48 protein-coding genes and 3 pseudogenes are annotated in these 57,671 nt (G+C 56.3%); 24 read left to right on the forward strand and 27 right to left on the reverse strand.

The features are described from left to right. Both AC07U6_RS11445 and AC07U6_RS11450 read right to left on the reverse strand, forming a co-directional pair. On the reverse strand, positions 1–734 hold a 734-nt coding region (locus AC07U6_RS11445), incomplete at its 3' end, for a BapA/Bap/LapF family prefix-like domain-containing protein (RefSeq protein WP_494764798.1). Between the two features lie 1,599 nt (positions 735–2,333). Beyond that, positions 2,334–2,903 (reverse strand): DedA family protein, encoded by a 570-nt coding sequence (locus AC07U6_RS11450; RefSeq protein WP_494762081.1) that lies wholly within the window; start codon positions 2,901–2,903, stop codon positions 2,334–2,336. A 221-nt stretch (positions 2,904–3,124) separates the two neighbouring features. Between AC07U6_RS11450 and AC07U6_RS11455 the strand changes: the two genes are divergently transcribed. Both AC07U6_RS11455 and pbpG read left to right on the forward strand, forming a co-directional pair. Further along, positions 3,125–3,712 carry a Yip1 family protein gene (locus AC07U6_RS11455; protein WP_494762082.1) on the forward strand — a complete coding sequence of 196 codons (588 nt, stop codon included), beginning with the start codon at positions 3,125–3,127 and terminating at the stop codon, positions 3,710–3,712. A 179-nt stretch (positions 3,713–3,891) separates the two neighbouring features. Then, entirely contained in the window at positions 3,892–4,842 is a 951-nt protein-coding gene (gene pbpG / locus AC07U6_RS11460) for a D-alanyl-D-alanine endopeptidase (RefSeq protein ID WP_494762083.1), read from the forward strand. 24 nt (positions 4,843–4,866) lie between these two features. Here pbpG and AC07U6_RS11465 read toward each other — a convergent pair whose 3' ends face one another. Beyond that, on the reverse strand, positions 4,867–5,412 hold the full coding sequence (locus tag AC07U6_RS11465; RefSeq protein ID WP_494762084.1) for a GNAT family N-acetyltransferase: 546 nt from the start codon (positions 5,410–5,412) through the stop codon (positions 4,867–4,869). A 193-nt stretch (positions 5,413–5,605) separates the two neighbouring features. On the opposite strand from AC07U6_RS11465, the gene AC07U6_RS11470 reads away from it, so the two are divergent. Further along, entirely contained in the window at positions 5,606–8,038 is a 2,433-nt protein-coding gene (locus tag AC07U6_RS11470; RefSeq protein ID WP_494762085.1) for a DUF3772 domain-containing protein, read from the forward strand. Positions 8,039–8,083: 45 nt separating this feature from the next. Here AC07U6_RS11470 and AC07U6_RS11475 read toward each other — a convergent pair whose 3' ends face one another. Further along, the gene (locus AC07U6_RS11475) at positions 8,084–9,535 is read right to left on the reverse strand and encodes a UDP-N-acetylmuramoyl-tripeptide--D-alanyl-D-alanine ligase (protein WP_494762086.1); all 1,452 of its coding nucleotides are present in this window, start codon (positions 9,533–9,535) and stop codon (positions 8,084–8,086) included. 166 nt (positions 9,536–9,701) lie between these two features. After that, positions 9,702–11,423 carry a D-lactate dehydrogenase gene (gene dld / locus AC07U6_RS11480; protein WP_494762087.1) on the reverse strand — a complete coding sequence of 574 codons (1,722 nt, stop codon included), beginning with the start codon at positions 11,421–11,423 and terminating at the stop codon, positions 9,702–9,704. A gap of 187 nt (positions 11,424–11,610) precedes the next feature. On the opposite strand from dld, the gene bglX reads away from it, so the two are divergent. The 4 genes from bglX (at position 11,611) to idi (ending at position 16,716) form a co-directional block, all read left to right on the forward strand. Continuing rightward, on the forward strand, positions 11,611–13,908 hold the full coding sequence (gene bglX / locus AC07U6_RS11485) for a beta-glucosidase BglX (protein WP_494762088.1): 2,298 nt from the start codon (positions 11,611–11,613) through the stop codon (positions 13,906–13,908). Positions 13,909–13,953: 45 nt separating this feature from the next. Then, positions 13,954–14,820, forward strand: a complete 867-nt coding sequence (locus tag AC07U6_RS11490; RefSeq protein WP_494762089.1) for an oxygenase MpaB family protein — start codon at positions 13,954–13,956, stop codon at positions 14,818–14,820. A gap of 100 nt (positions 14,821–14,920) precedes the next feature. Continuing rightward, positions 14,921–16,030 (forward strand): suppressor of fused domain protein, encoded by a 1,110-nt coding sequence (locus tag AC07U6_RS11495; RefSeq protein WP_494762090.1) that lies wholly within the window; start codon positions 14,921–14,923, stop codon positions 16,028–16,030. Positions 16,031–16,158: 128 nt separating this feature from the next. Then, entirely contained in the window at positions 16,159–16,716 is a 558-nt protein-coding gene (gene idi, locus AC07U6_RS11500; RefSeq protein WP_494762091.1) for an isopentenyl-diphosphate Delta-isomerase, read from the forward strand. Positions 16,717–16,726: 10 nt separating this feature from the next. Here the strand turns inward: idi and AC07U6_RS11505 are convergent, their stop codons facing one another. From AC07U6_RS11505 to AC07U6_RS11515, 3 genes are all read right to left on the reverse strand, one after another. Continuing rightward, entirely contained in the window at positions 16,727–18,208 is a 1,482-nt protein-coding gene (locus AC07U6_RS11505) for an MFS transporter (protein WP_494762092.1), read from the reverse strand. A 146-nt stretch (positions 18,209–18,354) separates the two neighbouring features. Further along, positions 18,355–18,462, reverse strand: a complete 108-nt coding sequence (locus AC07U6_RS11510) for a protein YohO (protein WP_494762093.1) — start codon at positions 18,460–18,462, stop codon at positions 18,355–18,357. Positions 18,463–18,517: 55 nt separating this feature from the next. Continuing rightward, entirely contained in the window at positions 18,518–19,288 is a 771-nt protein-coding gene (locus AC07U6_RS11515) for a MerR family transcriptional regulator (protein ID WP_494762094.1), read from the reverse strand. Between the two features lie 146 nt (positions 19,289–19,434). Between AC07U6_RS11515 and AC07U6_RS11520 the strand changes: the two genes are divergently transcribed. From AC07U6_RS11520 to AC07U6_RS11540, 5 genes and pseudogenes are all read left to right on the forward strand, one after another. Continuing rightward, complete coding sequence (locus AC07U6_RS11520; protein WP_494762095.1) at positions 19,435–19,998, forward strand: helix-turn-helix domain-containing protein; 564 nt, start codon at positions 19,435–19,437, stop codon at positions 19,996–19,998. Continuing rightward, on the forward strand, positions 19,995–20,513 hold the full coding sequence (locus AC07U6_RS11525) for a GNAT family N-acetyltransferase (protein ID WP_494762096.1): 519 nt from the start codon (positions 19,995–19,997) through the stop codon (positions 20,511–20,513). Before AC07U6_RS11520 ends, AC07U6_RS11525 begins: the two co-directional genes overlap by 4 nt. 129 nt (positions 20,514–20,642) lie before the next feature. Next, complete coding sequence (dinG, locus tag AC07U6_RS11530) at positions 20,643–22,805, forward strand: ATP-dependent DNA helicase DinG (RefSeq protein WP_494762097.1); 2,163 nt, start codon at positions 20,643–20,645, stop codon at positions 22,803–22,805. A gap of 21 nt (positions 22,806–22,826) precedes the next feature. After that, the gene (ybiB, locus tag AC07U6_RS11535) at positions 22,827–23,798 is read left to right on the forward strand and encodes a DNA-binding protein YbiB (RefSeq protein ID WP_494762098.1); all 972 of its coding nucleotides are present in this window, start codon (positions 22,827–22,829) and stop codon (positions 23,796–23,798) included. A 14-nt stretch (positions 23,799–23,812) separates the two neighbouring features. Further along, positions 23,813–24,103 (forward strand): annotated as a pseudogene (locus tag AC07U6_RS11540) (lipocalin family protein); the annotation flags it as partial. A gap of 124 nt (positions 24,104–24,227) precedes the next feature. Here the strand turns inward: AC07U6_RS11540 and AC07U6_RS11545 are convergent. From AC07U6_RS11545 to hutH, 3 genes are all read right to left on the reverse strand, one after another. Continuing rightward, on the reverse strand, positions 24,228–25,385 hold the full coding sequence (locus tag AC07U6_RS11545) for a M20 aminoacylase family protein (RefSeq protein ID WP_494762099.1): 1,158 nt from the start codon (positions 25,383–25,385) through the stop codon (positions 24,228–24,230). A gap of 112 nt (positions 25,386–25,497) precedes the next feature. After that, positions 25,498–27,183, reverse strand: coding sequence for a urocanate hydratase (hutU, locus tag AC07U6_RS11550; protein WP_494762100.1), 1,686 nt, complete (start codon positions 27,181–27,183; stop codon positions 25,498–25,500). 28 nt (positions 27,184–27,211) lie between these two features. Further along, on the reverse strand, positions 27,212–28,756 hold the full coding sequence (hutH, locus tag AC07U6_RS11555) for a histidine ammonia-lyase (RefSeq protein ID WP_494762101.1): 1,545 nt from the start codon (positions 28,754–28,756) through the stop codon (positions 27,212–27,214). A 277-nt stretch (positions 28,757–29,033) separates the two neighbouring features. Here hutH and hutC point away from each other — a divergent pair, with 277 nt between their 5' ends. Then, positions 29,034–29,789 carry a histidine utilization transcriptional repressor HutC gene (gene hutC, locus AC07U6_RS11560; RefSeq protein WP_494762102.1) on the forward strand — a complete coding sequence of 252 codons (756 nt, stop codon included), beginning with the start codon at positions 29,034–29,036 and terminating at the stop codon, positions 29,787–29,789. Here hutC and AC07U6_RS11565 read toward each other — a convergent pair. Together AC07U6_RS11565 and AC07U6_RS11570 are read right to left on the reverse strand one after the other, a co-directional pair. Then, on the reverse strand, positions 29,773–30,333 hold the full coding sequence (locus tag AC07U6_RS11565) for a HutD/Ves family protein (protein WP_494762103.1): 561 nt from the start codon (positions 30,331–30,333) through the stop codon (positions 29,773–29,775). The genes hutC and AC07U6_RS11565 overlap by 17 nt on opposite strands. Next, positions 30,330–31,685 (reverse strand): formimidoylglutamate deiminase, encoded by a 1,356-nt coding sequence (locus AC07U6_RS11570; RefSeq protein ID WP_494762104.1) that lies wholly within the window; start codon positions 31,683–31,685, stop codon positions 30,330–30,332. The genes AC07U6_RS11565 and AC07U6_RS11570 overlap by 4 nt, the downstream gene beginning before the upstream one ends. Positions 31,686–31,767: 82 nt before the next feature. Here AC07U6_RS11570 and hutI point away from each other — a divergent pair, with 82 nt between their 5' ends. Together hutI and hutG are read left to right on the forward strand one after the other, a co-directional pair. Then, complete coding sequence (gene hutI / locus AC07U6_RS11575; RefSeq protein ID WP_494762105.1) at positions 31,768–32,985, forward strand: imidazolonepropionase; 1,218 nt, start codon at positions 31,768–31,770, stop codon at positions 32,983–32,985. Continuing rightward, positions 32,982–33,770 (forward strand): N-formylglutamate deformylase, encoded by a 789-nt coding sequence (gene hutG / locus AC07U6_RS11580; RefSeq protein WP_494762106.1) that lies wholly within the window; start codon positions 32,982–32,984, stop codon positions 33,768–33,770. Before hutI ends, hutG begins: the two co-directional genes overlap by 4 nt. Positions 33,771–33,941: 171 nt before the next feature. Here the strand turns inward: hutG and AC07U6_RS11585 are convergent, their stop codons facing one another. The 5 genes and pseudogenes from AC07U6_RS11585 to AC07U6_RS11605 all read right to left on the reverse strand — a co-directional run bounded on the left by AC07U6_RS11585 (position 33,942) and on the right by AC07U6_RS11605 (position 36,762). Further along, the gene (locus tag AC07U6_RS11585) at positions 33,942–34,463 is read right to left on the reverse strand and encodes a 5' nucleotidase, NT5C type (RefSeq protein ID WP_494762107.1); all 522 of its coding nucleotides are present in this window, start codon (positions 34,461–34,463) and stop codon (positions 33,942–33,944) included. Positions 34,464–34,790: 327 nt separating this feature from the next. Further along, positions 34,791–35,111, reverse strand: a pseudogene (locus AC07U6_RS11590) (efflux RND transporter permease subunit); the annotation flags it as partial. Continuing rightward, positions 35,108–35,446, reverse strand: a pseudogene (locus tag AC07U6_RS11595) (efflux transporter periplasmic adaptor subunit); the annotation flags it as partial. The pseudogenes AC07U6_RS11595 and AC07U6_RS11590, both read right to left, overlap by 4 nt. 174 nt (positions 35,447–35,620) lie before the next feature. Then, positions 35,621–35,941 (reverse strand): PadR family transcriptional regulator, encoded by a 321-nt coding sequence (locus tag AC07U6_RS11600; RefSeq protein ID WP_494764799.1) that lies wholly within the window; start codon positions 35,939–35,941, stop codon positions 35,621–35,623. A gap of 188 nt (positions 35,942–36,129) precedes the next feature. Beyond that, on the reverse strand, positions 36,130–36,762 hold the full coding sequence (locus tag AC07U6_RS11605) for a flavin reductase family protein (RefSeq protein ID WP_494762109.1): 633 nt from the start codon (positions 36,760–36,762) through the stop codon (positions 36,130–36,132). Between the two features lie 93 nt (positions 36,763–36,855). On the opposite strand from AC07U6_RS11605, the gene rlmF reads away from it, so the two are divergent. Further along, the gene (gene rlmF / locus AC07U6_RS11610) at positions 36,856–37,785 is read left to right on the forward strand and encodes a 23S rRNA (adenine(1618)-N(6))-methyltransferase RlmF (RefSeq protein WP_494762110.1); all 930 of its coding nucleotides are present in this window, start codon (positions 36,856–36,858) and stop codon (positions 37,783–37,785) included. Between the two features lie 82 nt (positions 37,786–37,867). Here rlmF and ybiO read toward each other — a convergent pair whose 3' ends face one another. The 6 genes from ybiO to rhtA all read right to left on the reverse strand — a co-directional run bounded on the left by ybiO (position 37,868) and on the right by rhtA (position 44,628). Further along, positions 37,868–40,138: a mechanosensitive channel protein gene (gene ybiO, locus AC07U6_RS11615; RefSeq protein ID WP_494762111.1), complete on the reverse strand. Its 2,271-nt coding sequence runs from the start codon at positions 40,136–40,138 to the stop codon at positions 37,868–37,870. 131 nt (positions 40,139–40,269) lie between these two features. Further along, positions 40,270–40,992, reverse strand: coding sequence for a glutamine ABC transporter ATP-binding protein GlnQ (gene glnQ, locus AC07U6_RS11620; protein WP_494762112.1), 723 nt, complete (start codon positions 40,990–40,992; stop codon positions 40,270–40,272). Next, a complete protein-coding gene (gene glnP / locus AC07U6_RS11625; protein ID WP_494762113.1) occupies positions 40,989–41,648 on the reverse strand; it encodes a glutamine ABC transporter permease GlnP in 660 nt (219 codons plus the stop codon). The genes glnQ and glnP overlap by 4 nt, the downstream gene beginning before the upstream one ends. Before the next feature lie 92 nt (positions 41,649–41,740). After that, positions 41,741–42,487 carry a glutamine ABC transporter substrate-binding protein GlnH gene (glnH, locus tag AC07U6_RS11630; protein WP_494764457.1) on the reverse strand — a complete coding sequence of 249 codons (747 nt, stop codon included), beginning with the start codon at positions 42,485–42,487 and terminating at the stop codon, positions 41,741–41,743. 395 nt (positions 42,488–42,882) lie between these two features. Further along, a complete protein-coding gene (gene dps / locus AC07U6_RS11635; RefSeq protein ID WP_200545817.1) occupies positions 42,883–43,386 on the reverse strand; it encodes a DNA starvation/stationary phase protection protein Dps in 504 nt (167 codons plus the stop codon). Positions 43,387–43,731: 345 nt separating this feature from the next. Then, complete coding sequence (rhtA, locus tag AC07U6_RS11640) at positions 43,732–44,628, reverse strand: threonine/homoserine exporter RhtA (protein WP_494762114.1); 897 nt, start codon at positions 44,626–44,628, stop codon at positions 43,732–43,734. A 364-nt stretch (positions 44,629–44,992) separates the two neighbouring features. Here rhtA and ompX point away from each other — a divergent pair, with 364 nt between their 5' ends. Beyond that, positions 44,993–45,502, forward strand: coding sequence for an outer membrane protein OmpX (gene ompX / locus AC07U6_RS11645; protein ID WP_105593511.1), 510 nt, complete (start codon positions 44,993–44,995; stop codon positions 45,500–45,502). A gap of 74 nt (positions 45,503–45,576) precedes the next feature. Here ompX and AC07U6_RS11650 read toward each other — a convergent pair whose 3' ends face one another. Then, on the reverse strand, positions 45,577–47,157 hold the full coding sequence (locus AC07U6_RS11650; RefSeq protein ID WP_494762115.1) for a phosphoethanolamine transferase: 1,581 nt from the start codon (positions 47,155–47,157) through the stop codon (positions 45,577–45,579). A 231-nt stretch (positions 47,158–47,388) separates the two neighbouring features. Then, positions 47,389–47,496, reverse strand: a complete 108-nt coding sequence (locus AC07U6_RS11655; RefSeq protein ID WP_476703938.1) for a hypothetical protein — start codon at positions 47,494–47,496, stop codon at positions 47,389–47,391. Positions 47,497–47,676: 180 nt separating this feature from the next. Here AC07U6_RS11655 and mntR point away from each other — a divergent pair, with 180 nt between their 5' ends. The 7 genes from mntR (at position 47,677) to AC07U6_RS11690 (ending at position 56,073) form a co-directional block, all read left to right on the forward strand. After that, positions 47,677–48,129 carry a manganese-binding transcriptional regulator MntR gene (gene mntR / locus AC07U6_RS11660; RefSeq protein WP_105593509.1) on the forward strand — a complete coding sequence of 151 codons (453 nt, stop codon included), beginning with the start codon at positions 47,677–47,679 and terminating at the stop codon, positions 48,127–48,129. 24 nt (positions 48,130–48,153) lie between these two features. After that, a complete protein-coding gene (locus AC07U6_RS11665; protein WP_494762116.1) occupies positions 48,154–49,269 on the forward strand; it encodes an SLC13 family permease in 1,116 nt (371 codons plus the stop codon). A gap of 110 nt (positions 49,270–49,379) precedes the next feature. Continuing rightward, complete coding sequence (locus tag AC07U6_RS11670) at positions 49,380–50,519, forward strand: HlyD family secretion protein (protein ID WP_494762117.1); 1,140 nt, start codon at positions 49,380–49,382, stop codon at positions 50,517–50,519. Beyond that, a complete protein-coding gene (locus tag AC07U6_RS11675) occupies positions 50,516–52,084 on the forward strand; it encodes a DHA2 family efflux MFS transporter permease subunit (RefSeq protein WP_494762118.1) in 1,569 nt (522 codons plus the stop codon). Before AC07U6_RS11670 ends, AC07U6_RS11675 begins: the two co-directional genes overlap by 4 nt. A 1-nt stretch (position 52,085) precedes the next feature. Continuing rightward, positions 52,086–53,636: an efflux transporter outer membrane subunit gene (locus AC07U6_RS11680; protein WP_494762119.1), complete on the forward strand. Its 1,551-nt coding sequence runs from the start codon at positions 52,086–52,088 to the stop codon at positions 53,634–53,636. Between the two features lie 583 nt (positions 53,637–54,219). Beyond that, a complete protein-coding gene (locus AC07U6_RS11685) occupies positions 54,220–54,345 on the forward strand; it encodes a hypothetical protein (protein ID WP_494762120.1) in 126 nt (41 codons plus the stop codon). Between the two features lie 135 nt (positions 54,346–54,480). Further along, positions 54,481–56,073, forward strand: a complete 1,593-nt coding sequence (locus tag AC07U6_RS11690) for an ABC-F family ATPase (protein ID WP_494762121.1) — start codon at positions 54,481–54,483, stop codon at positions 56,071–56,073. 36 nt (positions 56,074–56,109) lie between these two features. Here AC07U6_RS11690 and AC07U6_RS11695 read toward each other — a convergent pair whose 3' ends face one another. After that, a complete protein-coding gene (locus AC07U6_RS11695) occupies positions 56,110–57,660 on the reverse strand; it encodes a sensor domain-containing diguanylate cyclase (RefSeq protein ID WP_494762122.1) in 1,551 nt (516 codons plus the stop codon). Between the last annotated feature and the right edge of the window lie 11 nt (positions 57,661–57,671).

Raw genomic sequence — 57,671 nt, forward strand, 5'->3', positions numbered from 1 at the left:
GCATCAGCATCAGCATCAGCATCAGCATCAGCATCAGCATCAGCATCAGCATCAGCATCAGCATCAGCATCAGCATCCGCATCCGCATCCGCATCCGCGTCGGCGTCGGCATCGGCGTCGGCATCCGCGTCGGCGTCGGCATCCGCATCGGCATCCGCGTCAGCATCGGCGTCCGCATCCGCATCCGCGTCGGCATCGGCGTCGGCATCGGCATCCGCGTCGGCATCGGCATCGGCATCGGCATCGGCATCGGCATCGGCATCGGCGTCGGCATCACTATCTGAGTCTGAATCGCTGTCGTCGCTATTGTTCTTATCGTCGTCGCTTTCACCCAGGAGCATCGCTCCTAAGCCAAGCAGACCGGCACCAGCAAATGCCAGCCCGGCCGCATAACTTGCTTCCGTATCGCCCAGCAGTAAGCCGTCGATATCGGCAATAGATTCAAAATGGAAACCGGTGGCGGGATCCTGCACCCACCACAGAGCGCCCTGACTATCTTCCAGGACTAAATCACTTGTGTGGCCCTGTGCATCAGCCACAAAGAAATTCTGGAGTACGACCTTTTCGCCAGAATGGAGCGTAACGATCAAATCATTCCCGGAGCGTGTTGTTGCAGCGATGTCGCTGCGCTCCAGTTGTAGCTTTACTACGCTAGGCTTGGTCAGATTAACCTGATCAGCTGATACGCTGGAGGTTGCTCCGCCATCCTTTACGGTTACAGCTATATTATTCATAAACTTGCACTCCCATGAGGATTAAGCATTTGGCAGGCCTCAAGGCTTTGCCAAATTGTTTACTAATTTGATACGTACTTAATAGAAGTTATAGCAAGCACCTTTGGAGCTTATTCCCTTCTTATTTCAACTTTTTACTGCTTCTGGCGCGGAAGTTTTATGCGTACCTTATCGATGACATTTTCAGCGGGACGGGTCTGATACCTGGCTATCGGATTGTTTTTATTGTTCTCGTGGTTTACGCATTTAATTAGCCATAAATTCACTGATAAACAATGAGTCATCTGATAAACGGGCAAGACAATACCCCCCTGAATAAGGGGCATAAAAATAGTTTTATTATCCAGTTGATCACCCTGGATTATTATTATCAGAGGTGACTTTTTGATATTGATATAATTAATATCATTATCATCCTGGTACCTCATGATGGCAGAGCGGATCGCTCCTCCCCACAAAACTGGAATTTCTTACTTATTCAGGACGTGTAATCCTTATTTTTTATCTGGCGGTAATTTTATTAACCCATATTTGAATAAGGGGGGGAGCAAATAGTTTGCTAATGCTCACATTATTTTCAGCTATCCTGAAATATAACCTGCCGGACTTCACATATTTGCCAGCCGTTGCGGCGACCCCTGCCAATCGACAATATCCGTTACGTAGGATAATCCTGAGATCAAGCGCGCTGTATTGGATCTGTGGAACAGCGTTAGCGCGATGGCTCTGGTAAGCATACTTTTCGGATTGAAAGGGTAAGCAGGCGGTCAGCGCCATTCATACTGCAGTCCTTTAACACCATCAACAGGTTAAAGCTCTTCATCATTAGCAGCGCATCACTCAATTTGAAATCATCTCCGCGACCCGAGAACACCGATCTCTGACTAAATTGGAGCTTAGTGTGTTAATTCAGTTAATTGAAATTGGTTTGAATGCACGGGAAGAAGATATTTGATAGGTGTTTCCTATTGGATGGTTTCATATGGTAACAACAGGCTATCTAAAGTTAAGATAAGTCTAACTTAATGGCATTACCAGTGATGGGGGATTGTCATATTTTTATAACATTATGAATTGAAATGACTTTTTTTCATTAAAAAAATTTATGCGTTACAGGGTCAGGACATTTGTACTAAGAATATTCTCAGTCTGAAGGTTATTGATAAGACTTTCTGTTGTTTAAAATTGTAATTATTGATTTCTTTTTATGCATCTCAAGCGTGAAAAGTGTGATTTATTCGTAAAATCATTAAAAAACTTATCGTTTTTTTTATTTGAAAATGTGATTTTTATCACAATAAATTGCCATTTTATGTAAAAACACTGAAAAATAAGCGTCAATTCAATTGATTGCATATGCGATCCATAGTTTACATAGACTATGTCTGTAAAATTTAAGAAATATTTTTTCATTATTTCTATGCTTTTTTATGTGATTGATTTTTCAAGATAGCAATTGGTCATCAGATAACGTTAACAATAATAAGCGAACGGTTTATCAATGACATAATGTGATGAAGGGCAGCGCAATGCTCGTGCCGCCTGTCACTCGGGGGAAGGGAAGGTTGGAAGTGCCCTCCAACAATCGTAGACGAAGTGTCATTTGCTGCGCTTATAGTGGCGAAAGGCTAAACGGGCTCCCCAGACTAAAGCTGCTGCCAATAGTAGCCAGAATAAATGTTTAATATGATGGTCCAGCGCGTGCAGCCATGGCGCAATCACCTGGCCTCCCAGATAGCCGAGCGAGACAAACAGCGTGGCCCACAGCAGCGCCCCAATCACGTTGAGCATCAAAAAAGTCGTGGGCCGCAGGCGGCTGGCTCCGATGATGATCGGCCCGACAATGCGCAGGCCATACATAAAACGTACGCCGATAACAAATAGCACGGGTCGTTTGCGGATCAGCTGATTTGCAGAGGCGATTTTGTCCTCGTGCTTTTTAAACCGTTTCAAAATGCTGGTACCGTAGTAGCGGCCCAGAAGAAACAGTGCGGTATCACCCAGAATGCCTCCACAGGCGGCCACCAGCAGCACCCAGCCGTAGTGCAAAAGTCCTTCATGAGCGGCAACGCCGCCCAGCAGAGTGAAAGTTTCACCTTCCGCCAGGCAGCCAATAAGCAGTGCCCAATAGCCGTACTCCGTAATCAGCGCATTCACATCAGTAGGCAAAATAGTTCCCCTTAAAAGTGTTTCCTTCTCATTAGTCTAGCGTTTTGTGATCGATCCCGCAGCCCGCAGAAAATCCCCGGATTTATTTCTGAAGAGAAAATAGGGCGTTAGCTCTTGTGTGTGGCTGAGCAAAAAGCAAACTATTCAGGGGCGCGTATACTGATAATGTTGCCGCTTAAGACTGAAACCACAGGCGGCCAGACGTTGTGAGGAGTGAAGATATGAACCACGTATGGGGACTTCTTGCGCATCCTGACCGTGAGATGCGGGATATCAAGCGGGAGAACGAAACGCTCTCCCATCATTACACTCATCATGTTTTGCTGATGGCGCTGATCCCGGTGGTCTGTGCCTTTATTGGTACCACTCAAATTGGCTGGGATATCGGAGTGGGGCAGACCATTCCGCTGTCGTTGTTCAGTGCCTTCGCGCTGGCGATTGTGTTTTATGCCGTGATCCTTGGCGGGGTAGCGGTAATGGGGCGGGTAATCTGGTGGATGGCGCGTGATTATCCGCAGCGGCCAAAGTTGAACAGCTGTATGGTTTTCGCCGGCTATATCGCTACGCCGCTGTTCCTGAGCGGGCTGGTTGCGCTTTACCCGCTGGTCTGGCTGTGCGTGTTGGTCGGTGCACTGGCGCTGGCCTACACCGGCTATCTGCTTTACGTGGGGATACCTCTTTTCCTGAATATCGACCGCGAAGAGAGCCTGCGTATTTCCGGTTCTACACTGGCGATCGGTATCCTGGTACTGGAAGTGCTGCTGGCGATCACCGTCCTGATGTGGGGCTATGGTTATCGCCTGTTTTAAGTCCGTCCGCCGCCGGGAAACCGGTGGCGATCTGGAAACGCCTGGAAACGAATAATCGATAGGAAAATACTCGGTTTACAGCGTATTATGCGCGAGCCAGCCCTCGCGTAATCTCCGTTTCAGCGGGTGGCGGCGTGTGGATACCACACCTGAATCACTAGCCGTTAAGTTCTGAACTGATGCCTGCAAAAATCCGTTTATCTCTTTTGAGTCTGGCCCTGCTGTTCTCCGGCCCGCTATTCCTTACTCAGGCCAATGCCCGGACTCCTCAATCTGAAATCACGCGCGCGGCACAGCCGGAAATTGCCTCCGGCAGTGCGATGATTGTCGATATGGATACCAATAAAGTTATTTACGCTAACCATCCTGACCTGGTGCGCCCGATTGCCTCAATCACCAAGCTGATGACGGTGATGGTGGTACTGGATGCGCATCTGCCGATGGATGAGATCCTCAGCGTGGATATCAGTCAGACTCCGGAAATGCGCGGAATTTATTCGCGCGTGCGGCTCAACAGTGAAATCAGCAGGAAGAATATGATGCTGCTGGCGCTGATGTCCTCGGAAAATCGCGCGGCGGCAAGCCTGGCACATCATTATCCGGGGGGGTACGATGCCTTTATTCGTGCGATGAACGCCAAGGCGCGCTCGCTGGGGATGACGAATACCCGCTACGTTGAGCCAACCGGTTTATCTATTCATAACGTATCAACCGCCCGCGATCTGACCAAACTGCTGATCGCCAGTAAGCGCTACCCGCTGCTGGGCGAGCTGAGTACCACCCGCGAAGATATGGCCACCTTTAGCCATCCGAATTACACCCTGCCGTTCCGCAACACCAATCATCTGGTGTATCGCCCGGACTGGAATATTCAGCTGACCAAAACCGGCTTCACCAATCAGGCCGGGCACTGCCTGGTCATGCGCACGGTGATCAATAAGCGCCCGGTGTCGCTGGTTGTGCTGGATGCCTTCGGGAAGTACACGCATTTCGCCGATGCCAACCGCCTGCGCAGCTGGATTGAAACCGGTAAGATCTCCCCGGTTCCTGCTGCAGCGCTGAGTTACAAAAAGCAGAAGGCCGCTCAGGTAGCCAGCAACGGCGTTGCCGACGACAGCGCGGTGGAATAATCCGCTTACAGTGTGTCGGAGGGGTTAACTTTCCGGCACCTCTGTCGCTTCCGGCTGTAGCGCCAGCTGCATCAGCAGCGTATCCCGCCATTCGCCATGCTTAAATCCCACGTTGCGAAAATTTCCCATCGTTTCGAAGCCCATTTTTTTATGCAGATTCAGCGAGCCGGCGTTGCGTTCGCCGTTGCCGACGATCGCCAGCATTTGCCGCCACGGCCCCTGCTGGCAGCGGGCGATCAGCGCCGTCATCAGCGCGCTGCCAATGCCCCGGCCGCCCGCGTCGGATGCCAGATAAATAGAGTCTTCAATGGTATAGCGATAGGCGGGGCGGGGACGATACTGCGTGGCGTAGCAGTAACCGACCACTTCATGGTTAATTAGCGCAACCAGCCAGGGCAGGCCAAAGGAGCGGACTTTGCGGAAACGCTCGGTCATTTCATCGACATCCGGTGGCGTTTCTTCGAATGAGCCGCTGCCGTGCAGGACATGCCAGCCGTAGATGCGGGTAATGATATCGAAATCGGCTTCTTCTGCGTCGCGGATGCGCACGGCAGATACAGAGCTAACCATGACTATTCCTTGTGGTTTTCTTTCTAATTTGCCATGCGGCTCACGGTAAAACACCATAGATTATTCTTATGGCTGAGACTTTTTTTTCTATCGCAAATCTTATAGTACGTACCCCGGCAAAGGCATAAACTATGCCGCGATATTCATCCGGTACCGTTCGGTGCCCTCTAATTTTTTATCAGGAACTTCGTTCATGTCAGGCATGTTAACTTTTCTTCGGGTGTGTCTGCTGGTACTGGTGGCGCTGTCGCCGCAGTGGGTGCAGGCGGCCGATAGCGATAGCGCTCAGCAAAACGGTGATGTGCCGATCAAGGTCAATGGGGCCGTTGAGCTGCCTAAGATGCAGAAAGTGCTTGATAAGATTAAGCAGCAGGTATCCAGTGAAACTAACGATACCCGCCTGAATGCGCTTAATGACCTCGCACTGGAGCTGTCCGGTGATGCCGATGCCCTGATTCAGGGGATTATCCCTCAGCGTGCCCAGCTGCAGGCGCAGCTGGCGGTGCTTGGCCCGGCACCCGCGGCGGACAGCGGGGTAAAGGAAACCAGCGAAGTCACCACCAAACGCAGCAAGCTGGAAAGTCAGAAGACCAAAACCGACGATCAGATCAAGCAGGCTGAAGCGATCAAAGCCAGTTCGATCAACCTTTCTGCCCAGATTGTCAATCTGCGCCGCGATGCGCTGAAAACCCAGCTGGCGCTGAATGCAGGCAGTATTTTGGGTCCACGTTTCTGGGCACCGCTGACGAACAACCAGAGCGACGATAGCGAAAAGATCGGTGAATTTATTGATGAACTGAAAACCGCCGCGTCGCTCTCTTTTGAGCCGGGCTGGATGTTTGGCTCCATCGGCTGGATACTCGCCGCCGGTCTGGTGGCAACGCTGGGCCGCCGTTACCTGGAACAGTTCCTCGCCTGGGTGGGTATCAACCATTTGCCGGAAGGGCGGTTGCGCCGCAGCTTCCTTGCTGCAGCTACTGCGTTAACCACGCTGGGGGCGGTGGTGCTGGCGTTTAATTTCCTCGATCTGGCCTTTACCCGCCATGACGAGGTGGTGGATGACGTTCGCGTCTTTGCCGATAAACTGGTCGGGCTGAGTATTTTCTGCGGTCTGATTGCCGGCCTGGGCCGCGCTTTCCTCTCTACTCGCCGCCCTTCATGGCGACTGCCGCAAATTTCCAATGAAGTGGCGATGTCTCTGAAGCCGTATCCGCCGCTGACCGCCGCGCTGGTGTTTATTTTCCAGACGGTTGAAAACTTCAACAGCAGCGCGAATACCAGCGTGGCGACGACGATTTTTGCCAACGGTATGACCGCGCTGCTGATCGGTGCAACCGCGCTGTCGATCAGCATTCGCACCAATCGCGTACGCCGCAGAATGATTCAGGAAGGCCATCAGCCGGAGGCGAGATCGACGCTGGTTGGCCTGATCCAGATGGCGTTGACGCTGATCGGCTTTGCCATCATGGTTGCCCTGGTGATTGGCTACATTACCCTGGCGCGGTTCCTTGCCTATGAACTGATCTGGATGGGCATCGTGTTTGGCCTGTTCTACATCTTCAGCCAGCTGGTGACCGATGCCAGCGAGAGCCTGTTCTCCACTAATAATGCCTCGGGCAAGCGCATCCAGGCATCATTGAACATCGACGCGCGCCATCTTAGTCAGGTTGCGGCCCTGCTGGGTGCGATTGGTAAAACGCTGCTGCTGCTGGCGGCGGCGATGGCATTGTTGAACGGTACATTCGGTAGCGCAACGCCGATAGAGCTGGTGCAGAAGGCGATTGAGTTCTGGGGCGGTAAGGGCCTGGAGTCGATGAATATCGTTCCGGCACATGTGGTGAACGCGCTGGCGTGCCTGGCGGTCGGTATCTGGGTACTGCGCTCGGTCAAGCACTGGCTGGAAAACGAGTTCCTGCCTAAAACCACCATGGATAAGGGGATGCGCGTTTCACTGATCACCCTGTTCAGCAACATCGGCTTTGTGCTGGTGATCCTGATGACGCTGTCGATTATGGGCGTGCAGTGGAACAAACTGGCCTGGATTGTCAGCGCCCTGTCGGTCGGTATCGGTTTCGGTTTACAGGAGATTGTGAAGAACTTTATCTCCGGTCTGATCCTGCTGACTGAACGCCCGGTAAAAGTGGGTGACCTGGTCAGTATCAGCGGTATTGAGGGTGATATCCGTCGTATTAACGTGCGTGCCACTGAGATCCAGCTCAGCGATAAGTCCACGGTCATTGTGCCGAACTCGCAGCTGATTTCGCAGAACGTGCGTAACGCCACCATGGGCAATGCGCAGGGGGTAGCAACCATTACGCTGACCTTCCCGCTGGATATCGATCCGCAGCAGGTGCGTCAGCTGCTGCTGGATGTCTATAACGATAATGAACGTATTCTGGAAAACCCGGAGCCGTCGGTGTCGTTTAAAGATCTGACCTCGACCGGCATTGTACTGGCCGTTACCGGCAACGTCGCCAGCCCGCGCCAGGTGAGCGGAGCGAAAAGCGATCTGTTGTTCGATATTCTGACCCGACTGCGCAAGGAAGGCGTGGCGCTGTCTGCGCCGCAGACGATGATTATTGAGCGTAAAGACGGGAAGGTGGTTTTACAGGATGCCGCGGAGTAAACGCATGATGACCGCCGGTGGCAACCCCACCGGCAGCCTGATGGCTTAACCTGCTTTATTCTGCATCTGATCTATCCAACTGACCAGTTGATGAACCTTGGTGCTGTTTGAGCCCTTCAACAGGACCGTATCATTGGCCTGTAGTGTCTCCAGCAGCAGCGGTTTCAGATCGTCCGGCGCATCAACCCACGCCCCTTTTTTCCCATCATCCAGCTGTTCCCAGCAGTGTTTATAGCTCGATCCTGCCAGGAAGATCTGGTCGATCTGGCTGGCGTTCAGCAGCGGTGCCAGTTCAGTATGATAATTCTCCGAGCCGGAGCCCAGCTCGGCCATTTCACCCAGCACGGCAATCCGCCGCCCGGTACAGTTCTGGCCGCTCAGGCGCTCAATGGCTGCCTGCATCGAGCCTGGATTGGCGTTATAGGCATCATCGATCAGGGTCAGCGGCAGGCCGTTAACAGTGACCTGTTTTTCTTCACCGCGCCCGGCCAGGGCGGCAAATTGTCCGATCTTCTCAATGGCCGGCTCCAGCGGATAGCCCAGCGCTTCCACCGCGGCCAGCGTCGCCAGGCTGTTCAGTGCCATATGCTTTCCGCCCGCCGCCAGCGTGTAGTGCAGGGTGCGATCGCCAATCTGCGCGGTAACCTGCTGCTTCTGCGCGTCATATTCAACCAGACGGTACTGGCAGTTGGGATGCGTACCGTAGTTAACAATATTCTGCTGCTTCGCTTCAGCCGCCTGGCTGACCGTTTCCCACTCCAGCATATCGCGGTTTAAAATCGCCACGCCGCCGGGTGCCATGCCGACAAAAATGGCGCTTTTGGTCAGCGCTACGTCGTGGACGGTGGTGTTTTCACCGAGGTGCGCGGGCTGGATATTAGTAAAAATTGCCACTTCCGGGCGCACCATTCGCGAGCTGACCGCCATTCTGCCAATGGCCATTTCCAGTACGATATGAGCGCTGTCCCAGGGCATTGAGGCGATATTCCACGCCACGCCACGCGGCAGGTTGGCGTTGTTGTTGCTCTTGCAGGTTGGCCCCCAGGCGGAGAGCGCATCGGCGACCATTGCCACGCAGGTGGTTTTCCCGGCGCTGCCGGTGATGCCCAGCACCCGGCCTTTCATCTTATCGCGCGCGTAGCGGCCCATCGCCAGAATTGCATCGGTATTATCGGCAACCTTAAGCAGTGGGATACTGTCCGACAGAATTTTTTCCGGTGCGGTAGTGATCAGGCAGGAGGGCGGAGGAGAAAGTCGTAAAGCTACGCTGGCCAGCAGTCCGGTTTTATCATCTTCGGTGCGGATAACCGCCATATTTCCGGGCTGCAGAGCGGGAGCGAAAATTGAGACGCCGGTGGCGGTCCAGCCTTCAGCAGGGGGAATAACCCAGCTGCCCTTCGTGGCTTTTTCTACATCTTGTACGGTCCAGTAATTTTTATTGCTGGTAAGGCTATTATTATTTGAAGCAGTAATATTTTCTTCTGCTACTACGCCCATATTTCCTCCGCCAGTCAGTTGGCATGATTACAGTTATCACAGGATACAATTGACTATTAGCGCAAAAGTGGAAAAAAACAATGTTTCGGGGTACATCAGGAAGGGTAAATAACATGAATATGAGCGAGGGCACCGGGGCGAAATAATTCCGCCCCGGATTAGCGGGTTATTTCTGACAGTCGCAGCTGCCCCAGTGTTTTTCTCTCGTTGTTTTACCGATACCCGGGTTAAAGGTATTGGTCGGATCGAGCTGCTGATAAAACGCTTTCAGCTGCGGTTTGGCTTTATATAGATGGCCAACGTTATGCTCTGCCGGATATTCCGCGCCGCGCTCTGCCAGCAGTGCCAGCATTTTTTCCTTCAGCGCGTGGGTATCGACTCCTTTTTTCACGATGTAGTCCTGATGGAAAACGTGGCAAAGGAAGTGCCCGTAGTAGAGACGGTGGGTCAGCGCATCGTCAAATTCGGCAGGCAGCCGTTCAAACCACTCACGGTCGTTGCGGCGCAGGGCGATATCCAGCGCCAGAATATCTTCCACCTCATCGTGATGCACGGCGTGATAGCGCACGGCGGCACCCGCAGCGGCAAAGCGATGCAGAAACGCGTGCGCGCCCTCTTTGCCTTTGCATTCAAAGAACGCGCCTTCAGCCTGGTGGAAAAATTCCTGCAGGTAAGCGCGCGCTTCGGCTACTCCATCACCGGACATTTTCAGCATCAGATGATGCTCATAGCGTTCGCGGTACTGCTTCATGCGGGCCGGTAGATGGGAGGGCAGCAGGGCGGTCAGCTTCTGCAATACGCGGTCGGTAAAGTGCGGCTTAAACCACTTAATGCGTGACAGCCAGGCATCAACACGGCCTTTCATCGTAAAGAACATCGGCATTTTATCGGTGCCGAGTTTGTCGATCATCACAAAGGTGTCTTTACCGTACACTTCGGCAATATCGAAGATATCGCGGTGCATATATTCCCCGGCGACCGGCAGATTGCTGAAGTTGGCCAGCATATGGCGACGCAGCTGGTCCAGCGCGTCGGTATTGTTGGTGCCGATATAAAACACCTGTTGGGCGGTTTCGCTGGCAAAGGTATCCAGACGGACGGCAAACAGCGCCAGCTTGCCTGCGCAGCCGGAGGCTTCGAACAGGCGGCGCGCGTCGGCATTAAAACGCGAAGGGGTGTCGGCTTCCACATCCCGCACGCGATCGGCGTATTCATGATCCGAGGCGTGGCGCTGATCATGCAGTACGTCGCCCTGCTGCCAGGTATCATCATCCAGACGGGTGAGGATCTGCTCCGGCGTGGTGCCCAGGTTGATGCCAAGGTGGTTAACCAGGCGCAGCACGCCGTCGGCGTCGATCTGCGCGTACAGCGCCATTTCGGTATAGGCCGGGCCGCGCTTCACCAGCGAGCCGCCGGAGTTATTACAAATCCCCCCCAGTACCGACGCACCAATGCAGGAGGAGCCAATGACCGAGTGCGGCTCGCGCCCCAGCGGCTTTAATTCTTTTTCCAGCTGATACAGCGTGCTGCCGGGAAACGCCAGCACCTGTTTCCCCTCATCCAGCAGGCGGATTTTATCCATACGCAGTGTGCTGATAATAACGATATCGCGGGGATAATCGTTACCGTTGGGGGTGGAGCCTTCGGTCAGGCCGGTATTGGCCGCCTGCATCAGTATAATGGCATCCGCCGCCACGCAGGCCTGTAGTATCCGCCACTGTTCAAGCAGCGAATCCGGGAAGACCACCGCCAGCGCCTCGCCTTCGCCGGAGCGGAAGCCTTTACGGTAGCGCTCGGTTTGCGCGGGATCGGTAAGCAGATGGTGGCGGCCGACGATGCGACCCAGTTCAGAAATCAGTTTTTGTCCTGCCGGAAGAGAAGTGTGCATGTCATATCCTTGTCAGAATCACCCCCCTACTTTAGCACCGCTGCGGATGCAATAAAGCTGTTGTTATCACGCGACATTCGTCGATACCTCACTAGCTGCTATCCTCAAGGTATGACAAACTGAATCAACTTGTTACCTGTCCGTCATGAAACTCATACGCCTTAGTCACTTGAGAGATGATCATCTGATGAAATGGATTTGTTCCGTCAGCTTTGCTGCCGCTCTGGCGATTCAGCCAGCCCTTGCCGATGACCTGTTTGGTCCACATGAACTGACACCTGCCGCACGCGATGCGTTCGTCACCGATCTGCTGAAAAAGATGACTCTTGACGAGAAAATCGGCCAGCTGCGCCTGATAAGCGTAGGGCCGGATAACCCGAAAGAAGCGATCCGCGACATGATCCAGCACGGGCAGGTAGGGGCGATTTTCAACACCGTTACCCGGCACGATATTCGCCAGATGCAGGATCAGGTGATGCAGCTCAGCCGGCTGAAGATCCCGCTGTTTTTCGCCTATGACGTCATCCACGGTCAGCGCACGCAGTTCCCCATCCCGCTGGCGCTGGCCTCCAGTTGGGATACCGACGCGGTGGCGAAGGTGGGGCGAATTTCTGCCTATGAAGCTGCCGATGACGGCCTGAATATGACCTGGGCTCCGATGGTGGATGTCACCCGCGAACCTCGCTGGGGGCGTGGCTCTGAGGGCTTCGGCGAGGATACGTATCTGACCGCGGAAATGGGCCGCGTGCTGGTCACCGCGATGCAGGGAAAAAGCCCGGCGGACCGCTACTCGGTGATGACCAGCGTCAAGCACTTCGCCGCCTACGGCGCGGTTGAAGGCGGCCGCGACTACAACACCGTGGATATGAGCCCGCAGCGGCTGTTCCAGGACTATCTGCCGCCGTATAAAGCGGCGCTGGATGCCGGCAGCGGCGGGGTAATGGTGGCGCTAAACTCGCTGAACGGCGTACCGGCCAGTGCCGATAGCTGGCTGCTGAAAGACGTTTTGCGCGATGAGTGGAAATTTAAAGGCATCACCATCAGCGATCACGGTGCGATCAAAGAGCTGATTAAACACGGCGTGGCCAGCGATCCGCAGGATGCGGTGCGCGTGGCGATCAAATCCGGCGTGAACATGAGTATGAGCGATGAGTACTACAGCAAATACCTCCCGGGGCTGGTCAAAAGCGGTGCAGTCACCGAGCAGGAAATTGATAATGCCGCGCGCCACGTGCTGAATGTGAAATACGATATGGGGCTGTTTAACGATCCGTACAGCCACTTAGGCCCGGCCGACCAGGACCCGGCGGATACCAACGCCGAAAGCCGCCTGCACCGTACCGACGCCCGCGACGTAGCACGCAAAAGTATGGTGCTGCTGAAAAACCGCCAGGAGACGCTGCCGCTGAAGAACAGCGGTAATATCGCGCTGATTGGGCCACTGGCCGACAGTCAGATCGATATTATGGGCAGCTGGTCCGCCGCGGGCGTGGCGAAGCAGTCCGTTACGCTGTTGCAGGGGATGAAAAATGCCACCGCCGGTAAAGCCAACCTGCTTTATGCCAAAGGGGCGAACGTCACCGATAACAAAGGCATTCAGGATTTCCTCAATCTCTACGAACCGGCAATCACGGTGGACAACCGTTCACCACAGCAGATGCTGGATGAAGCCGTGGAAACCGCGAAGAAAGCCGACGTCGTAGTGCTGGCGATTGGTGAAGCGCGCGGTATGGCGCATGAGGCTTCCAGCCGCAGCGATCTGACGCTGCCGGAGAGTCAGCGTAAACTGATTGATGCGGTCAAAGCCACCGGCAAACCGCTGGTATTGGTGCTGATGAACGGCCGTGCCCTGGCGGTGGTGAAAGAGAGCCAGCAGGCTGATGCGCTGCTGGAGAGCTGGTACAGCGGCACGGAAGGCGGTAACGCCATTGCCGATGTGCTGTTCGGCGACTATAACCCGTCCGGCAAGCTGCCGATGTCCTTCCCGCGTTCGGTGGGACAGCTGCCGATTTATTACAACCACCTGAATACAGGGCGGCCTTATAACTTCGAAAAGCCCAACAAATACACTTCGCACTACTACGACGAGGCCAACGGTCCGCTGTATCCGTTTGGCTACGGGTTAAGCTACACCACCTTTACCCTGTCGCCGGTGAAGCTCTCTTCAGCCACAATGCCGCGCGATGGCAAAATTGACGCCAGCGTGACCGTAACCAACAGCGGTAAGCGCGACGGTGCGACGGTGGTGCAGCTCTATTTGCACGATGAAGTGGCCAGCATCAGCCGTCCGTTAAAAGAGCTGAAGGGCTTTAAGCGCATTATGCTGAAAGCGGGTGAGTCGCAGACCGTAACCTTCCCGATCGATGTGAACGCGCTGAAATTCTGGAATGCCAAAATGCAGCAGGTGGCCGAGCCGGGCAAATTCAACGTGATGATCGGGCTTGACTCCGCTCGCACCGAAAACGCTGAGTTTGATTACCGCTAGAGATTGGGGGCAGAGAAGCCTGCCCCGTTTGCAGGCAGGAACAGTATGCCAGGGTTAAGAGACAGAATTCAGCAGCAGGTTTTTCGCCTTAATGGCCTGTCGCTGAATGAATTTGATATTTCGCAGCCGCCGGGCGATCCCGGCATCTACGGGCCGGATAGCGTTATCTGGCGGGTCTACGGTGATTTTTCATCGATGCTGTGCGGCGGCATCTCGGCGCTGCTGTTGCAGATGTTGCATCCGCTGGCGCTGGCGGGCGTCTGGGATCACTCCACTTTTCGTCAGGATATGATGGGCAGGCTGCGGCGAACCAGCCAGTTTATCGCCGTTACCACCTTCGGCAACTATCGCGATGCGCACATACTGATTGAGCGGGTAAAGCGCATCCACCTGCATATTACCGGCACGGATGCATACGGCGTTCCCTATGCCGCCAGCGATCCGGCGCTGCTGACCTGGGTCCACGTTGCCGAGACTCGCTGTTTTCTTGCTGCTCATCTTCGCTATAAAAATCCGCAGCTCAGTCTGGAAGATCAGGATCGCTACTACGCCGAAGCGGCGCGGGTTGCGGAAGCGCTGGGGGCTGAGCGGGTGCCGAAAAGCGTTGCGGAAGTTGAAACCTATCTGCAACGGATGCGGCCACAGCTGCGCTGCGACGAACGTACGCACGAGGTGCTGTCGCTGTTGATGAACGCGCCGGCACCCAGCTGGCAGGCGCGCCCGGCGATGTACTCGATGCTGCAGGCGGGCATCGCGCTGCTGCCCGACTGGGCACTGAATGCCTTTGGTTTACACTACTCGCCGCTTCGACATCGCCTGATCAACGGGCGGATTTATCTTATCGCCGGGCTGCTGCGTTGGGCGATCCGTCAGGGGGCTTATCAGCGGGCAATGGCGCGCATGGGGCGCTGAACCCGCGGTTTTTGAGACAAATACCCTTGCTCTGACATCGCGCGACCCGCCATCCTGCTCTATTCTGCGGAAAAAAGCATCCAGACAACGTCGAGGCGTTATGACAGAGCCCTATCAGATTGCTGAAGTGACCAATCAACAGCAGACGCTGATTGCATTGGTTGAACAGGATGAACGCACAGCCTATTTCTACATCTGGCCGGCGGAAGCGTTTCGCACCCAGTTTGCCGTGCGCGGCTGCTGGCTGCGCAATCTGCTGCCCGCTCCGGCGCAGGAAGATACGGCTGCCATGGAGCAGGGCAGGGCACCGCTGCTGAGTGCGGAATTCTGCCGCACGCTGCAGGCTGAACCGATGCTCGATCCTGCCGGTTTGCAGATTATCTGGGAACCCAGCGACGACGGCGCGGCCCTGTGGTATCAGGGGCAGCTGCTGGCGGTGATCCCCGGTTGGAGCCTGTATCAGGAAAAGCAGGTGAGCTACTCCGCTGGCTGCATCAAAGCGAATCGGCTCACCGCACCGCTCGGATCGGCGTCCACTAATCAGCATTATGCCCGCGCACAGCAGCACCGGCAGTTCTGGCGCGACTGGCAGGAAGGGCAGTGCTGGGAGCCGTTCCAGCAAAAGATGCTGGCGTGCTACAGCGAACAGTTTGGCGAGTCGATCAAGTATTATGCTATCGATCGCGGCAGCTGGCCGCCGATGGCGATTTCCCAGCATTACCATGAGGGTAACTGGTACTTTCTGACTCTGGGCATGAGCATTCGCCCGATGCCGTGGGTCGATCATCTTTATAACGATCTTGCCCCGCAGTACCGCCGAACCGAGCTGGCAATGGCCATTGACGCTGAAGTTATGACCGAGGAAAATGCGGTGCAGATGGCCAGTGCGCTGGCCGGTTTTGCCCATCTTCCCTGGGACCGCATCAGCTGGCTGGGTGAAGGGCACACGCTGACCTCCTCCATGGCCCCTGTAGGATTTGAAGGCTTTATCCTCTCGGGCACACTGGGCCGCGAAGCCGGACAGTTTACGCTGCCGCGCTTTGACGACGAGAAGGTGAATCTGCTGTGGGCGGCGCCGGTCACGCAGCTGGAGCGCGAATTCGCTCAGGCGGAAGAAAACGGCGGCTATCAGCTGGTTGCACGGCTGCTGCAATACGGCGCAGGGCATATTTTCCGCGCCCGGCAGCAGGTGGTTGAAGCCAGCGAGTGATCGTTTCCGCGCCGGCGGCGAATAAACTGCGGTGGTTATGCTGTAATTTAGGCAGTGCGCACTATTCTGTACAGTATTTTGCCACCTGGATATGCCAGAATAGCGGGGAAATGACCTGAGGAGTTCGCATGGCAGCTATTGAAGTTATCCTTGTCGATCGTGACGATCGCGCCACCGGCAGGATGGAAAAACTGGAGGTGCATGAAAAAGGATTACTGCACCGCGCGGTAACCGTTTATGTCTTTAATTCTGCTCATCAGCTTCTGCTTCAGCAGCGGGCCAGCGGAAAATACCACTGCGGCGGCCTGTGGAGTAATACCACCTGTGGTCACCCCTATCCGCAGGAGCCAACCCGCCACGCCGCCGAACGCCGGCTGTTTGAAGAGATGGGCATGCGGCTGACGTTACAGCCGGTTTTTGAGCTGAGTTACAATTTGCCGCTGAGTAACGGTCTGACTGAACACGAATACGGCCACGTCTATTTCGCCATCAGCGACCAACAACCGCAGCTTAACCCCGAAGAGGCTGATGCCTGGCGCTATGCCTCTCTGGCTGAGATCACGGCAGAAATTCAGCAGGAACCCGGGCGATTTACCCCCTGGTTCCTGCATACTTTCTCCCGTATCCCGGATGAGTTTACGCGCTTTACGGATAAGGCAGGCTCGGCGCTGACCAGCGATGCCTGATGTTTTGCGATTACTTACCGTTCAGCGCGAAATCCTCCGCATCAACATCGTAGCCTGACGGTTCCCAGCGGATCGCCAGCAGCGCCAGCAGGCCGACAATCGGAGCCAGCGCAATCACCCAGAACACGTCAGTGCTCAGCGCCGCTGCCAGTACCGGGAACAGGAACAGCGAGGCAGTGGAGCTGGCGCGCACCATCATCTGATTAAAGCCCACGCCCACGCCGCGCAGAGAAGTCGGATAGCTCAGCGATGCGTAGGTCATGGTATGCGCTCCCGGACCAAAGCCCTGGCCGAGCAGGAACAGCGCCAGCATCGCTACTGAAATCGCTGCCTGATGCCCGTCTTCCGGGCGGCTGACCAGCGCCAGGCCCAGCAGTGCGGTAATCTGGCAGAGGTAGCCCAGCGTCATCATTTTCCATGCGCCGAAGCGCGGCACCAGCCGTACAGCAAGGATGCCGCCGGTAAAGGCAAACAGCAGGTTCAGCGCCAGCGACAGCAGAATAGTGGTGAGCATCGACTGCGCCAGAAAGCTGGAGATAATGACCGGCAGGCCGAATGCCACGGCGTTATAGGCAAACGGCGAAACGATAGAGGTAACGGTGGCCAGCGTGGTGCGCTTCAGGTAGATGCCTTTAAACAGCGCGGCGTAGTTACCCCAGCTGGCGCGGCGCACCGGGCGTGCTGGCGTCAGATCGGCATCTTTCGCCACGTGGGCGTTGATGCCGTAGGAGTTTCGCAGGATAGCGGCGGCACCGTGCAGATCGCCCTGATTCGCCGCCCAGATCGGTGATTCACTCATATACTTGCTGCGGATGGCGATAATAATCAGCGCCGGAATCGCACCAAACCCGAGGATAATTCGCCACATCCAGTCGCTGTGGCTTTCCGGCAGCACCGACCAGAAGAACAGCACCAGCAGGTAAGAAACCGAGATCGCCGCGTACCATGTCGGGCACCACATCGCGATGCTGGCCGCCTTGTTGCCGCGCCCTTTTAATTTCGAAAATTCAGCAAGGAACGCCATCGCCACCGGCAAATCGATACCGATGCCCATTCCCATGACAAATCTTGCACCGGCAAGCACGTACTCATTGGGGGCAAATGCGCAGGCCAGCGCGGCAAATACGAAGAAAAACATATCTGCCATAAACACGCGATAGCGGCCAATTTTGTCCGTCAGATAGCCGCCAATCAGTGCGCCAACGATTGCGCCGAGGGTAATCGCAGAGGCAATCATCCCCGCGCCGGAAGGCGAAAGGCCAAACTCGCGTGTGACATCCTTCATACCGAAGGCCAGTGCGCCAAGATCGTAAGCATCCAGGAATACACCGCCGAGGGCGATGCCGATAACAATACGTGCATTGCTGCGCGAACTGTCGCTGTTGTTAACCAGTTGAGAGACATCCGCCGCGCGGCGAATGGTGACTGCTGCGCCTGTGGGCGCATTCCCTGCCTGCGCAACGTGCGCTGAAGAGGTAATGAGATCGGTCATGATGTTTTTTTGGGTCTTTTTAGAATAAACCCAGAGCATAACCAGCCCGACTGGCGGAGTTAAATTCCAGCTGGTTATAAGATAAAACAAAAAGTTACAAACAGGAGAGGAGCGGCAGAAAATGCCGCCTGGTGAGCAAAAGGGGGTTATTTCGAATGCAGGATCAGGGTATAGCCGGCCAACATCACGCCGCCAATTCCACCCAAAGCCATCAGCAGAAAGATAAAGACCACACCAATTTTTTGCCAGTTCATAACGTAACCCGTTTTCTCAAAGGAAAGCGGATTATAACGCCTTCGCCTGAGATTATTAAACCAAAGAGTGGTTTTTCTTCTCTTCGGTCGCCGGTTCGCTGCCGTGCGCGGTCACCGTGAACCCCTGTTCCTGCCAGTGCGCCAGCTGTTCCTGTTGGCGTCGGGTCAGGGGCTTACCGGTGTAAACGAAAATTTTCTGACCGGGAAACAGCTCCGGCCGCGGTTGCTCCAGCGGCTCGGCCAGTATGTCGATGCGCCAGCCCTGCTGCGAAAGCCGCCAGGCTTCCAGCCACAGTCGGGTGCGGTCTTCGATGCCCCAGCCGATCAGTAGTGCATCCTTACCTGCTTTTTTACGTGAACCGGTCAGGCAAAAGGCCACGTAGTCAATCAGCGCGCCGTCCAGCAGGCTGCACATCGCGCGGGCGGTATTCTGGTCCAGATTAAGCCGCTGGCGGATGGGCAGAAAAACGTGGTCGATCAGTGCATCGGCCGGATTTTCACGACCAGCTGAGGCAATTTTCGCTCTCAGCTTCGACGGGCGCACGTGGCGCAGCACGGTCATCATCTCTTCCTGCAACGTGACCCAGCCGTCGTGGATCTCGATGTTCTCGCCTTCCAGCAGCGCCTTCACTTTCCCCACCGGCACGCCGGTGCTCATCCAGCGTTTGATCTCTTCAATGCGTTGAATGTCGTCTTCGTCAAACAGGCGGTGACCGCCTTCAGTTCTTTGCGGCTTTAACAGGCCATAGCGGCGTTGCCAGGCACGCAGGGTGACCGGATTAATCCCGCAGCGCTCAGCAACATCACCGATGCTGTACAACGTCATTTCTCACCTCATTCACTCTCAGGCCTTATCAGCCCGCATTTAATATTAGCATGCTGTACAGACAAATTGTGGATGTACAACTTGATCTGAGTGCTGTCTTGCGGTAAATCTCATATGTGAGATTATTTCCCTTAAATGAGATATCCATGAACCAGAAGCAAACAGAACATCGTCTGGCTCAGCGGCTGGCCGACCTGCGAGTTGAGCAGGGATGGTCGCTGGAGACGCTGGCGGAGATGACCGGCATCAGCCGCGCCTCGCTGTCGCGTATTGAACGCGGGGAAAACAGCCCGACCGCCGCGCTGCTCAACCGGCTGTGCAGCGCCTATGGGCTGACCATGTCGCGCCTGCTAAGCGAAGTGGAGCAGAGTGGTCCGCAGCATCTCCGACCCTCGCAGCAGAACGTCTGGCGCGATGCCAGCAGCGGTTATCTGCGGCGCAGCGTGTCCCCGCCCGCACAGGCTTTTCACGCCGAGTTGGTGGAGGCGCAGCTGGAGCAGGGTGCGCTGATTGAGTATGACCTGCCGCCGCTGGCCGGGCTGGAGCAGCATATCTGGATGCTGGACGGTGTGCTGATTTTCCGCATGAATGACCAGCAGTGGCGGCTGGAAAAGGGTGACTGCCTGCGCTTTCATCTGTTTGGCCGCACGTCGTTCAGCGCGCCGGAAGCCGGAGGCGCTCGCTATGCGCTGGTGGTGGCACGCCCATGAATCAGATTGAATATGAGTGGCTGGACGCGCAGCAGGCGCGTGATGAGCTTCCGGCACTGTGCCGGGTACTGGAAGGCTGTGTGGCGCAGGGGGCCAGCGTCGGCTTTGTTAACTGCGATCCGCAGACTTTCAGTCGTTTCTGGCAGGATGTGGTGTTCAGCCTGGCCTGCGGCGATAAAACGCTACTGGTGGCGAGGCTGGCCGATCGCATTGTAGCAACGGTGATGGTGGTGCTGGCTATGCCGCCGAACGGTGCGCACCGCGCCGAGGTAATCAAGCTGCTGGTTCATCCCGATGCGCGTCGGCGGGGAATCGCGCGCGAGTTGATGATAAGGGCGGAGGTGCGTGCTAAGCAGGCGGGCCGTTCGCTGCTGGTGCTGGATACCCGTAGTGGCGATGTGGCGGAGCCGCTTTATCGCGCGCTGGGCTGGCTGGTGGCGGGGGAAATTCCATCTTATGCGCGATCCACTCAGGGGGCGATGGATGCCACTACGCTGATGTATAAAATGCTCTGATACACAAAGCATCGTGTTGCCGGAGAATTGCGGAGCGGTTCGACTTTTCATGGGCGATCCGCATCCGCAGGCTGACGCCAGCGCGATACTGTGTAAAAATACAGCCCTGATTTTTTGCAAAGGGTTGTCATGGCGTTAACTGCGGCGTTAAAAGCGCAAATTGCCGGGTGGTATAAAGCCCTGCAACAGCAAGTCCCCGATTTTATTCCGCGCGCTCCGCAGCGGCAGATGATTGCTGAGGTGGCGAAAACGCTGTCGGGTGAAGAAGGGCGCCATCTGGCGATTGAAGCACCGACCGGCGTGGGGAAAACCCTCTCCTACCTGCTCCCCGGTATTGCCGTCAGCCGCGCCGAGGAAAAGCCGCTGGTGGTCAGCACCGCCAACGTGGCGCTGCAGGATCAGATTTACAGTAAAGATCTGCCGCTGCTGAAGAAAATCATTCCCGAACTGACCTTTACCGCTGCCTTTGGCCGCGGGCGCTATGTCTGCCCACGCAATCTGTCGGCGCTGGCGACCGACGAAGAGAAGCAGGGCGATCTGCTGCTGTTCCTTGATGATGAGATGACCGCCAGCAAGGCGGAGCGGGCGGTCTGCTACGAGCTGGAAAAAGCACTGAACCGCTACGAATGGGACGGACTGCGCGATCACTGCAAGGACAACATCGAAGACTCGCTGTGGCAGCGTATCAGCACCGATAAGGCCAACTGCCTCGGCAGCAACTGCCACTGGTTCCGCGAGTGCCCGTTCTACGTGGCGCGGCGTGAGATCGAAAACGCCGATGTGGTGGTGGCGAACCATGCGCTGGTGATGGCGGCGCTGGAAACCGAATCGGTACTGCCGCCGCCGAAGCACCTGCTGCTGGTGCTGGATGAAGGGCACCATCTGCCGGACGTGGCGCGCGACGCGCTGGAAATGAGCGGCGAAATCACCCCCGGCTGGACTACTCTACAGTTCGATTTGTTTGCCCGCCTCGTTGAGCAGTGCATGGCGCAGTTCAGGCCCAGGCGGCCACCGCCGCTGGCCAACCCGGATCGCCTTAAAGAGCACTGTGAAGAAGTGCGCGAGCAGCTGCAAATGCTGTCGCACATTCTCGGTCTGTATCTGCCGCCGGACGGGCAGGAGGGGGAGTACCGCTTTGAGATGGGACTGCTGCCGGAGGAGATCATGACGATCTGCGGCAGGCTGTTCAAACTCAGCGACGCGCTGCGCGGGATGGCGGAAGGGCTGGTTAACGATCTCAGTGAAAAAAGCGGCCAGTATGACGTGGTGCGCCTGCACCGTGTGCTGCTGCAAATGAACCGCGCGCTGGGCTGGTTTGAAGCCAGCAGCAAGCTGTGGCGGCTGGCGGCGCTGGAGCAGACGTCCGGCGCGCCGGTGTCGAAGTGGGTGACCCGCGAGCTGCGCGACGGCAGCGTGCATCTGATGCTGCACTGTGCCGGGATACGCGTCAGCGATCAGCTGGAAAAGCTGTTGTGGCGTAAAATTCCCCATGTGGTGCTGACATCTGCGACACTGCGCTCGCTGAACAGCTTCCAGCGGCTGCAGGAGATGTCCGGGCTGAGTGAAAAAGCCGACGATCGTTTTGTCGCGCTGGACTCGCCGTTTAATCATGTGCAGCAGGGCAAACTGATTATCCCGCAGATGCAGCACGAGCCGCTGCTGGCGAATGAGGTGGCGCATCTGGCCGAAATGGCCCACTTTTTCCGTCACCAGATAAAGCAGGCTAAACATAAAGGGCTGCTGGTGCTGTTCGCCAGCAACCGGGCTATGCAGCAGTTTATTGCCTGCCTGCCCGAGCTGCGTTTAATGATGCTGGTGCAGGGCGACAAACCGCGCCCGGCGCTGGTGGCGCTGCATCGCCAGCGCGTGGAGCGTGGGGAAACCAGCGTACTGGTTGGTTTGCAGTCCTTTGCGGAGGGGCTGGATCTGAAAGGGGAGCTACTTTCTCAGGTCCATATTCATAAAATCGCTTTCCCCCCGGTGGACAGTCCGGTTATTTTGACCGAGGGCGAGTGGCTGAAAAGCATGAAGCGTTATCCTTTTGAGGTGCAAAGTCTGCCCAGCGCCTCGTTTAATCTTATCCAGCAGGTGGGGCGACTGATCCGCAGCCACGACTGCTTCGGTGAGATTGTGATTTACGACCGGCGGCTGTTGAGCAAAAGCTACGGCGCACGTTTACTGGGGGCACTGCCGGTGTTTCCTATCGAACAGCTACCGATGCCGGAAGGCGAGCTGCCAAAAGCAGTCAGCCCGACGACGAAAAAAAGAGTGCCGCCGCGCCGCAGGCGTTAACCCTATTCAGTGAGCAAACGCATGGAACTAAACAAGATTATAAAAGAGATCGGGCGCGGTAAAAATCATGCCCGGGATATTGATATCGACAGTGCGCGCGGGCTCTACCGCCGCATGCTGGCGGGCGACGTGCCGGACCTTGAACTGGGGGCGATCCTGATTGCGCTGCGCATTAAAGGCGAAGGTGAAGAGGAGATGCTGGGCTTTTATCAGGCGATGCAGGAACAAATACCGCGCCTGACCCCTCCTGCCGGTTTGCCGATGCCGATCGTCATCCCCAGCTACAACGGCGCGCGGCGGCAGGGGAATCTGACCCCGCTGCTGGCGCTGCTGCTGAGCCGACTCGGTTTCCCGGTGCTGGTTCACGGCGTCAGTGATGACCCGACGCGCATCACCAGCGAAGCGGTATTTCAGGCGCTGGGCGTGCCCGCCGTGCTGACGGCGACGGAGGCGCAGAACAGGCTTAATGCGGGTGAACCGGTGTTTATCACCATCGGCCAGCTGTGCGAACCTATGGAGCGCCAGTTGGCGATGCGCTGGCGCATGGGCGTGCGCAACAGTGCGCACACGCTGGCCAAGCTGGCCACGCCGTTTGCCGAAGACGCGGCGCTGCGCCTTGCCAGCGTATCGCACCCGGAATACATTCCGAAAGTGGGCAAGTTCTTCAGCGACATCGGCGGACGAGGACTGCTGCTTAACGGCACCGAGGGCGAGGTGTACGCCAGTCCGCAGCGTTGCCCGCCAATCAGCCTGATTCACGGTGAGGAACCTCTGGTTCTGCTGGCGCGCCAGGAGGAGATTGCCTTTGCGGCGGGTGAGCTGCCGGAGGCGAAAGATGCGGCCACCACCGCCGCCTGGATTAACCGCTGTCTTCATCGTGAAGTCGCGGTACCGCAGTCGCTGCGTTTGCAAATCGCCTGCTGCTATGTAGCAACCGGCAGAGCACCAACGCTGGAAGTGGCTTTAGGTGAGATTAAGCAGGCGGGTTATTGAGGCGAGCTGTCGATGATCCGGGGAAAGCGCGCTGGAAAGAGAGTGAAGGCTGCGCTTACTTTACCGGTGCGCCGACCACTGCGGCACTCAAAGTTTCATTCTTTGGTCCGTTCTACGACGGCTATAACGTCATCGCGCTGGATGAGGACTATCGCTATGCGCTGGTCAGCGGCCCGAATCGCGATTATCTGTGGATACTGTCGCGTACGCCGCAGATCCCCGAGAGCGTAAAGCAGAATTACCTGGCAGTCGCCCGCGGTCTGGATTTCCCGGTGGATAAACTGGTGTGGGTGAATCAGCGATAACTCGCTGCTGCAATTTTCCTGCTCTGCGGTCGTATTTCAGATCGGGGATGTTCGGGGAAATGTAAGAAGCAGATGGCCCCGCAGGGGGCCATAAAGGCGAGTGATATCTACCGCTGGGTTTCAATCAGCCGCGTGGCAGCAGTTGCTCAACCAACGCGGTCCACAGCACGATGCCGGGGCCAATCAGCCCATCGTTAAAATCATAGTTCGCGTTGTGCAGTGGCCGTGAAGGCGTATCACCGTCAGCGCCGATCCAGAAGTAGGCTCCCGGACAGTGCTCCAGCATGCAGGCAAAATCCTCAGAGGCCATTGACGGGCTGACGTTCCAGTGTACTTTTTCAGCGGGCAGCAGCGTCAGCGCGCAGTCACGCACCTGGGCAGCTTCAGCGGCGTGATTCATGGTTACCGGATAGTCGCCCTGATATTCAATGTTGCCCTCAATGCCCAGCGGTGCGGTCAGGGAAGTCACGAACTCACCGATCATCTGTTTTACCCGGCTGCGCACGTCCGCCTGCAGACAGCGTAATGTGCCGCGCAGTACCACGTTTTCCGGAATGACGTTAATTGCCTCACCGCCGTTGATCTGAGTAATGCTGACCACCGCAGAGGCCAGCGGCGACAGGCGGCGGGCCGGAATGGTTTGCAGAGCCATAATCAGCTGTGCGGCGGCGACAATCGGGTCCGCGCCGTTTTCCGGCATGGCCGCGTGACAGCTACGGCCGCGCAGAGTGATTTCGAAGGAGTCCAGCGAGGCCATCATCGCACCTGCGTTAACGGCAACTTCACCGGCGGGCAGCCCCGGCCAGTTGTGCATGCCGTAGATAGCATCCATCGGGAACAGTGTAAACAGCCCGTCTTCCACCATGCGGCGCGCGCCGCCGAGGTTTTCTTCTGCGGGCTGGAAGACAAAATGCAACGTTCCGCTAAAGCGGCGGGTGGTACTCAGGTGCTTTGCCACCGCCAGCAGAATTGCTGTATGGCCGTCGTGCCCACAGGCGTGCATTACGCCAGGATTGGTGGAGCGGTACGGCGGATTGCTCAGCTCGGTGATCGGCAAAGCGTCCATGTCAGCGCGTAACCCGATAACCGGTCCTGGGCCATTTTCCAGCGTTCCGACCACGCCGGTACCTGCCAGGCCTCGGTGAACCTGCAGACCAAAAGCCTCCAGCTGCTCGGCAATCAGCTGTGAAGTGTGATGCTCCTGATATCCCAGTTCGGGGCGGGCGTGCAGGGCTCTGCGCCAGCTGGTAGCTTCATCCATCAGCGAAACGGGAACTGTCATTAATTACTTCTCCTGTGCAGGGTAACGCGCAGAAACAAGGTAGCATAAATCGGGGGAGGAAGAAGCGGGTAGCGGGGAAGAAAACAGGCCGGCGGACCGGCCTGGATAACGCTTAGTCGATCATGGGCAGGTTCAGCTCGTGCTTCGCGGCACAGGCTTTCGCTACCTCGTAGCCGGCATCGGCGTGGCGCATGACGCCGGTAGCCGGATCGTTCCACAATACCCGGCCCAGACGTTTATCGGCCTCGGCGCTGCCGTCGGCAACAATCACCACGCCAGCATGCTGCGAGAAGCCCATACCCACGCCGCCGCCGTGATGCAGGCTCACCCAGGTAGCGCCGCCTGCGGTGTTCAACAGGGCATTGAGCAGCGGCCAGTCGGATACCGCATCCGAGCCGTCGCGCATCGCTTCGGTTTCACGGTTCGGCGAGGCCACCGAGCCGCAGTCAAGGTGGTCGCGGCCGATCACCACCGGGGCTTTCAGCTCGCCGTTGCGCACCATTTCGTTAAACGCCAGTCCCGCCAGATGGCGCTCGCCCAGTCCCAGCCAGCAGATACGTGCCGGCAGCCCCTGGAACGCGATTCGTTCCTGCGCCATATCCAGCCAGCGGTGCAGGTTGGTATGGTCCGGGAACAGCTCTTTCAGCTTGGCATCGGTACGGTAGATGTCCTCCGGATCGCCGGACAGGGCGACCCAGCGGAACGGACCTTTGCCTTCACAGAACAGCGGACGGATATAGGCCGGCACGAAGCCCGGGAAGTCGAACGCGTTTGTTACACCTTCTTCCAGCGCCACCTGGCGGATATTGTTGCCATAATCCACGGTTGGAATGCCCATATGGCAGAAGTCGAGCATCGCCTGTACGTGCACCGCCATCGAGGCGCGGGCCGCTTTCTCAACGGATTTCGGATCGCTGCGGCGGGCCTCTTCCCACTGCTCAACGGACCAGCCCTGCGGCAGGTAGCCGTTAATCGGGTCGTGCGCAGAGGTCTGGTCGGTAACGATATCCGGCTTCATACCGCCTGCTTTTGCTCGTTTCACCAGCTCCGGCAGGATATCCGCCGCGTTGCCGAGCAGCCCGACGGAAATGGCACGCTTCTCTTTGTTCGCCTGGTCAATAATCGCCAGTGCTTCGTCAAGATTCTCGGCGCGGTAGTCTACGTAGCGGGTACGCAGGCGGAAATCGATGCGAGAAGACTGGCACTCAATGGCCAGCACGGAGGCACCCGCCAGCACGCCAGCCAGCGGCTGTGCGCCGCCCATGCCCCCCAGCCCGGCGGTGAGTATCCATTTACCGCTCAGATCGCCGTTGTAGTGCTGGCGACCGGCTTCGGCGAAGGTTTCAAAAGTACCCTGTACGATGCCCTGCGCGCCGATGTAGATCCAGGAGCCAGCGGTCATCTGGCCGTACATCATCAGCCCGGCTTTATCGAGCTTGTTAAAGTGATCCCAGTTGGCCCAGTGTGGCACCAGGTTAGAGTTGGCAATCAGCACGCGCGGTGCATCGGCGTGGGTGCGGAAAACGCCAACCGGTTTGCCGGACTGAACCAGCAGCGTTTCTTCCGGCTGTAGCGCCTGTAGAGAACGCAGGATCTGCTCGAAGCATTCCCAGTTACGGGCGGCTTTACCAATGCCGCCGTACACCACCAAATCTTCCGGACGTTCGGCTACGTCAGGGTCCAGGTTGTTCTGGATCATGCGGTAAGCGGCTTCAATCAGCCAGTTGGCGCAGTGCAGCGTGTCGCCGTGGGGAGCGCGAATGGTACGGGCAACGGCCTTGCTTACGGACTCAGTCATGGTTGTTTTCCTTATCGGTATTCATCGCTTAGTGGGCGCGTGCAGGCAGCAGCGCAGCAATCATTTTCGGCCAGCTGTCACCAGCGGCCCATAAACGCATCTGTTCGATATCCGGTGCCATCAGGCGATCTTTGTCGAGATAGGCGACTTTCTGGCGGATGGTGCTCAGCACTTCCTCCAGCTGCGGCGAGCTTTGCAGCGGACGGTGGAAGTCGATTCCCTGTGCGGCGGCCATCGCTTCAATCCCCACCACGGCGGCGGTGTTAAAGCACATGGCGCCCAGGCGACGGGCAGCATAGGTGGCCATGGATACGTGATCTTCCTGATTGGCGGAGGTCGGCAGGCTGTCAACGCTGCCAGGATGGGCCAGTGATTTGTTTTCCGACGCCAGCGCGGCGGCGGTGACCTGGGCGATCATAAATCCGGAGTTCACCCCACCGTCGTTGACCAGGAACGGCGGCAGGCCTGAGAGGCCGGTATCCAGCAGCAGCGCCAGGCGGCGCTCGGAGATGGCCCCGATTTCCGCCACGGCCAGCGCGATAATATCGGCGGCAAACGCGACAGGCTCGGCGTGGAAGTTACCGCCGGAGATCACTTCGCCGGTATCGGTAAACACCAGCGGGTTATCGGACGCGGCGTTGGCTTCGATTTGTAGCACCCGCGCGGCGTGGTTGAGATTATCCAGGCAGGCACCCATCACCTGCGGCACGCAGCGAATAGAGTAAGGGTCCTGCACGCGTCCGCAGTTAGCGTGAGAGTTAAGAATAACGCTGCCTTCCAGCAGACTGGATACCGCGGCGGCTACCGAGATTTGTCCTTGTTGACCACGGGCTTCATGGATGCGGTGATCGAACGGTTTTACCGAGCCTTTAATCGCTTCCAGCGACAGCGCGCCGGCTACCAGCCCGGCGGCAAAAACGTTTTCGCCTTCAAACAGGCCGCGCAGCGCCAGCGCGGTAGAAACCTGGGTGCCGTTCAGCAGTGCCAGACCCTCTTTCGGCCCCAGTTCGATCGGCTCCAGGCCGGCCAGAGCCAGACCGTCGCGAGCGGGCATCAGCTCGCCTTTCACCCGGACTTCACCTTCGCCCAGTAGCATCAGCGAGAGATGCGCCAGCGGGGCTAAATCGCCGGACGCCCCCACGGAGCCTTTCTCCGGAATACACGGCATCACGCCAGCGTTGAACAGGGCGATCAGCGCATCAACCAGTTCAATTCTGATCCCGGAATGGCCGCGCGCCAGGCTGATAATTTTGGTCGCCATCACCAGGCGTACCACGTCATCAGGCAGCAGTTCGCCAAGGCCAACGCTGTGGGACAGGACCAGGTTACGCTGCAGCTCGGCCAGGCGGTCCGCCGGAATGGAGGTCTGAGCCAGTTTGCCAAATCCGGTATTGATGCCGTAGGTCACTTTACCTTCGCTGACAATGGCTTCAACCGTATCGCGGGCCTGCTGGATGCGGCTGCGCGCCTGTTCGTCCAGCGCCAGCGTTACGCCGCCGCGATAAACGGTTTTCAGCGTGGCGAGATCGACCTTACCCGGCGTCAGTAAGCAGTGGGGCTGAGTCAGTGGCATGGTATACTCCTGTATAGACAACTAGGTGAGCATCAAACCTGTATTGCGGGCATCGGCCCGACAGGTTGTTAATGCGAGTTAAACTTCGGTCTGAATTGAGTGAATCACAAACGTATATTCTTGTCTATACAACTACACTAACTTGTCTTGCTGCGATCACAAAAAAAGGGGATGAAGCTGCTGAAATAAACGGCGGTCTCGGCGGAAAATTTAACATGTATATACATTTAGGATATTAGCCAGTAAACTGATTTTCCCACTGTTATAAGGATTCTGTATGGCAAGGCAGACTGCTATTTCTCAACTTTCCGCTGCAATGAGCGATCAGCCTGCTCCGATTTATCAGCGGGTGAAGCAGGCGATTATCAGTCAGATCAGTGAAGGAATCTGGCAGCCAAATCAGCGCGTGCCTTCTGAGAGCGAGCTGGTCAACGAGCTGGGCGTCAGCCGGATGACCATCAATCGTGCACTGCGTGAGCTGACCAGCGAAGGTTACCTGATGCGAATGCAGGGCGTGGGGACGTTTGTTGCGGAAGCCAAGGGCTATACCGCGATGATGGAAGTGCACAATATCGCAGAGGAGATCGCCCAGCGCGGCCATCGCCACAGCAGTAAGATTCTGGCTCTGGGCGAGAGCAAAGCCGATGCTGAGCAGGCGGCGCTGCTTGGCTTAACCAGCGGTCAGAAACTGTTTCATTCGCTGATGATCCATTACGAGAACGATCAGCCGGTGCAGTTGGAAGATCGCCTGGTCAACCCGCAGATGGCGCCGGATTACCTGCTGCAGGATTACACCGAACAGACCCCCTATACCTACCTGATGCGCGTGGCACCGCTCACCGCCGGTGAGCATGTGGTTGAAGCGGTTTTGCCCGACGCGCGGCAGTGCCGCCATCTGGCGATTGACGCGCAGGAACCCTGCCTGCTGATCCGTCGCCAGACCTGGAGTGATAATAAGATCGTCACCTACGCGCGGCTGCTGTATCCTGGCTCACGCTACAAGCTGATGGGGCGCTTTAAAGGCCATGGTTAAAGCTCGGTAGCAGCGTTCCCCACAGCAGCAGGGCATCACTCGATAGCGGAACAAAGTGGCCGCCCTGATTTTCCCACCAGGCGCCCTGATCCGCTGCTAACAGCGTTTGCCCGTGCTGCCACTGGCCGCCAATCACCATCACGACGCCCGCGGCTTCCACCGGCGGTGAAAATGCCGACTTGGTGGTTCCCGCTGCGGACACATAGCTCCCCCGCCGGGCCATAATATTGAAGTCGTGGCTTGCTCCTGCGGGCAGCCGGGCACTGATGCGATCCTCACCGGGAAACGAGTAGGGTTGATGTACCGTCAGACGCTGGCGCAGCCGATCGTCGCTGTACAGCTCCACTTCCCCATCCAGCAGGGTAATAATACGGTCGATGCCGGGGAACGCCGAAAAGTCCCCGTCGGTGGCGATCGTGGCGATACTGATGCGCCAGTCAAATTCGGTTTTGCCGGGTGGATAACTGATAATTTCCCGTGTTTCGCCGCCGCCGTTGCGCCAGGGGCTCACCGGCAGACTGGCGCTGCTAAATAAGTGGATCATCGCAGCGCCTCCAGTACCTGACGAAACTCAGCGTCAATCGATGACTGCTGCGCGTGCTGGCCGTGACTGATGCGCTGCACGCCCGCCACGAACACATCCTGAATCTGCCCACGATGCCCGGCAAACAGCCAGCGGTTGAGCAGGGCTTCATCGCTGGTCGCCCCCAGTAGCGCATCGTCAGATAGCACCAACCAGTCTGCGCGGTAGCCGGTCTGCAGGCTGCCGGTTTTCACACCGCAGGCCTGAGCGCCTCCCGCCAGCGCCTGCCGGTACAGCAGATCGCCCACTGACGGCTGGCTGGCCGTAACAATACGGTTGCGGCGGCGATCGCGCAGCCGCTGGGCATATTCCAGCCAGCGCAATTCTTCTGCGACGTCCAGCGAGACATGGCTGTCGGAACCTATCCCCCAGCGGCCGCCCCGGGCGATAAACTCGGTGGCAGGGAAAATTCCGTCGCCGAGGTTGGCTTCGGTGGTCGGGCAGAGGCCAGCTACCGCCTGGCTTGCCGCAAGGCGCGAAATCTCGCTGTCGTCAAGATGAGTGGCGTGAATCAGGCACCAGCGCGGGTCCACCTGAAAGCGATCCAGCAGCCAGCTAACCGGGCGCTCGCCGCTCCAGGCCAGCGAATCGTTGACCTCTTTTTCCTGCTCGGCAACGTGAAGATGCACCGGAAGATGCGCCGGGCTGGCCGCCAGTACCTCATGCATTTGCGTTTCGCTGACCGCCCGCAGGGAGTGGAAGCAGATGCCGTGGTTAATCAGCGGCTTGCCGTCAATCAGCTTCATCAGGCGCTGCTGCTGAGCGAGATAGGCGGCGGTATCCTGAATAAAGCGCTTCTGGCCCGGTTGCGCGGGCTGGCTGCCAAATCCGGCGTAGCTGTAAAGCACCGGCAGCAGGGTCTGGCCGATACCGCTGCGCCCGGCGGCGGCAATCAGCTCAACCAGCATTTCATCCTGCGGATAAGGCTGCCCGTCCGGCTGGTGGTGCAGGTAGTGAAACTCCGCCACCTGGCAATACCCGCCCTTAAGCATCTCAACGTACAGTGCTGCCGCAATGGCTCCGACCTGTTGCGGTGACAGACGCTGCACCATACGGTACATCAGATCGCGCCAGGTCCAGAAACTGTCCTGCGGGTTGCCCGCGACTTCGGCCAGCCCGGCCATCGCGCGTTGAAATGCATGCGAGTGCAAATTCGCCATAGCCGGTATGACAATACCGTCCAGGCGCTGCGCATCCTGCGGCTGGCTGTTAGTAGTCAGAGAGGCAATCTGGCCGTGGCTATCCACATCAATCAGTACATTATGCTGCCAGCCATCTGCAAGTAGGGCGCGGGGCGCAAAATAGCGAGTCATCGGTTGCTTCCTGTGCGTTGAAGTTGTATATACATATACATACTTATAGGAGAGCAGTAAAGCACACAACGTGGGAGAGGTGATGAACCAGCAACGCAACTGTGAGCATTTGTGGTACGGCGCAGATATTGTCACCATGCGTGACGGCCAGTACAACATCATCAAAGACGGCGCGATTGCCGTAGACGGGCAGCGGATCGTCTGGGTCGGGCCATACCAGGAGGCCGGGCAGTTTACCCCACAGCGGACCACCGATTTCGGTGGCGGCATTGTGACGCCGGGGCTGGTGGACTGCCACACGCATCTGGTGTTTGGCGGCGATCGCAGCCACGAGTTTGAACAGCGCCTGAATGGCGTTAGCTACAGTGAGATTGCCTCTGCGGGCGGCGGTATTCTCTCTACGGTCCGCGCTACGCGGGAATCGTCGCTGGCGCAGCTGGTCAGCAGCGCCCGGCATCGCCTTGACGTGCTGCTGGCGGAAGGCGTGACTACCGTAGAAATTAAATCCGGCTACGGGCTGGAGATCGCCAGCGAGCTGCGCATGCTGCAGGCGATTCGCCAGCTCGGCCAGCAGGTTCCGGCGCAAATTAAGGCGACCTGTCTTGCCGCACACGCGGTGCCGCCGGAGTATAAGCAGAAGCCGGATGAGTGGGTTGAAGTCATCTGCCGCGAGCTGCTGCCGCAGGTGGCCGCCGGACAGCTGGCGGATGCGGTGGATGCGTTCTGCGAGTATCTGGCGTTCACCCCGGCTCAGGTTGAGAAGGTCTTCCTTGCCGCACAGCAGCTGGGCCTGCCAGTCAAACTGCATGCCGAACAGCTGTCGTCGCTGGGCGGTGGTGCGCTGGCCGCGCGGTTTAACGCGCTGTCGGCGGACCATCTGGAATACGCCACCGAGAGTGATATTGCGGCGATGGCGCAGAGCGGTACGGTGGCGGTATTGCTGCCGGGCGCATTCTATCTGCTGCGGGAAACGCAGCGGCCGCCGGTGGCGCTGTTCCGTCAATACGGCGTGCCGATGGCGCTGGCCAGCGATGCGAACCCGGGCACGTCTCCGGTGCTGTCGCTGAGGCTGATGCTCAATATGGGCTGTACGCTGTTTGGCATGACGCCGGAAGAAGCGCTGGCCGGCGTCACGCTACACGGTGCTCATGCGCTGGGCCTGGCCGCCACGCACGGTTCGCTGGAGCCGGGCAAGCTGGCAGATTTTGTGCACTGGCCGCTGGAACGCCCGGCGGAGCTGGTTTACTGGCTGGGTGGGCAATTGCCCTGCCGGGTTATTTTCCGAGGAGAGGAACGATGAACGCTTTTGAGTTTAACGCCGGTAAGCTGCCGCTGCTGTTGAGTATTCCGCATGCCGGCACGGCGCTGACGCCGGAAGTTGAGGCCGGGCTGAGCGATGCCGCCAAAGGGCTACCGGATACCGACTGGCATATCCCTCAGCTCTACGAATTTGCCCGCGAAATGGGCGCCAGCGTGCTGGTCGGTAACTATTCGCGCTTTGTGATTGACCTGAACCGCCCGCCGGATAATCAGGCGCTGTATACCACTGCGACCACGGGTCTGTACCCGGAAACGCTGTTTGACGGTACGCCGACCTTTAAGCCGGGAATGACGCCGACGGCGGCACAGCGGGCAGGATATCTGCAAAATATCTGGCAGCCGTACCACGACCAAATCCGCCTGGAGCTTGAGCGAATCCGTCGCCAGTTTGGCTACGCGCTATTGTTTGATGCGCATTCCATTGCTTCACGGGTGCCACGACTGTTTGAAGGCCAGCTGCCGGATCTCAATCTGGGCACCAATGACGGGGCGAGCTGCAGCCCGGAGATAGCGGGGCATCTTAAGGCTGTCTGTGATGAACAGTCTCGCTTCAGCTGGGTGATCAACGGTCGCTTCAAAGGCGGATACATTACTCGCGCCTACGGTAAACCGGCGGAAAATCAGCACGCAGTTCAGTTGGAGCTGGCACAGTGCAACTATATGGATGAGCAGCCGCCGTTTGCCTGGCGAGGCGATAAGGCCCTGCATCTGCAGGTGGTGCTGAAGCAGATAGTGGATACGCTATTGCTTGAAAGTAAACAGTAATCCCTTCCAATGGGCTGGTTTGCAGGAGATGACTGAAGAGGGATTTTTCACCAGGCTGGTTCGAAAACACCGCCGCATAAACATGTGGCGGTACACTTTCATTCTGTAGCAGCGGATGCTTCTGTTCTTTAACGGCTAAACCCTGTGAGCGGTAGAAATGCCTGTCTTTGACTACAGCAGCAGTGCTTCAATATCGCGCCAGCTGTCCACTCGCCGGTAGCCGGTGACATGCCGGTTGTGCGGGGCCGTGTAGAGAATGCCTTCCCCGCAGAAACCGACAAAGTTAATCGCATTATCATCAATCATATAGTCGGCGTTAATAATGCTTTTATTACCGCAGAATACGATATGGCTGGGCTTGATCGCCGGGAAATGGATATTCAGCCAGCGGAATTTGGCATTAAATGAGGTCGGTACCTGCATTGCCGCAGTGGTAATAAAAATTTCATAGTGTTTGCTGAGGCTGGCAATAACGCGCTGGCTGTCGGGGATCACCGCAAGATCGGCAAAAAAATCCGGATGCCCGGCCAGTTCAAAGATCTCTTCCAGCTTTTCCGGATCGTCCTGATGCAGGTCAAAGAGGTTGAGTTCTTCAGTGGTGAGCTCCTGCGAAAAATGGCGGTTCCAGGTGTGCAGGATTTTAGAATGAAAGTCAGCGATAACCTCATCCATATCAATAGCAATGCGTTTCATAGTCACTCCATGGTGGGGTTTGAAGGCATAGCATATCAAAAAAAAGCCGGAAGCAGGGCTTCTGGCTAAAAAAGACTCAGGCACGGTCAGGAGGGTAATTTCGCAGTGATCCTGCCGTGGCGACATCATACGCGGGCGGTGTAAAGAGAAAACCGCATAAGCTTGATGAAGATCTTCAAAAAGTATGATGGATTTCACTAAGAATCCCTCATTTCAATTGTGGATTACCCCGATTTCAGCTCAACCTCTTCCCGGAGCATTTCGCAACTATCCTCGTTCATTTGAAATATTTATACACATATATTTCCCTTTTTTTATCTAACCTTCACGAGATTTGGCCCCTGAATTACGGAACTGAGCGACGGTTTGCAGGCGCGACTGTGCGCGCACCGTAGCCGTCAGCTGCTGGTTGCTGGCGGCGGGCAGGGCACCGAGTTTACCCGCTGTCACCTGCACGTTCTGTGCTTCAATCGCGCTCTGCACGTCCGACGGCATCAGGCTGTAGGAAGCGAGTTTGGCGGGATCGAGCCAGATGCGCATGGCGTATCCGGCACCGAAAACCTGCAGGCTGCCGACGCCGCTGACGCGGGCCAGCGGGTCCTGCAGGTTGCTCACCAGCCAGTCGGCGATATCGGAGCTGCTGGCGCGGTAGCATTGCCTTTGGCATCGCGGGTAATACCCTGCTGCGGTGCGAGAATGGCGTTTTCCACCACGCCTTCATCCACCGGGGTATAAACGGACATGCCCGGCAGCAGCACGTGCTGTGGATTCGGGAACAGGGCGCGCAGCGTGACCGACCCCGCGGTTTCATCCACCGCCACATCGGTCAATTCCAGACGACCTTTTTCCGGGGAGGGGGTGCCATCTTCCAGCGTCAGGGTGACATTCAGGGTGTTGCCATCGCTGGCCAGCGCGCGCTTACGCAGATTCAGCAGCTCCACGCTGGAGCGGGTCAGATCGACGTACACGCTGTCGAGGCTGCGCCTTCAGGCCGACATGGCGTAAAGTTTTGTCGTCCTGCCTGCATTAAATCGTAAAGAATTTCTCTATTAATGACGGTTCGATTGAGGTAACGAATGAATAATGGTTCGATTTGTCGTCAGTGTGCGCAGGCTGAATTTCAGCTTCTCAAACGCCTCTTCGATCAGCGGGTCTTTCTACGTTTGGCTGACCACCAGCTTTTTCATTTTTATCAGCGTGTCGCGCAGCGCCTCATGGTGTTGAGCGAGATACGCTTCGCCCGCCGCTGTCAGCGAATACTGTTTTTTACCGCCGCCACTTTCAATGGTCGTGGCATACTTCTCTTCCTCAATCGAGGCCAAAATCGGATAGATCACGCGGGGGCTGGGGCGGTATACACCTTGTGAATAGTCCCTGATCGAGGTGATCACTTCGTACCCGTGCGTTGGATTCAGCCGTATCAGATGTAGCACCAGCAGCACCCGTTCTATGCGGGTAAAGGCCTTACCGCGGCGCAACTGACTTTTGCCGGAGTCGTCCCCTTTTTTACCCCACTGGTGTTTGATTCGATGGGCAGATGTGTCTCTTTCATGGTGACTGTGCAGGTTAATGGCTGACCGAAATAAGATATATCTTGAGCAATTAACGCATCAAGATATATCTTGAGAGGATTCCGCCAGCAAAGAGTAAAAGTTTCGTTAAGACCCTATTTTAGGCGTGCATCAGGGCGGACGAGGTCAAAACGCTGCGCTTCACTGATACCGTAATAGGTGCTGGGGCCGCCGGCGCGCAGGATCGGCTCTGCCCTGGCGGTTTGATAAATGCCGTTGTCCAGCAGGTCGCTGTCGATGTGTATAGCGATGGCTTCCCCCAGCACCAGCCAGCTGTCCAGCAGCCCGCCCTGCGCATCCTGTAACTGTATGCACTGGGTGAGTCTGCATTCGAAGTTGACCGGGCTTTCCGCCACCATGCTGACATTCACCAGGCTGGCGGGCAGGGCGGTCAGTCCCGCGTGGACAAATTCGTCCTCCTCCCGCGGCAGCGAGGCCGAGCTTTCATTCATTGCCACCGCCAGTGGGCGCGTGGCGAGGTTCCAGACGAATTCACCGGTTTCAACAATATTCGCCACGCTGTCCTTCCAGCCGCTGCTGGCAAAGCCGATAATCGGTGGGCGATAGCTGAAGCAATTAAAAAAGCTGTAGGGCGCAAGGTTGCGCTGCCCGGCGGCATTCCGCGAGCTGATCCAGCCAATGGGGCGCGGGCCGATAATCGCATTCAGCGGATCGTGAGGCAGGCCGTGCCCCTGTTCCGGCCGGTAGGAATGGCGTGATCGTGACATAAATTGTCCTTATAAAGAGTAAAGTCAGCGGGAAATGTTTACCATTAATAGCACAGAGGGTATCTTACGCCGCTGCTGACAAGAGAGTTACTGATGAAAACCCCTGCCGAGAAAAATGTTCTCCACCCGCGTAACCGCCATCGCGGACGCTATGATTTCGCTGCGCTGACCGCCTGTCATCCGGCGCTGGCGCAGTTTGTTGCCGTGAACAACTGGGGCAGCGAGTCGATTGATTTCGCCAACCCGGAAGCGGTGAAAACCCTGAACCAGGCGCTGCTGCACCATTTCTACGGCCTGGCCCACTGGGATATCCCGGAAGGCTTCCTCTGCCCGCCGGTGCCGGGCCGCGCTGACTATGTTCATCATCTGGCCGACCTGCTGGCGGAAGATAACCGCCGTGTGGTGCCGCGTGACATCAACGTGCTGGATATTGGCTGCGGTGCCAACCTGATCTATCCGAGCATCGGCCACAGCGAGTACCAGTGGCGCTTTACCGGCACAGAGGTAAACGCACAGGCGATGACCGCTGCCAACGGCATTATTGCGGCGAACCCAGGCCTGAACCGCGCTATTCGCCTGCGTCGCCAGAAGGACAGTTCGGCGATCTTCAGCGGAATTATCCATAAAAATGAGCTGTATCACGCCACAATGTGCAATCCGCCGTTCCATGCCTCTGCCGCCGACGCACATGAAGGCAGCCAGCGTAAGCTGCGCAATCTGGGGCTGGATCGCAATGCGCCGCTGAATTTTGGCGGGCAGCAGGATGAGCTGTGGTGCGAGGGCGGTGAAAAGGCGTTTATCGGCCGGATGATTACGGAAAGTACTAATTTCGCCCGCCAGTGCATCTGGTTCACCTCGCTGGTTTCACGCCGTGAGAACCTTCCTGAATTGTGGCGCGCGCTGGAAGAGGCCGACGTGGCCGCCGTGCGCACTATCGATATGGCCCAGGGGCAAAAGCAAAGCCGCTTTATCGCCTGGACCTTTATGGAGCAGCCGCAGCGCACGCGCCTGCTGGGCAAGTAAGCTGACTGTGGCTGCGCTGCGCACTCTGCCTCCGGCGTTTTTTTATTCGGTGCAGAGTGTAGGATAGATTGATTCTACTGGCCTACTCTGGAGCAGGCAGCGCCGCCTGCACGCCTGCGGCACCGGCCACATCGTTGCCGCTCTGCATCACCTGCACCGTCTGATAAGGCACTTTGATCCCTGCGGCATCGAAGTGCTTTTTCACCATGCCGTCCAGCGCGAATCGCACCGTCCACTGCTTCAGCGGCTGGGTGGTGAACGACACGCGCACGGTGAACGCCTGATTGGTTAAGCCGACCAGCCCGGCAAACGACGGCTCGCCAATCACCATCCCCCGAATGGTTTTATCCTCCAGCAGTTCCCTGACCGCCGCCTGCAGCGTGGCATTAACCCGATCGGTATCTTCGCGGCGATCCACGTCGTAGTTCGCCACAAACGAGCCGATACCGCGCACGAAGTTGGCAAAGGTGGTGATCGAGGACCACGGAATAATGTGGTAAGCCCCGGTATCCTGACGTACGCCGACGGAGCGAATCGACATCCGCTCCACCGTGCCGGTAATCGGCCCGATGGTCACCAGATCCCCGGTGTTCATCCCGTTTTCAAACTGGATAAATACGCCGGTGATAATATCTTTGACCAGCGTTTGTGAACCGAACGACACCGCCAGGCCTAGCGCACCAGCGCCGGCCAGCAGCGGGGCGATATTTACGCCGATCTCAGACAGCACAATCATAATGGTGATGGTGCTGATCACTACCGCCAGCGCATTGCGGAACAGCGTCAGCAGCGTGCGGGTACGTGCGCTGGGCATCGGGCGCCCGTGGGAATCTGAGGCGAGTCGGCTCTCAATCAGGCTGGCCAGCAGCGTCCAACCCACCGCGGAAAAGAACAGGATCACCACGATACGGATCAGGATATCGACCAGTTTTTCCCCCGCGCCCACGGTGAGCCAGTGCCAGAGGTCAAACAGATGCCAGGCATTCAGCAGCATCAGGGTCACGGCAAACACGCTGATCACCCGGGCCAGCTTGAGCATCGCCGACAGCCAGCCGTTAACCCGCTGCTGAAGCTCAGGGTAGTTGCGGCGCAGTTCCGGGGAGAGCACGATGGTTTTATTGATCCAGCGAGTCAGCATGCCGGACACCAGCGCGCCGATGGCGATGATCGCCAGCGATCGCACGCTGGCGGACATCATAAACTTCAGGCTGTTGCCGGGATCGAACAGGGAAAACAGGAACAGGACAATAAAGTAGGCGCTGGCCAGCCAGTGCCACACCAGCGCAAAAGCGCGGATAAACAGGGCGAAAAAGGCCAGCGAGCGATCCGCCAGCCGCGCCAGCTCCTGCTGGATATTGCGGCGGTTGTGGAAAATAAGATACAGCGCCCACGCCGTGACCAGCCCCATGACCAGTATGTTGATCAGCGCCCCGACCTGCACGTTCACCTGATTCGACACGATCGGCACGATCACCAGCAGGCCGTAACCGATCAGCCCGCTCAGCCAGCTGATACGGGTACTCCAGTAGGCGGCGCGGTCATCGCTGAGATGGAAGAATCGCAGCTGGGGGTAGCGCGGGCAGAACATCAACCTGAGTATTGCTTTGAAAAATTCGATCAGCGCAAAGGCGTTAAGGAACAGCCCCTGCTGGTAGGCGATGGTGCGACTGCCGCCATTCATATTGTCGCTGAGTATTTGCCCGACAAACAGCGCCAGCGCCAGCAGCAGCAGATCGATCACAAAGGCACCGGCAATCATCGCCGGCAGATGCAGCCAGCTGGTGCGCTCACTGTTTTTTCGCCGTCCCCAGGCACCCATACGACGATAGACTGGGGATACTGCCCAGCGAGCCAGCCAGTAAAAGACGAACAGCGCGGCTGCCAGCATGGCAAAGTGGCTGAGGGCGTTAAAAAAGGTCTGCTGGTTAAACGGCTTATGAGGCGCATCGACGATATTTCGCTGCAGGGTTTGCAGCCGGGAGGCAAATTCGCCGCCAAACTGACGGCTGACGTCGGTCACACTTTGCAAGACGGTTTTATCTTCCTCTTCTTCCGGCGGCGTCAGTACCGGGTCGGCAGGGGCTACCGGGGGCTCTGAGGCTTTGCGCAGCTGTTCAATCAGCTGTTGGCGGGACTGGTCGTTATCCAGAATATTGGCCAGAGCGGCCCACGCGGCGCGCTTTTCATCCGCATCGGGCGGTGCTGTTTCTGCGGCAGATGTCGTCTGCTGCGACTGGGCGGCGACGGCTGCGGCGGGTAACGTCACGGCCTGACCCGTGGACAGAAGCGTGCTGCATACCATCAGCAGTAAAGCCTGGAACAGATAGCGCAGTGGGGAAGTAAATCCGGTCATCCTGTTCTCCTGTTGTGACACCCGCTTCAGCGGCAACAGAAAAGTATAGACGTCTGGCTCAGGGCCAAAAGGCAATGAGTGGGATTTTAGGAATCAGTCGAAGCGGGGCGGCGGATTCCGCCCCGGCAGGATTACGATACGTGCTGCAGGAATTCGCGCAGACGGGCGCTCGGCGGGTTAGTAATCAAGTCGTCCGGGTTACCGTCTTCGGCGATGCGGCCTTTATCGATAAAGATCAGGCGCGAGGCCACTTTCTGGGCGAAACCGACTTCGTGGGTGACGATGACCATGGTCATTCCCTCTTCCGCCAGGTCCTGCATCACTTTCAGGACTTCGTGGCGCAGTTCCGGGTCAAGGGCTGAGGTTGGCTCATCAAACAGCATCATCTTCGGCTTCACCGCCAGCGCACGGGCGATGGCCACGCGCTGCTGCTGGCCACCGGACAGCTCGGAAGGGAAGTGGTTGGCGCGCTCGGCGAGGCCCACTTTGCTCAGCAGCTCTTTTGCCAGCCGATGCGCATCAGCCTTCTTCGCGCCGCGGACGCGGATTGGACCAAAGGCAACGTTATCCAGCGCGCTCATCTGCGGGAACAGATGGAACTGCTGGAATACCATGCCGGCTTCCTGACGGATCAGGCGGTCATCGACTTTCGGGTCGTTAACCTTCAGGCCATCAACGATCAGCTCGCCGCTGGTAATCTCTTCCAGCTTGTTAATGCAGCGCAGCAGGGTAGATTTACCGGAACCGGATGGGCCGATAATCACGACCACTTCGCCTTTTTCAATTTTCAGGTCGATATCGTGCAGGACCTGAGTGGTACCGAAGTGCTTGGAAACGTTCTTAAATTCAATCACAGGATTTTCATCCTTTTCTCAATGCGACGCAGAACAAAGCTCAGCACCAGCGTAATAATCAGATAGATAACGGCAACGGCGCTCCAGATTTCCAGCGCGCGGAAGTTACCGGCAATAATTTCCTGCCCCTGACGAGTCAGTTCGGCCACGCCGATGACGATAAACAGGGAGGTATCCTTGATGCTGACGATCCACTGGTTACCCAGCGGTGGCAGCATGCGGCGCAGCGCCAGCGGCATAATCACGTAGCGCAGCGTTTCACGGCTGGACAGACCCAGCGCCAGACCGGCTTCACGGAAGCCGCGGTTAATCGACAGCACCGCACCACGGGTGATTTCAGCGATGTAGGCACCTGAGTTAATGATGATAGTGACCACGGCCGCGCTGAACGGGTCGATCCGCAGATCGGTAAACGCCATGGGCAGGGCAAAGTAAATGAACATCACCTGCACCACGATTGGGGTGCCGCGAATCAGTTCGATGAAAACTAGCGCGATGCTGCGTGACAGCCAGCCGCCGTAGGCGCGGGCAAAACCGGCAATCAGGCCGATAATCACACCGCCAACCAGACCGAGGACCGAAATCCACAGGGTCAGCTTGGCACCTTCAAGCAGGATTGGAATAGCAGGCCAGATGGCGCTCCAGTCAAACTGCATGTTTATTCTCCGGATCTAAAACCATTTTTGTTGATGTGGAAAAATGCGGGAACGCATCGGCTCCCGCATTAAGTACAACCGTTCGACTCTTATTATTTAGGTTCGCTGCCGAACCATTTTTTGTACAGCGTGTTGTAAGTACCGTTCTCTTTCAGCGTTTTCAGCGCGCCGTTCACTTTCTCACGCAGATCGTCGCTGCCTTTCGGGAAGGCAATACCGTACTGCTGAGCTTCAACCGGCTCGCCTACCGCTTTAAACTGGCCTTTGCCAGCGGTATGGATGAAGTACAGGATGTTTGGCGTGTCGTGCAGCACGGCGTCAGCACGGTTGGTACCGAGTTCCATGTAGGCGTTATCGATGTTCGGGAACTGGCGCAGATCTTTAGTTTTGATGTGCTCTTTCGCGTAGTCCACGGAACCGGTGCCGCTTTTCACTGCCACAACTTTGCCGTTCAGGTCTGCAATACCCTTCACGCTGTCGTTGTTCGCTTTCACCATCACCTGCAGGCCGCTGTTGTAGTAGCCGTCAGAGAATTCGATCGCTTTCTTACGCTCGTCGGTAATGGTGATACCGGCCAGGGCCAGATCAATATTACGCGTTTGCAGCGCAGGGATAATACCGGCGAAATCCATCGGCTTCAGGGTGTATTCAAGATTTAGCTGTTTTGCAATTGCATCCCACAGGTCGATGTCGAAGCCGACATATTTATCACCCTGTTTGAATTCGAAAGGAACAAAAGCGGTATCTGTTGCTACGATCAGTTTCTTATCTGCAGCTGTGGAAGACACGGCGAACGCCATGGTCAGCGCAGCCAGAGTGACCTTAAAAATTGACTTCATCATTTTATCCTTATCGCTTCCCGGACGTCCCGGGTAAATGCCAGCAGCCCTATGAAAGAATCATGCCAGGTTTGCAATGATATGGAAAACAGCGGGTTAATGCGAGTTTTCCGAAAGGTGCTGACACGATACAGTGAATTGCACTCATGTGGGGCGTCATTTTGGTGCATCTCGTCCAGTGTGGTGCAATGGGCCGCCCCGCTTGCATTAGCAGTTGTAGCAAATTGCCGGATAAAAACAACAGATAGTGTCGTAGGGGATTAATTTATTGCCAGTGGGCTCTGATTTTTTGTGGGAATAGCGTGGGGTATGCGCCGAGGTGGGGGATAAAAAAAGAGCAGATGGCGGGGCCATCTGCTCAGAAGTGGTGAACACGTCAGATTAATGCAGCGGGTTTACTCGATGTTAGACTCGATAAACCACAGGAATTTGTCCAGATCGCGGGAAGCAGCGGTAAAGATATCGGCGCTGTCCTCATCAGAGACTTCACTAATAGCTTTACGCACGTCATTTGCTACGACTGCATAACGGTCAGCCAGCGCTTTCAGGTGTTCCTGCACGCTGTGAATGTTCAGCGGATAGCTTTTCAGCGGCGTTCTGTCGTTAACAATCTGCGTGGTTCCAAGTGCAACGCCACCCAGCTGTACCACACGTTCTGCAATAGTATCCTGGTGATCGGTAATCGCGGTGCGGAATCCATCCAGCATTTCGTGAACGGCGATAAAGTTTGCGCCGCGCATGTTCCAGTGCGCCTGCTTGGTGATCAGTGACAGGTCGATGAACTCAGTAACCAGACGATTAAGCACCTCAATCGTGGCTTTTTTCTCGTCGTCGGCCACATCGTTACGGGTGTAAATCAGATCAGAAGATTTTGCTTTAACCAGTTTAGCGGTACTCATCTTTAATATCCTCTTAATGGTCAGGTTGTCCTGTTAATTGACGGAAATAAGTATAGCACCGTTCTTTAAACCTGTATTAAAGGTGGTTCCTATCGCTTTAATAGCGCGTGATGAGTTGATTTGCCGAGGGTTAGTTTGTTTTTTTCGCAGGTTTGAATATTAACGGGAATGATTTATATTTCTAATTTTTTTGCAGGTCATTGAATTGAATCGGAGTTTTTATTTTTAGTTTGAATATGGATTCTTTGTAATTAATGATTATTTCCATGTTAGTTTATTGTTTCTGCATAAAATAACAAACCGATAAATCTCCCGCTCCGTTTGGGCGAAGCGGGAAGATGCCCGTTATTCTCGACTCTCGTTTACCGGCATAATTTTTGTCTTTGCCGGACGTAAAGTCATGGTCGAACCGGCAGACGCTACGATGATCGCCAGCAGTGCCAGCCACTGCACCAGGCTCAGCACTTCACCCAGAAACAGAATGCCGGAAATCGCCGCCATCGCCGGTTCCAGGCTCATCAGAGTGCCGAAGGTACGTGCGGGCATACGGGTTAGTGCCACCATTTCAAGAGAGTAGGGCAATGCGCTGGAAAGAACGGCAATCGCCAGGCCAATCGGGATTAACGATAACGCCCAGCCGCCGCTGTGGGCGAACGTCAGCCCCAGCGGAACAAACACCAGTGCGCCGATCAGCGAACCCATTGCTGCGGTGGCCGGTCCGTGCTGGCTACCCGCACGCTTGCCGGTAATGATATACACCGCCCACAGCGCGCCCGCGCCGAGGGCAAGCAGCGCGCCAGCGGGATCGACGCTGCTGACGTTCTCGCCGAGCGGCAGGAGAAACAGCAGCCCCAGCAGTGCAAGCACCACCCACAGGAAATCCAGCGGACGGCGCGAGCTGGCGAGCGCGAGTGCCAGCGGCCCGGTAAACTCCAGCGCTACCGCAATACCCAGTGGAACCGTACGGATCGATAAGTAAAACAGATAGTTCATCCCGCCCAGCGACAGGCCGTAAATAATCAGCGGCAGGATTTGGCTGTGCTGAAAGCGTAAACGCCAGGGTTTAAACACGATGCAAAGGATCAGCGTACCCAGCCCGAGACGCAGCGCGGTAATGCCCGGTGCGCCCACCAGTGGGAAAAGCGATTTCGCCAGCGCGGCACCACCCTGTATTGACGTCATTGCAATCAGTAAGAGCAGAACGGGAAGCCAGATGGAATTTTTTAACTGTTGAGGGGACATCCTTTATCTCAGTCCTTATGTTCCGTTGTTAACCGATGTAGAACGACAGTCTACGTGAATGGCAGCGATAATCTCAGGCCATCGCGCTAAAAAATAAACGGAAGCTAAAGAAAACAAAAGAGTTAGGTAAAGAACTGTCAGGTTTCAATTGGGATTACTCTCAATGAACCTTTTTTTACAGGGGATAAAATAGTGAGCGATGTCGCATAAATATAAGAAAAATGAATAACATATAAACTTCCATTAACTTTCTGTTACACCAAATATTCCGTTAGACAATGAAAATAGGGCGGAGTTTCCCACTATATTTTGTTATATTTTTAGCGTTGTCAGGATAGAAGTACTTTTTACATTTGAGGTGGTTATGAAAAAAATTGCATGTCTTTCCGCACTGGCTTGCGTTCTGGCAGTTTCTGCTGGTTCAGCAATGGCACAAAGCACCGTTACCGCTGGTTACGCACAGAGCGACTACCAGGGTATCGCTAACAAGGCGAACGGTTTCAACCTGAAATACCGTTACGAAAACGGTAGCGATCCACTGGGTTGGATCGGCTCTTTCACTTACACCGAGAAAGATCGTACTGACGCTGGCGATTACATCAAGGGCCAGTACTATGGTTTCACCGGTGGTCCTGCTTACCGTCTGAACGACTGGGCGAGCATCTACGGCGTTGTAGGTATCGGCTACGGTAAATACCAGTACAACGAACCAAACCGCGAAAAATATGATTCAAGCGACGTAGGCTTCTCCTACGGTGCTGGTCTGCAGTTCAACCCAATCCAGAATGTTGCTCTGGATGTGGGCTACGAGCAGAGCCGTATCCGCAGCGTTGACGTTGGCACCTGGACTGCTGGCGTAGGCTACAGCTTCTAAGTTGCCTCTGCCCGGTTCGCTTTTGCGAATCCATGCTGATAAATCCGCCCTTCGGGGCGGATTTTTTTTGGCTGCTATTTAGCGAATGGGTCCTGCTGCAGCTGGCTGAACGGCAGGCGCTTCAGGGCAAAGTTGGTGACCTGAATCGCCGGGCCTTTATCGTTTGAAATAAAGCGATAGGTAGGATTGATCTCTTTGGCGCGAATACCGGTCCACTGCGAAAACAGCAGCAAAAAATCATTAGCGGAACGCGGCTGGCTGATGAGCTGGTGGCGACTGTCGTTGCTGGAGGTAATCAACATCGGTACCTCGAAATTCTGCCGATATTTATCATCGTGCGTCAGATACTCGTTGCGCGTGCCTTTTTCTTTAAACGCCAGCCCATGGTCGGAGAAATACATCAGCGAGAAACTCAGCCCGCTGCCGTGCAGCCGCTGCCACAGCTGGCTGAGAAAACCGTCGGTCTGCGTGATGCTGTAAAGGTAGCAGGAGGTTTCGCTGGAGTGCAGATACTCAATGAAACGCCCACGTGTGCGATCGCAGGCTTTGGGGTGCGATCCCACAAGGTGATACACCAGCAGGCGCGGTTTCTCTACCGGTCTGGCCAGCGCCGCGGCGGTAAAGCTCAGCAGGTCTTCATCCCGCGTATTTTTATCCGCTTCAAAATCGCCCTGTTTGAGGAAATGCACCATCTTCGCGCGACGGGCGATACTGGCAATCGGCGTATCAAATTGCCCAATCTGTCCCTGATTCGACAGCCACCAGGTATCAAACCCCGCGCGATTCGCCAGGCTGATGATGTTGTTCTGGTACTGTGGCTGGCCATTGACGACCTGATTCAGCGTCAGCCCCAGCGATTTCTGCGTGGAGGAGGCAGCCGACGTGTACTGGCTGAAAAACTGGCCGTTGAGCTGGCTGGCAAACGGGGTGTTATCCCAGTGACCACCAAAAGCACCCATCGCATCACGGCGTGCGCTTTCACCGATAACAATGACGTAAATCTGCCGATCGGGTTTGACCCCAAGCAGGTGCCAGTCATCCTGCAGCGTGGCAAGCTGACTCATGCGGTCGATCTCTTTATCCACCGACACTTTGCTTTCAATCGTATCTTTCACGAAGCGCACCAGCGGATAACCGGCGTCTTTCAGATTGAATACGCCGCCGGTGAGTTGATTCAGCACTGGCTGGGTGAGCCAGGCCACCACGACGAAAGCCAGACAGGCGCTCTCACGATGCCCCCACTTAGCCTTTGGTTCGGGTTTGCGCTTCAGCGACAGTAAACCGGCGGCGATAATCGCCAGGCCAATCGCGTAATCGTGCAGCGGAAAAATCATCAGCACCTCGCTGGCTTCTTCCGCATTGGTGGCGTGTAAAGCAAGCAGGGTATTGAAATTGGGCGGGCCATAAACCTGACCAAACGGATAATAGAAACCGGCAATCAGGGTGGATAATACCAGCAGAGCTTTTTGTCCTCTGGGTAGCACCCGGGCCAGCAGCATTGATAATACCGTGAAAGCCAGCAGATAAAGCCATTCCAGAACATAGCCAAATGCCTGGTTAATCATAAAGGAAAGCAGTAGATACAGTCCGGTATACGGGCTCAGCCAGCCACGGTAGCGGCTTATCGAAACGGTTTTCAGTAGGGTCAGATTCATGCTCAATTCTTATAGAAAAAGCTATAGCTCACCGCCTCAGCATGTAACTGAAGTAGCAACTGCCTGATACAGCTCGTCAGAAATGGGGAGACTGGGGAAGGATGGGACCCGATCGGCCTGCACTCTTTACGAAAGGCTGGGAAGATAGTCGTTGTTTTGCAGGAAGGCAACCAGCGATATGAATAAGTTATGTGAAGTGGTTTACAAAATGAAGAGGAACGAAGAAGGGGATTAAGAGGCCGGGGTTGCCGGCCTGTTTTTAAGCAGCATGTTCAGCAGCATCAGCCGCAGGGTAAAGGGTGAACGACTAAACAGTTTCAACAGTAGTGGTACTCTCATGTTAAGCCCCTCCAAACGTCAGGGTATGAACGATTTATCAACAGATATAGCACAGGCTATATCCCATAGCCAGAGCTAATACGCTAAATTTTGTGCTTCTTTAAGCTTCGTTTACAATGGCAGACGAACAGACCGCTGCACGGTGCTAAAAAGCAGCGGAGGATAATAAGAGGAAGCTGAATGAGTCGTCGCGCAAAAGTAGCAGTGCCCGCGCCACTGAAAGATATTGAAGAGCATGTCGAAGGCTTCCGCCAGGTACGTGAAGCCCATCGCCGTGAATTAATCGATGACTATGTTGAGCTGATTTCCGATCTGATCCGGGAGTTCGGAGAGGCCCGGCAGGTGGATATGGCTGCCCGTCTGGGGGTTTCACAGCCAACGGTGGCAAAAATGTTGAAGCGTCTGGCAACTGCCGGCCTGGTAGAGCAGGTGCCCTATCGTGGCGTCTTCCTGACGCCGGAAGGTGAGAAACTGGCGGAGGAGAGCCGTGAACGTCACCACATCGTTGAGACATTCCTGCTGGCGTTAGGTATCAGCCCGGATACCGCCCGCCGCGATGCCGAAGGGATTGAGCATCACGTCAGCGATGAGACGTTAGCTATTTTCCAGAAGTTTAGCGAAAGTCGTAAGTAATCTATTTCAATTCTGCGAGCCAGCATGACAACCCTGCTCAGGCCTTTTTTGCACGATCGTTTTCTGCATCTGTTAGTGGTTCTGGGCCTGTTGCTGGCCTGCTTTGTACCCTTCACCGTTGCCGAGTTGCCCCGAGCGGTTGACTGGCCGACGATGATCACCCTGTGTGGTCTGTTAATGCTGACCAAAGGCATTGAGGTCAGCGGCTATTTCGACGCGCTGGGCCGGCGTCTGGTGCAGGGCTTTCAGCATCAGCGCCAGCTGGCGCTGTTCCTGGTGGCTGCCGCCGCGCTGCTGTCCACGTTCCTGACGAATGATGTCGCGCTGTTTATCCTCGTTCCCCTGACGCTTTCGCTGCGGAAATATTCGGCGCTGCCTGTCGTGCGGCTGATTATTTTTGAAGCGCTGGCGGTGAATGCGGGATCGCTGCTGACGCCGATCGGTAATCCGCAAAATATTTTGCTGTGGCGTCACGGCGATCTGGCGTTCGGCGAGTTTATCTGGCAGATGCTGCCGCTGGCGGCGTTGCTGCTGTTGAGTTTGCTGCTGCTAACTGTCTTTTGCTTCCCGACCCGGCGGATTGAACGCCATCCGCATGAAGACGAAGCTCGCTGGCAGCGTCCTCTGTTGCTCGCCAGCGCGCTGCTTTATGCGGTGTTCATTGCGGCGCTGGAACTGGATCTGGCTGTCTGGGGATTAGGTCTGGTGTTTGCTGTCTTCCTGCTAATGGCGCGGCGCATCCTGCTGACCATCGACTGGAGCCTGCTGGTGGTGTTTATCGCCATGTTTATCGACGTATTTTTACTGACCCGGCTGCCGGTACTGCAATCGTCGCTGCACGCCGTGGGTCAGTTGCCGCAGCTGGGGCAGTTTCTGCTGGCGGCGGGATTATCGCAGGTGATTAGCAACGTTCCTACTACCATTCTGCTGCTGAGCAGCCTGCCGCCTTCGGCGCTGCTGGCCTGGGCGGTGAATATTGGCGGCTTTGGATTATTGCCGGGTTCGCTGGCTAACCTGATTGCACTACGCATGGCGAAAGATCGCCGCATCTGGTGGCATTTCCATCTTTATTCTATTCCGATGCTGCTGTGGGCGCTGGTCAGCGGCTGGATTCTTCTTTTGATTATTCGTGCTGACTGAACTCTGGACAGTCTGGTTTCGTCAAGAAAGCCTGGTAATTGTCAATTTACGCTTTATGTTTAGATCAGACTGACTCATTGCGACTTAATTTTGAGTGCGCCTTCTGATCGATGGGAACTATGGCTAATCAAACGACACCAGGCTCGACTGATGAGACGCCTCATCAGCATGACCAGCAATCCCCGAACTACGATGACAACGAAGCTCCCAGTAAGCGCCCCGGCAAAAAACCGCTGATTATCCTGGCGATAGTAGTGGTAGTGATGCTGGTAATTGCGCTGTGGTTCTGGCTCACCACCCACAACATTGAAACCACCGATGACGCCTTTACCGAGGCGGATGCCGTGACCATTTCGCCGAAAACCTCAGGCTACGTCACCGAACTCCGGGTGAAAGATAACCAGCGGGTGAAGAAAGGCGATCTGCTGGTGGTGATCGATCCGCGCGATACCACTGCGCAGCAGGCGCAGGCGCAGGCACAGCTGAGTCTGGCGCAGGCCCAGCTGCATCAGGCGCAGGCGCAGCTTAGCCTGGCGAAGGTGCAGTATCCGGCGCAAAAAGATCAGGCGCTGGCCCAGCAGGCGCGCGCCGAAGCCAACTATGCTAACGCACTGGCTGATGATAAGCGCCAGCGCAACGTCGATCCGCGCGCGACCTCGCAGCGCAACATCGATTCTGCCAGCGCCCAGCTGCGCTCCGCAAAAGCGGAGCTGGAAAACGCCAAAGCGCAGGTGGAAGTGGCCTCGCAGGTTGCGCTGCAAATTCGCCAGCAGGAAACCAACGTCGAAGCCCGGCAGAGCCAGGTTGAACAGGCGCAGGCGCAGCTTAATGTGGCGAATCTGAACCTCTCATACACCGAAGTTCGCGCGCCTTACGATGGTTTTGTCACCAAACGTAATGTGCAGGTGGGCACGCTGGTGCAGGCGGGATCGTCGCTGTTCTCGCTGGTGTCGCCGGATGTGTGGATCGTCGCTAACTTTAAAGAGTCGCAGCTGCGTCGCATGAAGCCGGGCGATAAGGTGGAGATTGGTATAGATGCCTGGCCGGATCTGAAGCTGGAAGGGCACGTAGACAGCGTGCAGATGGGTTCCGGTTCACGCTTCTCGGCCTTCCCGTCGGAAAATGCCACCGGCAACTATGTGAAAATCGTGCAGCGCATTCCGGTTAAAATCATTATCGACAAGGGACTGGACCCGAATCAGCCGCTGCCGATTGGACTCTCCGTTGAACCGAAGGTGACGGTGGAATGACCCCCGGCCAGAGCTGGAAGCCGTCCAGTAATCCCTGGCTGGTTGCCATGACGGTCACGCTGGCGGTATTTATGGAGATCCTGGATACCACCATCGTCAACGTGGCCCTGCCGCATGTGGCCGGTTCGCTGTCGGCCAGCTATGACGAATCCACCTGGGTACTCACCTCGTACCTGGTGGCCAACGGCATTGTGCTGCCGATCTCGGCCTTCCTCAGCCGCCTGTTCGGGCGCAAACAGTTCTTTCTGATCTGTATTGTGATGTTTACCGTCTGCTCGTTCCTCTGCGGCATTGCCACCGAGCTGTGGCAAATCATTCTGTTCCGCGTGATGCAGGGTTTCTTTGGCGGTGGCCTTCAGCCGGTGCAGCAGTCGGTGCTGCTGGACTACTTTAAGCCGGAAGATCGCGGTAAGGCGTTTGGTCTTTCTTCGATTGCGGTCATTGTCGCCCCGGTTATGGGCCCGACGCTGGGCGGCTGGATCACCGACAACTACAGCTGGCGCTGGGTGTTCTTTATCAACATCCCGGTAGGGATACTCAGCGTGTTGGCAATTTATCAGCTGCTGGAAGATCCGCCGTGGGAGCGAAAGTGGGCGAAGGGCAAGCTGCGGGTAGATTATATCGGTATCAGCCTGATTACCCTCGGACTGGGCTGCCTGCAGGTGATGATGGATCGCGGTGAAGATGAAGACTGGTTTAACTCCAGCTTTATTGTCACCTTCGGCCTGCTGGCGCTGACCGGTATTGTCGGGGCGATTTACTGGCTGATTTATGCCAAAAAACCGGTGGTCGATCTGCACGTGCTTAAGGATCGCAACTTCGCGGTGGCGGGGCTACTGATGGCGGGGATGGCGGCGATACTTTACGGCAGCTCGGTGGTGATCCCGCAGCTGGCGCAGCAGGATCTGGGCTATACCGCCACGCTTTCCGGGCTGGTACTGTCGCCGGGCGCGGTGCTGATCGTGCTGTCGATCCCGCTGGTGTTGAAACTGATGCCGCTGATACAAACCCGGCTGATTATCGCCTTCGGTTTCACGTTGCTGATGCTGTCGTTTATCTATTCGGCAACCCTGACCCCGGATATCGACTTCACCACGCTGGTAATGATGCGCAGCGCGCAAACCATCGGGCTGGGCTTCCTGTTTGTACCGCTCACTACCATTGCCTTTGTCACCATCCCGCAGCGACTTAACGCCGACGCGTCGGCACTGTTTACCATGTTCCGTAACGTGGCCGGTTCGATCGGTATTTCGTTGTCCACGGCGATGATTACAGAGCGAACCCAGGCGCGCAGCGCAGAAATGGTGCACAACATGACGCCGCTTAACGAGCCGTTTAACCTTGCCGTGGAGCGCTGGGCGCAGGGCGTACGCGACTTTGTTCATATGGCGGGCGATCCCATCACGATTGCTACCGGTCAGCTCTACCAGCAGATGATCGTGCAGGCGAGGTTCCTTGCCTATATTGACGTCTTTATGGGCCTGAGTATTGTGGCCCTGATCCTGATTCCATTTTGTCTATTGCTGTCGCCGATTAAGAGCGAAGGCAGTGCGGGAGCACACTGACATGCGCGTTTATTTCCCTCTGGCCCGTTCGCGGACGGCAACGCTGGTGGCCGCCGTACTGGCGCTGAGCGCCTGCGCCGTTGGCCCTGATTACCAGGCTCCCAGGCCCTCCACGCCGGGCAGCTTTAACAGCATGCAATCGGACAGTGCCTCCCGTCCGCAGGCGTCGGCGGTTAACGCCAGCTGGTGGAAGTCGTTCAACGATCCGCAGCTGGATAGCCTGATTGAGCGTGCGATTGCCGGCAACCTGTCGCTACAGCAGGCGGTGCTGCGCATTGCCGGCGCGCGTCAGCAGCTGAACCAGGCGCGCGGTGCCTGGGCTCCCTCGGTTAACGGCAACGCCAGGTTTACCCGCCAGCAGTTAGGTATCAAGGGCGAACTGGAGTCCGAAGGGGCCTACGACCGTCTGGATCAGGTTGATACCGATACCGACTTAAAGCCGGTGCTGGACAGCCTGTCTAAACCCGTTGGTCTGTACCAGGGCAGCTTCGATGCTTCCTGGGAGCTGGATATGTGGGGCAAAGTCCGTCGTCAGGTCGAAATGGCTGGCGCGCAGCAGCAGCAGTCGGTAGAAAACCGCAATGATGCGCTGGTTTCGCTGGAGGCTGAAGTTGCCCGGGCCTATCTGCAGCTGCGCGGCGCGCAGGCGATCACCGCGACGCTGGAGACGCAAATTGCCGTGGCGCAGCAGACGCTGGAGCTGACTCAGAGCCAGCAGCGCAACGGGCTGGCGCCGCAAACCAACGTCGAAAACGCCCGCGCCCAGTTCAATTTGCTGCGCTCCCAGCTGCCGCAGTACCAGGCGCAGATCCACCAGGCGATGAACGGTCTTGCGGTGCTGACCGGTCGTATTCCCGGCGCGCTGGATGGCGAACTCGCCGCCAGCAAACCGTTCCCTGCGCTGCCACAGGTGGTGCCGGTTGGCATCCCTGCCACGCTGGCCCGCCGCCGCCCCGATGTGCGCGAGGCGGAAGCCAGCCTGCATGCCGCCACGGCGAATATCGGCGTGTCGGTGGCCGAACTGTTCCCCAGCGTGTCGCTGACCGGGCAGTTTGGTATGCGCAACAGCGATGCCAGCTATCTGGATAACTGGAGCAGCCACTTCTACAGCTACGGCCCGTCCGTCTCCATCCCGATCTTCCAGGGAGGACGGCTGGTGTCAAGCGTGAAGGTGGCACGTGCGCAGCAGGCCAGCGCTGCACTGGGTTACCGCCAGACAGTGCTGACCGCGCTACAGGATGTAGAAAACGCACTGGTTAGCTACCGCAGCGATCAGCAGCAGGTTGTCGGGCTGGATGAAACGGTAAAGGCGCAGCAGTCGGCGTTTAATCTGGCCAGCGATAGCTACCGGCAGGGAATTTCTTCGTTTATTGAAGCGCTCGACGCCCAGCGTCAGCTGGCGCAGGCGCAGCAACAGGCTGAGCAGGCGAGGGTGCAGAGCGGTCTGGATCTGGTTGCACTGTATAAAGCGCTGGGCGGCGGCTGGGAAAATTACCAGAACGTCACTTTGCCGGAGTATTCCGTATTTGGCCCGGCCGAAACCCCGCAGTAATAGCATTTTTTTCGCAGCCCCCGTTCTGGGGGCTAAAACCTCTCTGTATTGATCCCTTCCCGCTTTCGCTCCTTGATCGTTTTATATCGCTACAGAAGTTTACTCCCTGTTTTAATTCCGGTTATCTGCCGTAACCCTCATCCCGAAAGATAAAAGTGATGGATATGATGATGAAATGATAATTAAACCATAATTTATATAATTTATATAATTTATATAATTTATATAATTTATATAATATATTGATTTTATTCATCTTTTTTTGTTCTATTTGCTGTTTTTAATTGCAAGGATAAATGACAGATAGCTATCACTCTTATTTTATATGAAATTTACATTCCCTTTTTTTGTGATGTGAAATGAAATAGCAGGCATATTACTCGGGTTATTCAACCCTGAAAGCGGGTTAATGGGCGACGCATCACAAATTAAAGGCGGTAATAGGAGCGGTTTCTCAAAAATTAATTTCTATTGTTAATCAAAATGAAAAAATGATCTAAATTGGTTATCAGGCGGTTGTTGTTAAATCAAGGTTGAGTTTTACCGCTCTGTCCCCTTACCAACCCGGCTGCGCGGCGTCTTTATGGGTGGGGCGGAAACCCGCAACCGCAGTCTGGAGCAGATTGAACACTATCTGCACGACTGGCTGAGTAAAGATGAAGAGACTGCAACGCTGGCTACATCGAAGCATAAAGCAGAAAGTCACTAAACTTCCGGCCGGGCACTCGCCCGGCCTTTTCACTACCGCGCCTGGTTGCCGCACCAGTACACTGTATTCGCCGCGCCGTTTTTGGCATAATGCGCGCTGACTCACATCCTCACTACGTAAAATAAAGGCAATCCTGTGCTAGTTTCCAGCAACGTCACCATGCAGTTTGGCAGTAAGCCGCTGTTCGAAAATATTTCTGTCAAATTTGGCGGCGGCAACCGCTACGGTCTGATCGGTGCCAACGGCAGCGGTAAGTCCACCTTTATGAAAATTTTGGGTGGCGATCTGGTGCCTTCTGCCGGTAACGTCTCCATCGATCCCAACGAGCGCATCGGTAAGCTGCGCCAGGATCAGTTCGCCTTCGAGCAGTATTCAGTGCTGGATACGGTGATCATGGGCCACGGCGAGCTGTGGGCGGTGAAGGAAGAGCGCGATGCGATCTATGCGCTGCCGGAAATGAGCGAAGAAGATGGCTATAAAGTTGCCGATCTCGAAGAGAAGTACGGCGAAATGGACGGCTACACCGCGGAAGCGCGCGCCGGTGAACTGTTGCTGGGCGTAGGTATTCCGCTGGAGCAGCACTACGGCCCGATGAGCGAAGTGGCCCCCGGCTGGAAGCTTCGTGTGCTGTTGGCGCAGGCGCTGTTCTCTAATCCGGAAATCCTGCTGCTTGACGAACCAACAAACAACCTGGACATCGATACCATTCGCTGGCTGGAGCAGGTGCTGAACGAGCGTAACAGCACCATGATCATTATCTCGCACGACCGTCACTTCCTGAATATGGTCTGCACGCACATGGCCGATCTGGACTACGGCGAGCTGCGCGTTTACCCGGGTAACTACGACGAATATATGACGGCGGCCACTCAGGCGCGTGAACGTCTGCTGTCGGATAACGCCAAGAAGAAGGCGCAGATCAACGAACTGCAGTCCTTCGTCAGCCGCTTCAGCGCCAACGCCTCGAAATCCCGTCAGGCAACCTCTCGCGCCAGGCAGATTGATAAAATCAAGCTGGATGAAGTGAAAGTTTCCAGCCGCCAGAACCCGTTTATCCGCTTCGAGCAGGATAAAAAGCTGTTCCGTAATGCGCTGATGCTTGAAGCGGTAACCAAAGGCTTTGATAACGGTCCGCTGTTTAAAAACCTGAATATGCTGCTGGAAGTCGGCGAAAAGCTGGCGATCCTCGGCCCGAACGGTATCGGTAAAACCACCCTGCTGAAAACGCTGGTCGGTGAGCTGGCACCGGATAACGGCACCGTTAAATGGTCTGAAAACGCACTGGTTGGCTACTACGCGCAGGACCACGCCCATGACTTCCAGGACGACCTCAGCGTGTTCGACTGGATGAGCCAGTGGAAGCAGGAAGGGGATGATGAGCAGGCGGTGCGCAGCATTCTTGGCCGTTTGCTGTTCAGCCAGGACGATATCAAGAAGCCTGCTAAAGTGCTTTCCGGTGGCGAAAAAGGCCGCATGCTGTTCGGCAAGCTGATGATGCAGAAGCCAAATATCCTGATTATGGATGAACCAACTAACCACCTGGATATGGAGTCCATCGAAGCGCTGAATATGGCGCTGGAAATGTACGAAGGGACGCTGATCTTTGTTTCTCACGACCGTGAGTTTGTCAGCTCGCTGGCCACCCGCGTGATTGAAATGTCTCCGGGCAAGATCAACGATTTTACCGGCAACTACGAAGACTACCTGCGCAGTCAGGGCATCGTCTAAATTGCCGTTCGTGGGTCAGGCTCTTCTGGCCCACGCTTAATCATTTTCCGCCACACGATTCTTCCCCGCGTTTTTCGCTGCGTACAGCGCGCGATCCGCCCCGGCAATCAACGCCTGCGGAGACACCGTCTTATTTTCCTGACTCATCACATGCAGCCCAACGCTGACCGAGACCGCCTGCTGGTCACAGCTGTTGTGTTGATGAGGGATGTTTAGCGCGCTAATCGCTTCAAGCACCTGCTGCGCATAACGATAGGCCAGATCGCGATCGCAGCCGGGCAGAATAATCGCAAACTCTTCACCGCCGTAGCGGGCTACCAGATTATCCGGGCGATAGGGCAGGTGGGCCAGCGCATCGGCAATGCGCTTCAGGCAGTCGTCACCCGCCGGATGGCCATAGCTGTCGTTGAACGCCTTAAATGCATCGACGTCAATCATCAGTAGCGCCAGCGGGATATGCAGCTTGTGCGCGCGGTCAATGCTGTGCTGCAAATAGAGATCGAACTGACGACGGTTTGCCAGTCCGGTCAGCCCGTCAACCAGCGCCAGCGTCTGCAACGTCCGGTTCATCGCGGTAAGCCGGTCGCGCACGGCGGTCAGCTCCTGCTGATTTTTAAGGTTCAGGCTGATATGTCGCAGCACCAGCATCCCCAGCAGGAAAATGACCAGTAGCAGAATGGTACAGAGCGCGATGTAGACGCTTAGCGTAGAGAACCAGCCGCGCATTAGCTGCCCTTTATCATAGCCGGCGGCTGTGACCAGCGGGTAACGTTGCAGAGCCGAGTAGCCGAAGACGCGCTCTTTGCCGTCCAGCGCGGATTTATATACGGCGGTGCCGCTGGAGGCGTTCTTCAGCAGGGTGGTGAACAGTGGGCTGCCGGAGATATTACGGTTAATGGCGCTCTCAACATAGGGGCGCAGGTACAGGATCGTGCCATCGCTCAGCATCAGCGCCAGCACGTTGTGGCGGCCAAGATTGTAGTAGCCATAAACCGTTTTGAAAAAACTGAGATTGACCGAAGCAAGCAGGATACCGCGAAAGGAGCCATCGCTGTTATTCAGCCGCAGTGAAACCGGGATCACCAGATCGCCGGTTGCGCGGCTGCGTATTACCTTGCCGATATGAACCTTGCTGTCGGCATGGGTGAGGTGATAGCGGAAGTATTCCCGATCGCTGTTATTAATCTGCTTCGGAATATTGCCCTTTGACGTGACCAGCCAGTTACCCTGCGCATCATAAATAGCCATGCCGTTAAGCTGCGGTAACGAATCGGTGCGCGAGCTGAGCAACTTGCGCAGATAGCCGTGCTGTGTCTGATTCAGTCCAATGAGCGAGATGCGGTCACTGACATCCTGTAACGTCAGATCGACCTGTAAGAAGGTATCCTCCGCCTGCCTGGAGAGCGACTGCGAAAGATTATGCGCATCAACCTGCGCCGAGGCGATGGTCCGCTGCCAGGAGTTCCAGATCAGCCAGCCGTTTATCAGGATCACTACGCTCACAATTGCCAGTAGAAAAATAATCATCATCTGGCGCAATGAAAGCTTGCTGGAGTGAGTGGTCACGGCGTGCTGGTCTGCAATCATTAATGTCATCC

Source organism: Erwinia sp. GW821-FHT03D09 (genome assembly GCF_059420805.1).

What these genes read in the sequence shown, in the direction of transcription:
- AC07U6_RS11455 (WP_494762082.1), top strand. Translation starts at nt 3,125, where the DNA reads ATGAACCACGTATGGGGACTTCTTGCGCATCCTGACCGTGAGATGCGG.
- pbpG (WP_494762083.1), top strand. Translation starts at nt 3,892, where the DNA reads ATGCCTGCAAAAATCCGTTTATCTCTTTTGAGTCTGGCCCTGCTGTTC.
- AC07U6_RS11465 (WP_494762084.1), bottom strand. Translation starts at nt 5,412, where the DNA reads ATGGTTAGCTCTGTATCTGCCGTGCGCATCCGCGACGCAGAAGAAGCC.
- AC07U6_RS11470 (WP_494762085.1), top strand. Translation starts at nt 5,606, where the DNA reads ATGTCAGGCATGTTAACTTTTCTTCGGGTGTGTCTGCTGGTACTGGTG.
- AC07U6_RS11475 (WP_494762086.1), bottom strand. Translation starts at nt 9,535, where the DNA reads ATGGGCGTAGTAGCAGAAGAAAATATTACTGCTTCAAATAATAATAGC.
- dld (WP_494762087.1), bottom strand. Translation starts at nt 11,423, where the DNA reads ATGCACACTTCTCTTCCGGCAGGACAAAAACTGATTTCTGAACTGGGT.
- bglX (WP_494762088.1), top strand. Translation starts at nt 11,611, where the DNA reads ATGAAATGGATTTGTTCCGTCAGCTTTGCTGCCGCTCTGGCGATTCAG.
- AC07U6_RS11490 (WP_494762089.1), top strand. Translation starts at nt 13,954, where the DNA reads ATGCCAGGGTTAAGAGACAGAATTCAGCAGCAGGTTTTTCGCCTTAAT.
- AC07U6_RS11495 (WP_494762090.1), top strand. Translation starts at nt 14,921, where the DNA reads ATGACAGAGCCCTATCAGATTGCTGAAGTGACCAATCAACAGCAGACG.
- idi (WP_494762091.1), top strand. Translation starts at nt 16,159, where the DNA reads ATGGCAGCTATTGAAGTTATCCTTGTCGATCGTGACGATCGCGCCACC.
- AC07U6_RS11505 (WP_494762092.1), bottom strand. Translation starts at nt 18,208, where the DNA reads ATGACCGATCTCATTACCTCTTCAGCGCACGTTGCGCAGGCAGGGAAT.
- AC07U6_RS11510 (WP_494762093.1), bottom strand. Translation starts at nt 18,462, where the DNA reads ATGAACTGGCAAAAAATTGGTGTGGTCTTTATCTTTCTGCTGATGGCT.
- AC07U6_RS11515 (WP_494762094.1), bottom strand. Translation starts at nt 19,288, where the DNA reads ATGACGTTGTACAGCATCGGTGATGTTGCTGAGCGCTGCGGGATTAAT.
- AC07U6_RS11520 (WP_494762095.1), top strand. Translation starts at nt 19,435, where the DNA reads ATGAACCAGAAGCAAACAGAACATCGTCTGGCTCAGCGGCTGGCCGAC.
- AC07U6_RS11525 (WP_494762096.1), top strand. Translation starts at nt 19,995, where the DNA reads ATGAATCAGATTGAATATGAGTGGCTGGACGCGCAGCAGGCGCGTGAT.
- dinG (WP_494762097.1), top strand. Translation starts at nt 20,643, where the DNA reads ATGGCGTTAACTGCGGCGTTAAAAGCGCAAATTGCCGGGTGGTATAAA.
- ybiB (WP_494762098.1), top strand. Translation starts at nt 22,827, where the DNA reads ATGGAACTAAACAAGATTATAAAAGAGATCGGGCGCGGTAAAAATCAT.
- AC07U6_RS11545 (WP_494762099.1), bottom strand. Translation starts at nt 25,385, where the DNA reads ATGACAGTTCCCGTTTCGCTGATGGATGAAGCTACCAGCTGGCGCAGA.
- hutU (WP_494762100.1), bottom strand. Translation starts at nt 27,183, where the DNA reads ATGACTGAGTCCGTAAGCAAGGCCGTTGCCCGTACCATTCGCGCTCCC.
- hutH (WP_494762101.1), bottom strand. Translation starts at nt 28,756, where the DNA reads ATGCCACTGACTCAGCCCCACTGCTTACTGACGCCGGGTAAGGTCGAT.
- hutC (WP_494762102.1), top strand. Translation starts at nt 29,034, where the DNA reads ATGGCAAGGCAGACTGCTATTTCTCAACTTTCCGCTGCAATGAGCGAT.
- AC07U6_RS11565 (WP_494762103.1), bottom strand. Translation starts at nt 30,333, where the DNA reads ATGATCCACTTATTTAGCAGCGCCAGTCTGCCGGTGAGCCCCTGGCGC.
- AC07U6_RS11570 (WP_494762104.1), bottom strand. Translation starts at nt 31,685, where the DNA reads ATGACTCGCTATTTTGCGCCCCGCGCCCTACTTGCAGATGGCTGGCAG.
- hutI (WP_494762105.1), top strand. Translation starts at nt 31,768, where the DNA reads ATGAACCAGCAACGCAACTGTGAGCATTTGTGGTACGGCGCAGATATT.
- hutG (WP_494762106.1), top strand. Translation starts at nt 32,982, where the DNA reads ATGAACGCTTTTGAGTTTAACGCCGGTAAGCTGCCGCTGCTGTTGAGT.
- AC07U6_RS11585 (WP_494762107.1), bottom strand. Translation starts at nt 34,463, where the DNA reads ATGAAACGCATTGCTATTGATATGGATGAGGTTATCGCTGACTTTCAT.
- AC07U6_RS11605 (WP_494762109.1), bottom strand. Translation starts at nt 36,762, where the DNA reads ATGTCACGATCACGCCATTCCTACCGGCCGGAACAGGGGCACGGCCTG.
- rlmF (WP_494762110.1), top strand. Translation starts at nt 36,856, where the DNA reads ATGAAAACCCCTGCCGAGAAAAATGTTCTCCACCCGCGTAACCGCCAT.
- ybiO (WP_494762111.1), bottom strand. Translation starts at nt 40,138, where the DNA reads ATGACCGGATTTACTTCCCCACTGCGCTATCTGTTCCAGGCTTTACTG.
- glnP (WP_494762113.1), bottom strand. Translation starts at nt 41,648, where the DNA reads ATGCAGTTTGACTGGAGCGCCATCTGGCCTGCTATTCCAATCCTGCTT.
- glnH (WP_494764457.1), bottom strand. Translation starts at nt 42,487, where the DNA reads ATGAAGTCAATTTTTAAGGTCACTCTGGCTGCGCTGACCATGGCGTTC.
- dps (WP_200545817.1), bottom strand. Translation starts at nt 43,386, where the DNA reads ATGAGTACCGCTAAACTGGTTAAAGCAAAATCTTCTGATCTGATTTAC.
- rhtA (WP_494762114.1), bottom strand. Translation starts at nt 44,628, where the DNA reads ATGTCCCCTCAACAGTTAAAAAATTCCATCTGGCTTCCCGTTCTGCTC.
- ompX (WP_105593511.1), top strand. Translation starts at nt 44,993, where the DNA reads ATGAAAAAAATTGCATGTCTTTCCGCACTGGCTTGCGTTCTGGCAGTT.
- AC07U6_RS11650 (WP_494762115.1), bottom strand. Translation starts at nt 47,157, where the DNA reads ATGAATCTGACCCTACTGAAAACCGTTTCGATAAGCCGCTACCGTGGC.
- AC07U6_RS11655 (WP_476703938.1), bottom strand. Translation starts at nt 47,496, where the DNA reads ATGAGAGTACCACTACTGTTGAAACTGTTTAGTCGTTCACCCTTTACC.
- mntR (WP_105593509.1), top strand. Translation starts at nt 47,677, where the DNA reads ATGAGTCGTCGCGCAAAAGTAGCAGTGCCCGCGCCACTGAAAGATATT.
- AC07U6_RS11665 (WP_494762116.1), top strand. Translation starts at nt 48,154, where the DNA reads ATGACAACCCTGCTCAGGCCTTTTTTGCACGATCGTTTTCTGCATCTG.
- AC07U6_RS11670 (WP_494762117.1), top strand. Translation starts at nt 49,380, where the DNA reads ATGGGAACTATGGCTAATCAAACGACACCAGGCTCGACTGATGAGACG.
- AC07U6_RS11675 (WP_494762118.1), top strand. Translation starts at nt 50,516, where the DNA reads ATGACCCCCGGCCAGAGCTGGAAGCCGTCCAGTAATCCCTGGCTGGTT.
- AC07U6_RS11680 (WP_494762119.1), top strand. Translation starts at nt 52,086, where the DNA reads ATGCGCGTTTATTTCCCTCTGGCCCGTTCGCGGACGGCAACGCTGGTG.
- AC07U6_RS11685 (WP_494762120.1), top strand. Translation starts at nt 54,220, where the DNA reads ATGGGTGGGGCGGAAACCCGCAACCGCAGTCTGGAGCAGATTGAACAC.
- AC07U6_RS11695 (WP_494762122.1), bottom strand. Translation starts at nt 57,660, where the DNA reads ATGATTGCAGACCAGCACGCCGTGACCACTCACTCCAGCAAGCTTTCA.